The following is a 55371-nucleotide window of genomic DNA, read 5'->3' as shown; positions in this document are numbered from 1 at the left end:
CCGGAGACGCGGCAACCCATCGGATCAGCATGCATACTCCCGTCACGCCCGGCCTCCTCATCCTGCATGGCAACCAGCTGGAACAGCTGCGCGCCGCCGTCTTCCAGTGGCTGCGCCAGCATCCGCTGGCGCCCCTGGAAACGGATATCTTCCTGGTGCAGTCGAACGGCGTGGCCGAATGGCTGAAGATCGCCCTGGCTGAGGAGATGGGTGTATGCGCCGCCACGCGCATCGCGCTGCCGGCGCGCCTGCTGTGGGAAAGCTACCGGGGCATGCTGGGGCGCGAAAGAGTCCCGCGCGTGTCGCCGTTCGACAAGTCCCCGCTGACGTGGCGTTTGATGCGTCTTTTACCGTCTTTGCTGGCCGAACCGGTGTTTGCGCCGCTGCGCTACTTCCTTGCCGATGGCGATAGCGAACGCCGGCTGCAGCTGGCCGAGCGCCTGGCCGATTTGTTCGATCAGTACCAGGTCTATCGCGCCGACTGGCTGGCCGACTGGGCCGCCGGACGCGACCAGTTGCGCACGGCGCGCGGCGAAGCTATTGCCTTGAAGGAAGACCAGCGCTGGCAGGCGCAGTTGTGGCGCGCCGTGTCGGCCGACGTCGAGGCGTTCGAGCGCGACACGGGCCGCGCCGACATCCACGACGCCTTCCTGGCGGCAATCGCCGCCGGCGATGCGCCTGCCGGCAAACTGCCGCGCCGGGTGGTGCTGTTTGGCGTGTCGGCCCTGCCGTACCAGACCTTGCAGGCGTTGGCCGCGCTGGCGCGCCACACGCAGGTGGTACTGGCCGTACCCAACCCGTGCCAGTTTTACTGGGGCGATATCATCGACGGGCGTGACTTGCTGCGTGCGGAAAACAAGCGCCAGCGGCAGCGCAACGGCACCGATCTGGCGCAAATTCCACTCGAAGCGCTGCATGCGCACAGCCATCCGCTGCTGGCCAGCTGGGGCAGGCAAGGGCGCGATTTCATCCGCATGCTCGACGAGTTCGACGAACACGCGCAAGCCGAGGGGCGCGACGACAGCCTGCGCATCGACCTGTTTGGCGAGGAAACGGGCGAAACCCTGCTGCAGCAGGTGCAGGTGGCCATCCGCGAACTGCGCCCGCTGGCCGAGCACGCGCAAACGCCGCCCGAGGCAGGCGACCGCTCTATCGAATTTCACGTGGCGCACAGCGTGCAGCGCGAAGTGGAAGTGCTGCACGATCAGCTGCTGGCCATGTTCGCGCACAGCGCCGAAACGGGCTTGCGCCCGCGCGACGTGGTGGTGATGGTGCCCGACATCGATACCTTCACGGCCGCCATCCACGCCGTCTTCGGCCAGTACCGGCGCAATGACGAGCGTTTCATCCCGTTCGAGATCGGCGACGTGAAGGACCGCAGCGTCAACCCGCTGCTCGTCGCGCTCGAGTGGCTGCTGCAGTTGCCGCAGCAGCGCTGCCGCCAGAGCGAAGTGCGCGACCTGCTCGACGTACCGGCGCTGGCGGCCCGCTTCGGCTTGCAGCCGGACGACCTGGCCACCCTGGGCGCGTGGATCGAGGGGGCCGGCGTGCGCTGGGGTCTGGACCAGGCGCACCGCGCCGGCCTGGGGCTGGGCGCGGCCGGCGAGCAGAATGCGTGGATCTTCGGCGTGCGGCGCATGCTGCTCGGCTATGCCAGCGGCAGTGGCGCCAGCTTTGGCGGCATCGAGCCGTATGCGGAAGTGGGCGGCCTCGATGCGGCGCTGGCGGGCTCGCTGGCGCAGCTGGTCGAGGCGCTGCTGCACTGGCGCAGCGTGCTGGCCGGCGCGCGCGCGCCCGCCGAATGGGGCGTACAGGCGCGCGCGCTGCTGGCGGATTTTTTCGATGCCGACGATGAAGCCGACCGCCTGACCCTGGCGCAGCTGGAAGGCGCCTTGCAAGGCTGGCTGGAAACCTGCGAGCATGCGGGCTTTGTCGAGCAGGTGCCGCTGTCCGTGCTGCGCGTGGCGTGGCTGGGCGCGCTGGACGAGCCGACCCTGAACCACCAGTTTGTCTCCGGCGGCGTGACGTTTTGCACCCTGATGCCGATGCGCGCCGTGCCGTTCCGCGTCGTGTGCCTGCTGGGCATGAATGATGGTGATTTTCCGCGCCGCGCGCAGAAGGCCGATTTCGACTTGCTGGCGCTGCCCGGCATGGCGCGCCCGGGCGACCGCTCGCGCCGCGACGATGACCGCTACCTGATGCTCGAAGCCCTGCTGGCCGCGCGCGACAAGCTGTACGTGAGCTGGGTGGGGCGCAATGTGCGTGACAATTCCGAGCAGCCGCCGTCCGTGCTGGTGTCGCAGCTGCGTGACTACCTGGCAGCCGGCTGGTCGCTGGACCGGCACCTGGCGTCGCTCACCACCGAGCACGCGCTGCAGCCGTTCAGCCGCCGCTATTTCGAGGCCGATGGCTTGCTGACCTACGCGCGCGAATGGCGCGTGGCGCATGCGGATGCGGATATGGATGCGCCGGCCGCCGTGCTGCCGCTGGGTCCCTACGAGCTCGATCCCGGCACGCGCTTGACACTGGGCGAACTGGCCAGCTTTTTGCGCCAGCCCGTCAAATACTTTTTCCGCCGCCGCTTGAGCGTGTATTTTGCCGATGCGGCCATGCTGGGCGAGGATGAAGAACCGTTCGGCCTGAATGCGCTCGAACGCTATCTGCTGGAAGACACCATGCTCGATGACGGTGGCGCCGTCGAAGCGGCGGGTGATGTGCGCGCCAGCCTGGAGGCGCGCGCAGCGAAGCTGGCGCGTGTAGGCGTGCTGCCCATCGGCCTGATCGGCCAGCAAGTGCAGGCGCAATTGGTCGAGGCGCTGGTGCCCGTGCGCAGCGCGTGGCTATCCTTGCGCGCCTCGTTCCCGCTGGCGGCGGAAAAGCGCGCCATCAACTTGCCCTTCGGCGTAGTGCAGATCGACGACTGGCTCGATAAATTGTGCAGCAACGGGCAGGATACGGCCTGGCTGATGCAGATTTCCTCGAAGGTGACGGACAAGGGCGGCCTGGCGCGCGGCGACAAGCTGATGCTGATGTGGCTGCGCCAGCTGGCCGCCGCCGCCCTCGGCTTTCCCGTCACCGGCTACCTGGTGGCGCGCGACGCCATCGTCAGCATGGCGCCGCTTGATCCGGCCACCTCGCGCGCAGCGCTGGCCACCTTGCTGGCGTTGTGGCGCGAAGGCATGAACCATCCGTTGCCGACTGCCTGCAAGACGGGACTGGCGCTGGTGCAGCAGGGCGACCCGCGCGCCGTGTATGACGGCGGCTTCGACATATCGGGCGAGCGCGACGAACTGTGTCTGGCCCGCCTGTGGCCCGAGTTTTCCGCGCTGGCCGCCGAGGAGGCATGGGAGGACTGCACGCGCGAGCTGTATGGCCCGCTGGCCGACTGGCTGCAACAACACATCACCATCGACCCTATCAGCGCGCCCGCAGACGGTGCGGGAGAAGAACCATGACGAGCCATTTGCTCAAGCCCCTGGCGTTCCCGCTGCACGGCTCGCGCCTGATCGAAGCCTCGGCCGGCACCGGTAAAACCTGGACCATCGCCGCGCTGTACGTGCGCCTCGTGCTGGGGCATGGCGACGACGACAGCCGTTTCGCGCGTCCGCTGCTGCCGGCCGACATCCTCGTGATGACATTTACCCGCGCCGCCACGCGCGAATTGTCGAACCGCGTGCGCGAACGCCTGATCGAGGCCGCCGCTTATTTTCGCCACGAATCCGGCGGCAGCGACCCGTTCCTTGACGCCTTGCTGGAATCCTATCCGGACGAAAGCGAGCGGCAAAAGGCGGCGCACCGGCTGATGCTGGCCGCCGAGACGATGGATGAAGCGGCCATCTTCACCATCGACGCCTGGTGCCAGCGCATGCTGCGCGAGCACGCCTTCGACAGCGGCAGCCTGTTCGACGAAGAACTGGTCAGCGACGAGCAAGCCCTGTTCGAGGATGCGGCCCACGATTACTGGCGCCAGCAAGTCTATCCCTTGCCGCCGCAGGCGCTCGACGTGCTGCTGGCCTGCTGGCCCGACGTCGGCGCGCTGAAGAAAGGCGCGCGCGAGCTGGCGCGCCGGGCGGACATCATGGGCATGGCGGACGAGGAGCCGTTGTCCGCGCTGATCGTGCGCGAACAGCGGGCGCTGGCCGCGCAGCTGGCCACGCTGAAGGCGGGCTGGGTTGAGCGCGTGGACCGGATGGCCGGCTGGATCAACGACCACCGCGCCGCCAATCCCAAGTGTTTTAACGGCGTCAAGATGAAGCCGGAAAACCTGGCGAAGTGGTTCGACGGCTTGCGCCGCTGGGCGCAAGACCCGCTCTTGCTGCAGCCTGCGATTACGGCCAAGGCGTGGGAGAGATTAACGCCGTTCGGCATCGAGGATGCGTTTGCCAAGAGTTTCACGGCGCAGGTGCCGGAGTGCTTTGAACATACCGAGGCGCTGGGGATCGCCCTGGCGGCATTGACGCCGCTGGCGCATAAATTGCACCTGCATGCGGCGGCGGCCATCGCGCGGCGCATGGACCAATTGAAGCGCCAGTCGCGCCAGTTCGGCTTTGCCGACATGCTGCAGCGCTTGCACGACGCGCTGGCCGGCGAGAATGGCGCGGCCCTGCGCCAGCGCATCATCGACCAGTATCCGCTGGCGATGGTCGATGAATTCCAGGATACGGCGCCGGCCCAGTACCGGATATTCAACCTGCTGTACCGCATCGCCGACAACGACCCGGCGCTGGGCCTGTTTTTGATCGGCGACCCGAAGCAGTCGATCTACGGTTTTCGCGGCGCCGACATCCAGAGCTACCTGGCGGCGCGGCGCGCGACAACGGGACGCCATTACCAGCTGGGCACCAACTACCGCTCGACGGCGCCGCTGGTGGCGGCCGTCAACCAGCTGTTCCTGCACGCCGAGCGCGCCGAGGTGCCAGCCGGCGCCTTCCGCTACCGGAAAAACGGCGAGAATCCGCTGCCGTTCGAGGCCGTCGCCGCCAAGGGCCGCGCCGAGCACCTGGTGAACGCCGGCGGCCCGCTGCCGGCCCTGCTGGCCGCCTGTGCCAGTGATGAAGGCCTGCGCGGCGACAGCTACCGCGAGTATTTCGCGCAGCACTGCGCCGAACACATCGTCGCCATGCTGGGCGATGCGCAAGCCGGTTTCGCTGGCCCGGACGGTTTCACGCGCTTGCAGCCTGCCGATGTCGCCATCCTCGTGCGCGACCGCAAGGAAGCGGCGGCCATCCGCCGCGCGCTGGCGCGCCGCCGGGTCGCCAGCGTCTACCTGTCCGACAAGGATTCCGTCGTCGACAGCGAGGAAGCGCAAGACGTGCTGCGCTGGCTGGCGGCGCTGGCCAACCCGCTTGACGGGGGACTGGCGCGCGCCGCGTTTGCCACGCGCACCATCGGCCTGTCGCTGGGCGAGCTGGCGCGCCTGTCGAGCGATGAACTGGAGTGGGAGCGCCGGGTCGAGCAACTGAAGGCCTTGCATTTGATCTGGCAGCGCCAGGGCGTGCTGGCCATGCTGCGCCGCTTCATCCACGAACTGCAGCTGCCGGCCATGTTGCTGCAGCAGACGGGCGGCGAGCGGCGGCTGACGAATCTGCTGCACCTGGCCGAACTGCTGCAATCGGCCAGTCGCCAGCTCGATGGCGAACAGGCGCTGATACGCTGGCTGGCCGAGCAGATCGCCGGCGAAGGCGAGGGCGGCGACGAGCGCGTGCTGCGCCTGGAAAGCGATGCGGAACTGGTGAAGGTCATCACCGTGCACAAATCCAAGGGCCTCGAATACCCGCTCGTGTATTTGCCGTTCGCCGTCACGGCGCGCAAGGTGGACAAGCGCAACCGCAGCTTCTTCGAGTATGCCGGGGACAATGGCGAGCGCCGCCTCGATTTATCGCTGTCCGACGAGGCCATGGCGGCGGTCGAAGAGGCGCGCATCGAGGAAGACTTGCGCCTGCTGTACGTGGCGCTGACGCGCGCGCGCCACTTCCTGTGGCTGGGCGTGGCCGCCCAGGCGGCGCGCAAGGCGGGCGAGAATACCTTGCACGAATCGGCGCTCGGTTACCTGCTGACGGGCGGCGACAAGCTGCCGTCCGACCAGCTGCTGCTGCGCTGGCAGCAGGTGGCGGGTGATTGCGACGCCATCTACGTGGGCTCTTTGGCGCAGCCCGATGCCTGCACGGTGCTGGACCGGGTCGAGCGGCGCCCCGCATTGCGGCCCGCGCCCGTGTTCGCGGGGGAGTTCGAGCGCGACTGGTCGGTGGGCAGCTTTACGTCTCTGACGCGCCAGATCGGCGCCGTGGCGGCCGCACACGTGCCGCAGCGGGCGCTGGAGGAAACCCTGCTGGAAGATGGCACGGCTGTCGCCGTGACCTCGCCGATGCAAATGGGCGACGCGCCATGGCACCGCTTCCCGCGTGGCTCCGTGCCCGGCAATTTCCTGCACGAACAGCTCGAGTGGATGGGCGGCGAAGGTTTTGACAGCGTCCACGACGAGCGCTTCAATACTCGTCTGGCCGCGCGCTGCGAACGGGCCGGCTGGGGCCATCGCCAGGAAGACGCCATCGCCTGGCTCAGGGAAATCGCCCTCACGCCGCTGCCGCTGCTCGATGCGTCGTTGTCGCAGTTGGACAGCACCCTGTCCGAGATGGAGTTCTGGTTCCCCAGCGAGCATTTGTCCACGGGGGCGCTCGATCAGCTGTGTACGCGCTTGCTGCTCGATGGCGCGCCCCGCCCCGTGCTGCCGCGGCGCCAGCTGCACGGCATGCTCAAGGGCTTTGCCGACCTGGTCATCGAACGCGATGGCCGCTACTGGGTGCTCGACTACAAATCGAATGCGCTGGGCGCCAACGACGCGGCCTACCACACGCAAGCGCTGGCGGCCGGCATGGCGCAGCACCGCTATGATATCCAGGGCGCCATCTACATGCTGGCCCTGCACCGGCTGCTGAAAAGTCGGCTGGGCGACGCCTATGACCCGACCGAGCACCTGGGCGGCGCCATTTTCCTGTTCCTGCGCGGTATCGCGAACGCGGACACGCATGGCTGCTACTGGCTGGCGCCGCAACTGGAACTGCTGGACGGCCTAGATCAACTGTTAGAAGAAACGGAACACCATGCAGCATGACGCACAGATGCACGCTTTGTTTGCCCATGTCGACGGCCTCGCCGAGGATGGCCATCTGCGCCGCCTGAGCGCCGCCTTTGCCCGTTTCATCGCCAGCCTGGACGCCCAGGCGCCGCATGCGCCCGCCGTGGCCGTGGCGTGCGTAGTGCTGTCCGAGCTGGAAGGGCGGGGCCACAGTTGTTTGATGCTGTTTGAGCTGGCCAGCGAACCGTCGCAGCTGCTGGGCTGGACCGAGGAGCTGTGGCACGCCGTGCTGGCCGTCTCCGGTCCACTGCCGGACAGCGTCGATGGCTGGCGCGCGCTGCTGGCCGGCGCGCCGCAGGTGTGGCAAGTGGGTGCGGCCGACGTGCGCCAGCCGCTGGTGCTCGATGGCGACCGCCTGTACCTGCGTCGCTACTGGCGCGACGAGACTCTGGTGGGCGGGAAAATCGCCGTGCGCGCGCAAGATCTGACGAATCCGCCGCTGGCGCAGGTGCGCCAATGGCTCGACACCCTGTTCGACCAGCCGACCGGCGACGGTGGCCCGGACTGGCAAAAGGTGGCGTGCGCCATCGCCCTGCGCGGCAAGGTGGCCATCATCACGGGCGGGCCTGGGACAGGCAAGACGTACACGGTGGCGAGCCTGTTGACCTTGCTGTTTGCCGTCTCGCCGCAGCCGGAGCAGCTGCGCATCGCGCTGGCCGCGCCGACGGGCAAGGCGGCCGCACGGCTGAAACAGTCGATCGACAAGGCCTTGAGCGGCCTGGCGAAAAAGGTGGGGGAAGCCATGCCCCTGCTGGAACTGGCGCGGCGCATGGGCGCGGCGCGCACCCTGCACAGCTTGCTCGGTGCGCGGCCCGATACGCGCGCCTTTGCCCACCACGCGGGCAATCCGCTCGATGTCGATGTGCTGATCGTCGATGAAGCGTCGATGGTGCACCTGGAGATGATGGCCTCGGTGCTCGATGCCTTGCCGCCCACGGCGATATTGATACTGCTAGGTGACAAGGACCAGCTGGCGTCGGTGGAGGCGGGCGCCGTGCTGGGCGACTTGTGCCACGGCGCTCAGGCGGGCGCTTACACGCCCGCTACCATCGCGTATGCGCAGGCGGCCAGCGGCGTGGCCATTCCAGCCGATTTTGCCGGTGCGGCCGGCGCGCTGGCGCAGCAGACGGTGATGCTGCGCCACAGCCACCGTTTCAGCGGGCCGATTGGCGAATTGGCGCTGGCCGTGAATGGCGGCAGGCCCGATCTGGCCAAGGCCTGCTTCGCCAGCGATAGCGGCGGCCAGCTGGCGTGGAGCGTGCCGGCGCAGCAGGAAGACGTGCTGCGCCTGGCCTTGCGCGGCCGTGCGGAAGCGCCGGGCGGTTATCAGCCTTACCTGGAACTGGTGAATGCCGGTGAAGCAGCGTATGCGCAGCATGACGACTGGGTGCGCGCCGTGCTGCACAGGTTTGAATCGTTCCGCATCCTGTGCGCCGTGCGCGAAGGCGAGTGGGGCGTGGCGGGCTTGAACACGGCCATCGAGCTGCGGCTGGAAAAAGAAGGTCTCATACGCCGCAGCGAGTGGTATGTGGGGCGCCCCGTGATGGTCACGCGTAACGATTACGGTACGAGCGTGTTCAATGGCGACATCGGACTGACCTTGCGCGACCCTGCGCGGCCCGGCTCCCTGCGCGTGTATTTCCTGGAAGGCGAGAACGTGCGCAGCGTGCTGGCCACGCGTTTGCGCCACGTGGAGACGGCGTTCGCCATGACGGTACATAAGTCGCAGGGCTCGGAATTCCGTCACACGGTGCTGGTGCTGCCGCAGGAAGGCGGCGCCATGCTGGCGCGCGAGCTGGTCTACACGGGCATCACGCGCGCGCGCGACTTCTTTACCCTCGTCTCGCCCACGCAGGCCGTGCTGTTCGATGCGATCTTGCGCCGCACGCAGCGGGCCAGCGGGTTGCGGGGGCTGATCGGCTGATGGCTGGACTGGGTTTGATCGGTTTCCATATGGAAATATATGTGTTGTATTCCGAATATTGATGGAAATTGTTCCGATTTTTGTGTGAGAATGCTTTCGTAGAGAAAGTGGTGCAAAAGCACTGTTTTTTGCCACTATTTCTCGCCATTAAAAACGAAACGAGGAGTCCATCATGTTGTCTTCCCTTCGCACGCGTCTGGTGCTCATTTGCGTGGCCATCGTCGTACTGTCCATGCTGGCCTTGTCGGTCGCCAATTACATCACCACGCGCAGCAGCATGCTGGCGTCGTCGGACCAGCAGATGCAGCAGCTGCTGCAAAGCCAGTCGGCCGTGCTGGCGCAATGGGTCGATGGCAAGAAGAAGGTCATGGCGTCCGTCGTCATGTCGGCCGAGACGCCCGATCCGCTGCGCGCCTTCCAGATTGCGGAAAAGGCCGGCGATTTTGCGGAAGTGTTCATCGGTTACGCGGACAAGCGCTCCGTGTTTACCCATCCGGGGCGCCCGGCCGATTTTGATCCCACGGCGCGCGCCTGGTACACGGACACCGTCAAGGCGGGCGTGCCGATGCTCACGCCGCCGTATGTGGATGCGGCCAGCCACAAGCTGGTGGTGTCGTTCACGGCGCCCGTGGGGCCAAAAGAGGCGCTGGTCGGCGTGGCGGGCGCGGACGTGCTGCTCGACACGGTGATCGCCAACGTGGTGGCGATCAAGCCGACACCGCACAGCTTTGCCTTTTTGGTCGACCAGAGCGGCACCATCATCGCCCATGCCAACAAGGACCTGAGCCTGCAGCTGGTGGGGAAAATCGATGCGGCGCTGTCGGCAGCGCAGATCAATCGCCTGGAAAGCGCGCGCACGAGCGAGGCTGTGCGTCTGAATGAACGCGAGGGCAAGCTGTACGTCACGCGCGTAGCCGGCACCGACTGGCTGCTGGCCGTGGTGCTGGACCAGCAGGAAGCCATGCAAGCCTTGCAGACGATGCTGACGACGGCCACCGTCACGGCAGCGCTGCTGACCGGGCTGGCGGCACTGCTCTTGTCGCTGCTGGTGTTCAAAATGCTCAAGCGCCTGGAACTGGTGCGCGACGCGCTCGACGATATCGCCTCGGGCGAGGGCGATTTGACGCGCCGCCTCGACGCTTCCGGCGTGGATGAACTGGCGCAGATCGCCGGCGCCTTCAACCGCTTCATCGACAAGATCGCCGCCGTTCTCGTGAAAATCCGCACGGCCAGCGAATCGGTGAAAGTCTCGTCGTCGGAAATCGCCGCCGGCAACCAGGACCTGTCGTCGCGCACGGAACAGCAAGCCAGTTCGCTGGAAGAAACGGCCGCTTCGATGGAAGAGCTGACCAGCACCGTGAAACAGAATGCGGACAATGCGCGCCAGGCCAACCAGATGGCGCAATCGGCATCCGGCGTGGCCAGCAAGGGCGGTCAGGTGGTGGCGCAGGTGGTCGATACCATGGCGTCGATCAACGATTCGTCGAAGAAGATCGTCGACATCATCAGCGTCATCGACGGCATCGCCTTCCAGACGAATATCCTGGCCTTGAATGCGGCCGTTGAAGCGGCGCGCGCGGGCGAGCAGGGACGCGGCTTTGCCGTGGTGGCGACGGAAGTGCGTAGTCTGGCTCAAAGATCCGCTGGCGCAGCGAAGGAAATCAAGCTGCTGATCGATGATTCGGTGGGCAAGGTCGATTCGGGCGCGCGCCTGGTCGACGAGGCCGGCGCGACGATGCAGGAAATCGTCGACAGCGTGCGCCGCGTCACCGACATCATGGGCGAAATCACGGCCGCCAGCGTCGAGCAGAGTTCCGGCATCGAGCAGGTGAACCAGGCCATCGCGCAAATGGACCAGGTGACGCAGCAGAACGCGGCCCTGGTGGAAGAGGCGGCAGCGGCGGCGGAAAGCCTGCAAGACCAGGCCAGTACCCTGGCGCAGGTGGTGGGCGTGTTCAAGCTCGATGAAGGGCAGGCGCCGCAGCAGCAGAAGCCGCAGCCGCAGCCAGTCCGGCCCGTGGTGCGCGCGGCCATCGCGCCGCGCATCGCCAGCCGCCCGCTCACCAAAGCGGCTGGCCGCAAGACTGCGGAACGCAGCGACGAGTGGGAGACGTTTTAAATTTTCAGGCGCGCCGGGGCGCCAGGGTCGGCGCCATCTGTTTCGCCACCTCAAAAAAAGCGTTGGTGGCAGGCGTGTTCTGGCGCCGGTCGCGCACGGCCAGGCCCACCTTGCGGCTGACGGGCGGATTCAAGGGCAGGGCCAGCAAGTCCGGATACTGCTCGCGCAGGCGCTGCGGCAGGGCCAGTTCGGCGACGATGGACAGGCCGTCGCCGCGGCTGACCATGTCGAGGATGGTGATCACCTGGCTGATGCGGTAAGGCACCTGCGGCTGCAGTCCCGCGTTGGCGAACAGCGGTTCGATCAGGCAGGCGCAGCCTGCCTCGGACATGATGAACGGCCCTTCGCACAATTGCGCCAGGGTGATGGCCGTTTCGCTGGACAGCGGATGGCTGCGCGGCACCAGCGCCATCATCTGGTCTTCCACCAGCGGCGCCGTATCGAAGCGCTCGTCGGGCAGCACGACGAAGCCCACATCCACGCGGCGCTCGCGTATCCACTGCACCACTTCATGGTCGGCGCCTTCGTCGATGCGCAAGTCGATGCCCGGATAGCGCAGGCGGAATTGCGCCGTGATGGCCGGCAGCAGATTCAACGACGAGGTGGGGCCAAACGAGCCGATGCGCAGGGTGCCCTGGCGCTGGCCCAGCACGTCGGCCGCTTCCTGGCGCATGGCTTCGGATAGTCCCAGGATTTCGCGTGCGCGCACCAGCAACTGGTGGCCCACGTCCGTCAGCTCGGCCGACGCCTGGTGGCGCACGATGAGGTCCACGCCCATCTCCTTTTCCAGCGCCTTCAAGGCATGCGAGACGGCCGACTGGCTGATGCCCAGCTGCGCGGCGGCGGCCGAAAAGCCGTGCAGTTCGGCCACCAGGGTAAAAATTTCCAGTTGCGTGAAGGTCATGGTGTGGTTTCTTGGATATATGAGTATTTACTCATTATTTCATGAGTTGATATTAGTATTAATATATATCCACACTACCCGCCGCGCAAGCGGCCATACAGGATATTCCATGTCTTCTTCCGCCATACCTTCCGCCGCCTTGCCTTCCGTGCAATCGCCGCTCGTCTACCTCAAACTGATTTTCGTCGCCCTGTTCTGGGGCGGTACTTTTATCGCCGGGCGCGTGCTGGCGCAGCAGATGCCGCCCATGACGGCTGCCAGCGGACGCTTCGGCGTGGCCGTATTGTTGCTGGTCGTGCTGGCGTGGAAACTGGAAGGGGGCTTGCCGCGCCTGGACCGCAAGCAATTGATGACGACGGCGGCGCTGGGCCTGACGGGCATCTTTTTGTATAACCTGTGCTTCCTGGCGGCCCTGTCGCGCATGCCGGCCGGGCGCACGGCCCTGTTCGTGGCCCTGAACCCCATCGTCACGGCGCTGGCCTCGGCCATGCTGTTCCGCGAAAGGCTCGGTTCCTTCAAGTGGCTGGGCATCCTGCTGGCGTTTTGCGGCACGGCCATCGTCATCACGCGCGGCGATCTCGCCGGCCTGCTGCACGGCACGGGCGGCGGCATCGGCATGGGCGAGGTGTTCATGTTTTGCGGCATTTCCAGCTGGGCTGCCTACACCCTGATCGGCCGCGTCGCGCTGAAGGGCTTGAGCCCGATTGCGGCCACCACGTATGCATCGATGTGGGGCCTGGCCTTTTTGCTGGTGGGGGCGGTGGTGGAATTCCCGACGGTGCCATGGCACAGCTTTGGCTGGCAAGTGTGGGCCGCCATCGGCTACCTGGGCGTGTTCGGCACGGTGATCGGCTTTGTCTGGTATTACGAAGGCGTGAAAGCGCTGGGCCCGTCGCGCACGGCCGTGTTCAACAACCTCGTGCCCGTGTTCGGCATCGTGCTGGCGGCGGCGCTGCTGGGCGAGCCGGTACTGGCCTCGATGCTGGTGGGCGGCGCGGTGACGATTGCCGGCGTCATCATGACCAACCGGCAAATCAAGGCTTAACCCTAAGCAAGGACTGGGGTCCGACCCTGAGGGTCCGACCCCGGCATTTCAAGGGTTAACTTATAGCTCAACGGGCGCGGCGGCGCTTGCTCGGTTTCGCCGGCGCCTTCTTGTGCCGGCTGACGGAAGCGCGCATCACTTTCGGCTCTTCGATGCCGTTCTCGGCCGCCAGCAGGCGGCGGATGTTGACGGCGTCCATGGCGCGCACGGAATTGGCGCGCGCGTTGAGCAAGATCATGGTGGCGAACTTGCCGGCCGACTTGATGCGCATGATCAGGCAACGGCCCGCTTCATTCGTGTAGCCCGTCTTCGACAGGCCGATATCCCAGCCTTTGGCGCCCACCAGGCGGTTCGTATTGTGGTATTCCACGTCGCGCCCCTTGATCTGGATCACGTCCTTCGAATCGGTGGTGATGCGGCTGATTTCCGGGTAGCGCGAGGCGGCCACGGCCATCTTGACCAGGTCCGCTGCCGTCGACTGGTTGTTCGGCGACAAGCCCGTCGGCTCTTCGATGACGGTCTGGCGCATGCCCAGGGCCTTGATCTTGGCATTGACGGCCACGGCAAACGCGGTCGGGCCGCCGGGGAAGGTGCGCGCCAGCGAGGCGGCGGCGCGGTTGTCGGACGACATCAGCGCCAGTTGCAGCACGTCGTGGCGGCTCAGGGTGGCGCCCACGGGCACGCGTGAGGTGCTGTGTTTCAAGGTGTCGACATCCTCGCGATCGATGCTGATCTCTTCCTGCATATTGACTTTGGAGTCAAGCACGACCATGGCCGTCATGAGTTTGGTCAGCGAGGCGATGGGCACCACCACGTTGGAATTTTTTTCCAGCAAGACTTTGCCTGTGCCATCTTCGACCACCAGTATCGACTGGGAACCGAAAGGCACGGCGATGGCCGCTGTCGAAAGCGTCATCAGCACCGCGGCGAACATTTTTTTGAGCATGGGATTGTAATGGGAAAGCAGTTTTGGGGCGCCATCGTGGGCGCTGCGCGCAAATCCGGAAGCGGGCCGCGCGGGGACGCGGCATGTGTCTCGGAGGCAATATTTGCCAAGCTTAGACAATACCATTAAAGATCAAGCGATGTCTACGGTACAGGCCCGTGACAAGCGGTGTTGCGGCCAATTTGGCAAATAAATGGGCTAATCTTGCCGTAGTGAAAATTGTTGGGCGATAATTGATTTCGTCTTGGAAACTTCGTATTATTTCAGCAAGATTGGCAGCACGGGTTCGGCAGACGCCCCGCACTTCGTCGTTGATGCCTGCCCCTTCGTGCTTCGTCGCCCCGCGCTATGCCCTGCAACAGGGGCGCCGTAGACTGCGTTCATGCCTGAATCACAGACCACGGAGAACGCATCGTGTTAAAAAAATATACGGACTGGTACCGCAGCATCGATGAGGAATCGCTGCTGGTGCTGAAACACCCCGAGATGGCGGCGCAGGTCCGGGGACGGGCGCGCCGCTGCATCGCCATGAAGCTGGCCAGGCTGACGCCGATCGAGCGCCAGCAATTGCACGCTTTCCTGCTCAAGTACCGTGGCGCCGGTTTTTACATCGCCGCGTTCAAGCTGATGCTGTTGTTCAGCGCCATCGGCGTCGCCCTGCACCTGCTGCTGCCGGCCAGGTTCGAATTGCTCAAGGCTCTCGTCTTCAGCAACGGCCTGGGTTTTGCGCTGGCGTGGGGCCTGGTGGGCGTCTGGTTCAATTACCGCAGTTCCGTGCGCTACAAGTTCAAGAAACTCTTGCTGATCATGTCGACCTGCGCGGCAGGGGTGGCGGCCGGCGTGCTGCTGGCCGGCTTGAGCGATACCGGTTCCATGGGCATGGCCTTCGAGCGTTTGCTGCGCGTGGGCGGCATCGCCTTGCTGGTGGCCGGTTTGTTTTACATGGTGCCGCTGGCGATCGTGACCACCTGGCGCAACCGGCAATACGAAGCGCTGACCCTGCAGCTGCAGCAGGATGCCGAGCGCGACCGCCTGGCGCGCGAGCTGAGCGAATCGCAGCTGCGCCTGCTGCGGGCGCAGATCGAGCCGCATTTCCTCTTCAATACCCTGGGCGCGGTGCAGCAGCTGGCCGAGCAGGGAGCGCCCAGGGCCGCAGCGCTGACTGCCGACCTGATCGCTTTCCTGCGCGCCAGCCTGGCGGAGATGCGCAGCGAGCAAGTGCCGCTGCAAAGCGAGTTCGACATGGTGGCTGCGTATTTGCGCGTGATGCAGGCGCGCATGGGCTCGCGCCTGCGCTATGCGCTGGACTTGCCGGCCGAACTTGCGCACGCGACGATTCCCAGCATGATCTTGCTGACCCTGGCAGAAAATGCCATCAAGCACGGTATTGAACCATCGTTGCGCGGCGGCCAGATCAGCCTGTCGGCGCTGCGGGTGGACGGCATGCTGCGCCTGCGCGTGCAGGATACGGGCATGGGTTTGCCGCAAAGCGGCGCGGATGGCGCGCAGGGCGGCGGCCTGGGCCTGGAAAACGTGCGCAGCCGGCTGTTGCTGTCCGATCCGTGCGCCAGCTTGAGCCTGCGCGCCGGCGACGAGGGCGGCGTGATCGCCGACATATTGCTACCCGTCAAAATTGCATCCAGCCTGAAAGAGCCTGCCGCATGAACCCCACCATCCTGATCGCCGAAGACGAGCCACTGATGCGCGAGCGTTTGCAAATGCTGCTGGCGCAAGCCTGGCCCGAGGCGCGCATCGTGCTGATGGCGGAAAACGGCAACGATGCCTGGGACGGTTTCCTTGAGCACGAGCCGGACGTGGTCTTCCTCGATATTCGCATGCCGGGCCTGTCGGGCCTGGAAGTGGCCGAGCGCATTGGCAAGCGCGCCCACGTGGTGTTCGTCACGGCCTACGACCAGTACGCCGTCGATGCGTTTGACGCCGGCGCCGTCGATTATCTGTTGAAACCCGTGCAGGCCGAGCGGCTGCAGCGGACGTTGGCCCGTTTGCGCGACAAGCTGGGCGCGCAGCCGGCCGATATGGCCAATTTATTGCAGTCGCTGCGCGCCGCCTTGCCGGCGCCGCCGCGCGACAAGTTGAAATGGATCAAGGCCAGCGTGGGCAAGCAGATCCGTTTGATCGACATCGATGACGTGCTGTTCTTCCAGGCCGACACCAAGTACACGCGCGTGGTGCTGGCCGGCTCGGAAGCGCTGGTGCGCACGCCGCTGAAGGATTTGCTGGGCGGTCTTGATCCGGAACAATTCTGGCAAATCCACCGCGGCACCATGGTCAACGTCAAAGCCATCGAGGCGGCCGAGCGTATCGACGCCGAGCGCATGCAGGTGCTGCTGCGGGGCAGCACGGAAAAGCTGCCCGTCAGCCGCACGTTTACCTATTTGTTTCGCGATTAGCCTGCAATGCAAACGCCCCGCACTTGGCGGGGCGGGGCGATCAGCGGCTGCGCCGTGCTTACTGGATCTTGGCGATCGACACTTCCGTCGATTTCACCAGCGCGATGACTTCGCTGCCCACTTTCAAGTCCAGGTCCTTGATCGAGCGCGAGGTGATCACCGACGTGACGATGCCATGCGGCGTTTCCACGTCCACTTCCGAGACCACGGGGCCAAAGATGATTTCCTTGATCTTGCCTCTGAACTGGTTGCGTACATTCACTTCCGAGATAGCCATGATTTTTCCTTTATGCCCGTAATGCGCCGTGCGGCGCGACATGGCCAGAGTACGGCGCGCGCACGCTTTTGACCACGAATCGATGCGCATATCGATATGCGCAAACAGGGCGGACATGAAAAAACCGGGACTAATGAACTAATCCCGGTTTTTGTTGATACAGCGCAAGCTTACTTCTGATAAATCTTGTCGAATTCGCCGCCATCGTCAAAATGTTTCTTTTGCGCCTGTTTCCAGCCGCCAAAGACGTCATCGATGGTAAACAGCGAGATCGGCTTGAAGCTGGCCGCGTATTTCTTGGCGACTGCGGTCGAACGGGGGCGCAGGTAGTGCTTGGCGACCAGTTCCTGGCCTGCTTCCGAGTATAGGTATTGCAGGTAGGCCGTGGCTTCCTTGCGCACGCCGCGGCGGTCGACGACCTTGTCGACGACGGCCACCGGCGACTCGGCCAGGATGGAGATGCTTGGATACACCACTTCGAAGTTGTCGCCGAATTCGGCACGCACCAGTTGCACTTCATTTTCAAACGTCACTAACACATCGCCGATTTCACGCTGGGTAAAGGTGGTGGTGGCGCCGCGGCCGCCGCCGTCCAGCACGGGCACGTTCTTGAACAGCTTGCTCACCAGCTCGCGCGCCTGCGCTTCGCTGCGGCCTTTTTTTACGGCATAGCCCCACGCTGCCAGGTAGGTGTAGCGGCCATTGCCCGAGGTTTTCGGGTTGGGCACGATGACCTTGATGCCGGGCTTGGCCAGGTCGTCCCAATCCTTGATGTGTTTCGGGTTGCCTTTGCGCACCAGGTACACCATGGTCGAGTAAAACGGCGCCGCATTGTTCGGGAATTTCTTGGCCCAGTCGGCCACCACCAGGCCGCGCTCGACGAGGATGTCGATGTCATTGGCCTGGTTCATGGTCACGACGGATGCTTCCAGGCCATCGGCGACGGAGCGCGCCTGCTTGCTGGAGCCGCCGTGCGATTGCTTGATGGTAATGGTTTCGCCTGTTTTGGCTTTCCAATCAGCAATAAATGCGGGATTCACGTCCTTGAACAGTTCGCGCATCACGTCGTAGGACGCGTTCAGCAAGACCACCGGTTCGGCGGCGCTGGCGGCCATCGGCAGGCTCATGGCGGCGGCGGAAGCGGCCAGGGCGCTGGCCAGGAACCAGCGGCGCGAGCGTTGGGTGAGCGTTGCTGCGGCAGTCGTTACGGCGTTGGAATGGGTCATGTTGAACTCTTGTTGTGAGAATAGATAGACATAGTCTAAAATTCCGGCCGGAAAAGAAACGAATTTTTCGTAATATGCTTAGATTCGATTCCCGTTTGCGCTACAAAACAGATATCGATTTCTGGAAACATTCGTGGGCAAGATGCGCATCAACACTTAGTCTGCAGGCATTGCGCCATAGGCAAAACCAGCCCGTGGCGTGCGGCACAAAACCCGAAAGCGCCGCTTGGTGTATAGTCGAATCGCACGATACAGGGGTGAAACCGCCTGCATCGGCAACTGGAATATTTTGTGAGCGTACATGAGTCTTGAAATTCGTATTGCAACATCGACCGACGCTTTCGAAGCGTGCAAGGTATTACGACGCTCCATCGTCGAATGCTGCAGCCTCGATCATCGGGACGATCCGGCCATCCTGGAAGCCTGGCTGGGCAATAAAACACCGCAGATGGTGGCGTGCTGGTTTGCGTCGCCGACTAATTTTTCGCTGGTCGCAGTCGAGGCGGGCGCCGTTGTCGGCGTCGGCTTGCTGACGCGCGCCGGCAAGTTGGCCCTGTGCTACCTGCTGCCCGAGGCGCAAGGCCGCGGCGCCGGCAAGGCGCTGGTGGAACAGCTGGAAGCGCAGGCGCGCGAGTGGGGCATCAAGGCCCTGCAACTGCACAGCACGGCCAGCAGCCAGGCCTTTTTCGTCAAGCAGGGGTATGTCGAGGCGGGCAATGTGCGTTCGCCGTATGGCGTGGAAACGATTTTTTGCTGGAAGCAGCTTGACCCCACAGGTATCTCTAGCGGCGACCCCAAGCGCAAGCGCTTTTGCAACTGCAATTCGGCCTGACGGCCCTCCAGCACCTCAGCCCGCCCATTCGGCGGCGGGCCTTTCCCCTCTTTGAATATTCCCCTTCAGTAACTTATCTGGATATACACGCCTTGCTGCGCGCTATCGTTTGCTGGCAGCAAGGTGCCGCCGGCAAACAGTTTCAGTTCGCCGGGCGCGAATGCCAGCCAGTCCTCGTTTTGCGTCAGGGGATGCGTGGCGATGACGGCGATGCGGTCGTCCAGGTGATTATGCTGGCGAAAGTCGATGCTGCGTTCGCAGTCGATCAGTTGCGCCACGGAAAACGGGTATTCACGTATCACATAGTGCAAATGCGTGGAACAGTGGGCAAACAGCAACTCGCCGTCCGACAGGATGAAATTGAAGCTGCCGTGCGCGGCGATCTCGCCCGCCACCTTGGCGATGGCGGCGCGCAAGTCGGCGCGCGTGGGTATGCCCAGAGGAAATTGCGTGCGCAAGGTGGCCAGCAGGTGGCAGAATGCTTGTTCGCTGTCCGTGTCGCCGCTGGCGCGGTAGTGCGCATTGGCGGGCGCGCGCCACGTTTTCAAGTCGCCATTGTGGGCGAAGGACCAGGTCTTGCCCCACAGTTCGCGGGCGAACGGGTGGGTGTTTTCTGGCGCGATGCGGCCTTGCGTGGCCTTGCGGATGTGCGCGACGATGTTTTTCGCCTTCACGGGGTGCCGCTGCACCTGGGCCGCCAGCGGCGAATCGATGGCTGCCAGGTGATCCGTCAGCAAGGTGCAGCCGCTGCTGGAATGATAGGCGATGCCCCAGCCGTCGCGGTGCTCGTCCGTGCGTCCGCCCCGTTCGGCAAAGCCGGCAAAGGAAAATCCCAGCGCGGCCGGCTTGCTGCTGTTCATTGCGAGTAACTGGCACATGGTGGCCCTTCCTGATGGTAACGGTACCTGCCCACAGTAAAGGCCGGGGCAGGTCGCTGGAAGGAATGTTTCCGACTATCGTTATGCGCTGGCCGTCGCATCCCATATGTGCTGGGCGCATATCAAATGGCGAAACGATTCGTTCTCCTTTGCTTGGCGCGGCCGTACTCTGCACACTTTGGCGCCGTCTTCCCTCTGAGGGCAGCTGGCGCAGCCCGATGAAAGAGCACGTATGCCATTTCCCGTCCTGAAAAATTATCTGGCCCGCCTGTCGCATCAAACTCAGGCTGGCACCAGCGTCTGGCTCGACGGGGAGGGCAGGGCGCTGGGGCGCTTTTTCAATTGCACCATGACCAGCGCCTTCCAGCCGCTGCGCGAACTGGACAGCGGCAAGCTGGTGGCGTTCGAGGGGCTGGCGCGCAGCGTGTCGAAGGCGGACGAGGGCTTGTCGCTGTGGCGCCTGCTCGATCACGCGGCCAGCGACGATGAGTCTGTGGAGCTGGATCGCCTGTGCCGCATGCTGCATGCAATCAATTTCTTCCGCCAGAGCGAGGCGGAGCAGTCCGACTTGTACCTGAATGTGCATGACCGCCTGCTGAGCGCCGTCAGCAGCAATCACGGCCACGCCTTTCAGCGTATCCTTGACGCGCTGGGCTTGCCCATTGAGCGCATCGTGCTGCAATTGCCGACGGTCACGCCGAAGCAGGGTTGGCTGCTCAACTACGTGGCCGACAATTACCGGCGCAACGGTTTTCGCCTGGCCATCAATGTGACCAGCGTGCAGGAGGCCACGGGCATGCTGGAGCGCTTGCACCCGCATGCGTTCAAGCTCGACGCGGGCAACCTCAGCGATGAGCAGGCCGTTGCCAGCTTCGTCAGCGTGTGCCATGCAGCGGACATTCGCGTCATCTTCAAGCGCCTCGACACGCCGGCCGCGCTGGCCGCGCTGCAGCGCATCGCCGCCACCACGGGCTTGCCCATCGTCGCCCAGGGTTATCTGCTCGACAAGCCTTTGACGGCGCTGGCGCAGGCAAACCGCGACGTGGCGGCCAGCGCCGCCGCCGCGCAGGGCGCCCAATGCTGAAATGAGGGCGGCACGATAGCATTGAGGGTTTTTCTTCGCAGCACAATACGCTATAGTATTCCCATCGTTAAATTGGATTGACTATGGCATCGCGCAGAAATTTTCTACATCACGGTATGGGCCTGGCTGCGCTGGGCCTGGTTGCCACCCCGCTCATCGGCTGCGCCTCGCGCACGGCCGCTCCCGCTTCGGCTTCGGCCAGCGCCAAGCCGCGCGCGCCGCGTACGGGCGTGCCGCCCCAGCCGACGCAACTGGCCAGCGTCGACCGCTCTATCACCTCGCAGTCGCGCCAGGTCATCACGGAACTGGAGCCGCCGCCCGACATCTTCGACGCGCAGGCGCTGGACCTGGAATTCTGGCTCAAGCCCCGCACCCTGGAAGTGGTGCGCCCGGCCAGCAATGAAAAGGCGAAGTTGCTGTATTGGAAAGATGGTGAAGTCATCGATTCGGCTTACCAGGAGCTGTGCCATTTGCTGCGCGACGTGAACGGCAAGAAAACGGCGCCCATCGACCCGAAACTGCTGGAAACTCTGTGGGGCACGCAAGCGTTCGTGGCCCGCTACGGCATCGAGCAGCCGCTGGAGATTTTGTCGGGCTACCGCACGGCCGAATCGAACAGCCGCCTGCGCGAAGCGGGCGTGCCGGCGGCGCGCCAGTCGCTGCACATTTCCGGCCGCGCCGCCGACATCCGCGTGGCGAATCTGAACGCGGAAGTGCTCGGTTCGCTGGTGCGCAGCTTCAAGCAGGGCGGCGTGGGTTTCTATTACCGCAACGGTCCGCGTGGCGGCTGGATCCATGCGGATACGGGATTGCAGCGCGTCTGGAAGGGATAAACGCCCACGCCAGGCAATCGCTATATAACCGCCGCAGTAGTGTGGTGGATGAGTCACGTTGACTTCGGCCATTGCCGATTTGACCGCCGGCGCGTCAAAAAGTGCCATCCTTTTCCACTCCATGAAACTCTCCAGCCATAACATCGAACTGTTCCTGGCCGTCGTCGACGGCGGCTCGTTCTCGGCCGCCGCGCGCGCCCTGCGGCGGGCGCCGTCGGCCGTCAGCATGGCAATGGCCAATATCGAAGCGGAACTGGGCATCACCCTGTTCGACCGCGGCGCGCGCGAAGCCGTGCCCACGCCTGCCGCCATGGCCCTGATACCGCACGCCCGCCTGATCGCCGAGCAGTTGAAACAGTTGCACCTGCACGTGCAGGAATTGTCGCAGGGACTGGAAAGCCGCATTTCGCTGGGCATTGCAGCCGAGCTTGACCATACACCCTTGCTGGCCGCCGTGCGCGCCCTGTCGCAGCGCCATCCGCTGCTTGACATCGAGGTGCTGACGGCGCCGCAGGACGATGTGCTCGACATGCTGCACCGGGGCCGCATCAGCGCCTGCATGGCTTTCGCTGGCGGGCGCATCAATCACGAGGAACAGTTCCAGCTGGTGGGCAGCGATGCCTTGCTGGCGATTATCTCGACCCAGCATCCGCCCAGCGCGGCGGGCCAGCCTGTGTATATCGAGGAATTGGTGAATTTGCGCCAGATCATCGTGGCCAGCCGCGAACTCGACCTGGCCGATGCGCGCCCTGTGGTGGGCTTGTCCTATTGGCGCACGGACAGCTTGCCGATGGCGCTGGCGATGGTGGAAGCGGGGCTGGGCTGGGGCAACTTTGCCGCCTCGGCCATCAAGGACTCGCTGGCGGCGGGGCGGGTGCGCTGCGTGGCGTTCAAGAATACGGGCAATGGCCTGGTCGTGCCCATCCACCTGGTGTGGATGAAGGACCGGCCGCTGGGCATGGCGGCGCGGTCCTTTCTTCAGTTGCTGACCGCGTCGGAAACTCTCGCGCCCTGAGTATCGGGCGCTTCTTCCTTCGGCTGCTGCGCCGACAGGGGCACGCCGAACAGGCCGTCGAAGAAATAGTTAAAAATGAAGCTGTAGCAAGGGATGATCAGCATCAGCGCGAAATCGAGCACGAAGGCATCCCACAGGCTGATATTGAGCCACCAGGCGATCAACGGGATCAGGTAGATGACCAGCGTGATCTGGAAACCGATCGCGTGCAAGATGCGGCGCGAGACCGTGCGCGTGCGCGACACTTGGCGGATTTCCCAGTATTCGAAGGCCGTGTTGTAGAGCAGGTTCCAGATCACGGCGATGCTAGTGATCATGATCGCCAGCGGTCCCGTGCTGGTGGGCGATTCGCCCGAAAGCAGGGTCAGCCATGCCGTGGAAATGGCCATGCCGATGATTTCAAAGGCGGTGACGTAGACGATTTTGCGTTTGATGCCTTGCATGTAAAGCCTGTAAAGAAGAGATGGCGCGTATTTTAAGTCAGGTATGCTGATGTTAAAAGTTGATAGCTATCAGTTTATCTGATGATTATGCCCGAGCAATACCATGCGTGCCGTGAACGGTGGATAATGTCGGCTGGCGGGCAACCGTTCCCGCCGCATCACCGCAGAAAAGGTCAACGAGCATGCAAGGCGCAGCAGACAGCAACATCCCCGATTCCCCAGATTCCCCCGCCAGCGCGGACGAGCGTCCCCGTTTTCGCTCCCGTCCGTGGGAGCACCTGGAAACGCCGTACGACGTGGAAGTGTGGATCGAGGAACATAACCGCAGCATGCAGGACAATATCCGCGCCACGGAAACGGGCGTGGGCATCTGCTTTACCCTGGCCGAAGGGGGCGATATCTATATGCAGACGAGCGCCGACGGCGCCGTCGTGCTCGACGTGACGCCGGACGCGGCCTGGGTCTCTCCCTTGATCAGCGCGGCGACGGGCTGCGAGACGCCGGACTCGTCGCTGTGGATCTTGCCTGACGACAAGCTGATTCAGCTGATCGTGGGCCTGTCCAGCCTGGTGGCCAGCACCTTGCTGGTGGTGGGCCACGATTTCGGCCTGCGCCGGCGCCGTATGGGGCCGGGGCGCTGATCGGCCTTGTTGTAGAAACGGTATCCAGGGCAGGCATGGCTCGACACTGCGCGTGGCGCGTGCTAGTCTCGCAATTGCACCCACCTTGTCGCCAGGGCGGCAGTGCAAAGGACAGCCATGGATACGCCACCGCAAGCGCTACCTGTTCCGGATTTCTCTCCTCGCTGCCACGACGGCGTGCCGCTGCATGCCGCGCCCCTGCTTGACGATGGCGTCTTCAGCCCGGAACGGGTGAAGGCCGAGCGTGAGCAAGCCTATTTCAACGATTTATACCTGCTGGCGCCCGTCGCCTATTTCGTGCTGGGTCTCGATGGCGTGATCCTGCAAGTCAACCTGGTGGCGGCCGAATTGTTCGGTTTGGTGCGGGAACGGCCCGGCCACATACTGTTCCGCTCCTATGTGCACGAGGCGTTCCGCCACGATTTCGAGCAGTTCGTGCAGCGCGTGCTCAATAGTAGCGAGCCCGAGCGCATCCAGCTGCAGATACGGCTGCGCCCTGGAGCGCGCGAGGCGGGCTTGCCCGTCAGCCTGCTGGGCAGCGCCGACCCGAACGGCCAGGCGCTGCGCCTGGTGCTGGAGCAGGCCGAGGGCAAGCTGGCCGCGCTCGAACGCAGCGAAGAGCGCTTCCGGCGCATCGTGCACAGCGCCGAGGAGGGCATCTGGGAAATCGATGCGCAGGCGCTGACCAGCTTTGTCAATCCGAAGATGGCGTACATGCTCGGTTGTCAGATCGAGGATATGCTGGGCCAGCCGCTGGCCGCCTTCATGGATGACGAGGGGCGCGCCATCCTGGAGCGCAACATTACGCGGCGCCAGGTTGGCATTGCCGAACGCCACGAATTCAAGTTTCTGCGGTGTGATGGCAGCACCCTGTGGGCCACCCTGGCCACCAATCCCATCTTCGATTCCGGCGGCACCTACCTGGGCGCGCTGGCGCTGGTTAGCGACATCACGGCGCAGCGCGCCGCGTCCGAGCGCATCTGGCGGCAAGCCAACTTCGATGAGCTGACGGGCTTGCCGAACCGCCACATGTTCCTCGACCGGCTGCAGCACGAGGCGCGCCACGCCAGCCGCGAAGGCGCTTGCCTGGCCCTGCTGTTCATCGACCTCGATCATTTCAAGCAAGTGAATGACCGCCTCGGCCACGAGAAGGGCGACATGCTGCTGCGCCAGGCGGCGCTGCGCATCAGCGAGCGCGTGCGCGCCACCGATACGGTAGCGCGCCTGGGCGGCGACGAGTTCACCGTCATCCTGGCCGGCGTGGGGCAGCTGGGCGGCATCGAACGCGTGCTGCAGGAGCTGACGACGGCGCTGGCCCTGCCTTTTATACTCGACGGCGAGACGGCGCAAGTGTCGGCCAGCGTGGGCGTAGCGCTGTATCCGGCCGACGCCGAGGCAACGGACACCTTGCTGCGGCATGCCGACCAGGCCATGTATGCGGCCAAGAGTGCGGGGCGCAACGGCTACAGTTATTTCACGCCGGCCTTGCAGCAGGCGGCCGAAATGCGCCGCAATACGGTGCGCGAGATGCGCCTGGCGCTGGCGCAGGAGCAGTTCGAAGTGCATTACCAGCCCATCATCCGCCTGTGTGATGGCGTCATCGAGCGGGCCGAGGCGCTGCTGCGCTGGCGCCATCCGCTGCGCGGCTTGCTCGTGCCCGCCGACTTCATCGCCTTTGCCGAGGCAAACGGCCTGATCATCGATATCGGCGAGTGGGTATTTCACCAGGTCGTGCGCCAGGCGCGGCAGTGGCAAGACGAGCATGGCGCCGCGTTCCAGATCAGTATCAACAAGTCGGCCGTGGAATTTCGCTGCGACGGTGCGCTGTACCAGGATTGGGGCGGGCACCTGGCGCGCCAGGGCCTGGTGTCGGGCGCCATCGTTATCGAAACAACAGAAGCCGTGCTGCTCGACAAGGCGTGCCAGGTGGCAGACCGGCTGCGCCAGTTTCGCGCCATGGGCCTGGCGCTGGCGCTGGACAATTTCGGCAGCGGGCAAGTGTCGCTCGCGTGCATCAAGACGGCCGATATCGACTTTCTCAAGATCGACCGCTCCCTGGTCGCCGAGCTGGAGCGCGACGATGCCGGGTTGGGCCTGTGCGAGGCGATCATTGCACTGGCGCAGCGGCTGAGACTGAAAGTCGTGGCCGAAGGGGTGGAAACGGCGTCGCAGCGCGATCTGCTGCGCGCTGCCGGCTGCGATTATGCGCAGGGTTATTTCTTTTCCCGCGCGCTGCCGGCAGGGCAAATGAACCGCCTGCTGGCGGCTCAGGCGGCTGCCTGAACGGTCTCCTGCGCCTTCCCGTCGCCCTCCATCAGCTGTTCCACGGCGGCCAGGGTGTCGGCGTCGCTGACCTTGGCCAGGGTCAAGCCAGGCGCCAGGATGACACGGTAGTGGCGGCTGGCCGGATAAAACCAGCGGTAGTTATCGGTGCGGATGTAGTAGCCGACGATTTTCTTGTCATACGCCGAGGCGATGTGGATCACCGAGGTGTCGGGCGACAGTACCAGTTCGCAGCGGCGGATCAGGGCCGCCAGTTCGAGGATGTGGCCGGTGGGTGGTGCGGCCATCACGTTGGCATGACCGGTGCCGTCCACGATTTCGGCGGCGCGCGCCTCGGTGCCTGGCGCGGCGATCACCAGCAGCGCATGGCGTGGATAGCGTGCCGCCAGGGCGGCGCAGCAGCGCTGGGCGTCAGCCACGCTGACCGTGCGTTGCGCATTGCTGCCCTGGAAATTGAGGCAGAACAAGCCTTCATAGCTACGCAGCAGGGTGTCGCAGGCGGCATCGACCTGTGCCGCGTGCGCATCCACGCCGAACAGTTCATAGCGTAGGTCGATGTCGCGCAGGGCAAAGGCCTCAAAGGTGGCGAAAAAACTGTGCAGAATGTGGCGGCTGCGGTCGCAGGACACCGTATGGTCGAACATGCCCAGATTGGATGTCGAGGTGCCGTATTTGGGAATGGCAAAGCCCGTCAAATAGCGCGCGCCCAGCCATTTTATGCGTAGCAGCAAGGGAATCGAAAAGCGGTTGTAGGGGTTGAAGATGACGTCATAGCGCCGCCGGCGCAGCGCGGTGATGGTGGTGCGCAAGTCGCGCAGCAGCGGCTGCTTGTCCCAGATGAGGATGTCGTTCACATGCGGGTTATCGGCAATCACTGCGCGGTTGGCGCTGCTGGCCGCCACGTCGATCTGCCAATGCGGATAGTTTTTTTTCAGTTCGCGCAGCAGTGCCGAGGTAACGATCATGTCGCCGATCTTGTCGTTGCGCAAAATCAATACCTTGCGCACCTTGGCGATATCGAGAGGCTGCTTGTCGGATTTGCCCAGCAGGGCGTAACTGAGCAGCCGGGCGGCGGTTTTTATCAAGGTTACTCCGGAAGTGGATGACGGGATGCGCTGGCGTATGGTGCAAAAAGCAAGCAACAGCGACATCTTACGGATTTTCACCGTCCTGAGCTAGGGGGGCGTGCCCCGCTATTGCTGCGCGCGCCAAGGCAGCACCCGCAGGAGGACGCTTACTCCAGGCCCAGCAGCGCGACGACGCGCTCGCGGCTGATGCCGACTAGCGCCGAGCTGATCGCCAGCAGCGATTCATAGCCGGGCTGGCTGGCTTTTTGCGTGAAGTTTTCCGCCAGCGTATCCATGCTAACGTTGACTTGCTGCACTGGTTGCGCGCGGGCAACCCGGCCCGTGGCTTGCGCCAGGGCCAGGCTGACGGAACTGCGCGCCGCCTGCAACCGCGCCAGCGCCTGCACAACTTGCTGCAAGGTGGCGCGCAAGGCTTCCACGTCGTCGGTATGCCATTCTTCCGGGGCGATGGCGGCCGGTTCCGCATCCGTGCGCACGCGGCTCATCTGGCCGGTCGGATAGCGGATGCCGCTGCCGCGCACGGACAGACTGTCGCGCACGTTGGCCCAGGCCGCTTCCGACGTGCTGAACACCAGTTCGCCATTTTCGCCCAGCTTGACGCCTATGCCTGACGGCATCAGTGCGCGGTCGAAGCGGGAGACGATTTCGCTCTCGCTCAGGCCAGGTTGGATATTCACCGAGCGCAAGGCCTGGCTGGCGCCGCCGACAGAAAACGCCAGCACTTCCTGCGGGCCTTCCTGCAGGCTGGCCATGGTCAGGCCGCGGATGCTGAAGTTCTGCTGTGCCGTCTGCGGGCTGGTATAGCCCAGCTGTGCGTCGAGTGTGCCGCCCGAGGCGCTGGCGCGCTGGCGCCAGGTATTGCTGAATTGGCGTACTCTTGCTTCGACTTGCCCTTCGCGGCCCTGGCGCGCGGCCAACTTGGCCGCCAGTTCGCTTTTCAGCGCTTGCAACTGGCTGCTGCTGCGTTCCAGGTAATCGAGCGTTTGTTGCGCGTTAGAAATTTCTCCCTGCAACTGGTGATCCCAGTTGCTCAGGCCGCGCTGCAGGCTCGCCGTCGACCTCTTCGCTGCCGGCGCCTCGCTGTGCGCGCTGGCGCTGCCGTTGATGGCGGCGGACGCGTCATCGACGACGCGGGCTGCGCCGGCGCCTTTGGCATTGACGCCGGAAGAGGAGGAAGTCTGAACGATGTGCATGATGGTCAGAGAAGATCAAACAGGGATATGGTGCCCACTTTGGCGTACGCCTTGTACGTCGCCTGCAGGGCTACCTGATAGCCCGTCAGATCGATCGCGGCAGCGCCCATATCGGTCTTTTTCAGATCCAGCAGGGCTGAATCGTTCGACAGCGAGACGTTGGCCAGGTTGCCGGAGAGCGTGGTGAGGATGTTTTGCGCGCCGCCGAAGATGGCAATCTTGCCGGAAAGTAAATTCATGCCATCATCGGTGCCACTCAAGCCGTCGTTGACGATGGCGCGCACTGCAGGGTCGTTGGGGTTGACGCCTTTTGTGCCGAGGGTGGTGACGACCTGGTCGATCTTGTTGAGCCACACTTCGAGTTGCTTCACGTCAACGTTGGCCGCCTGCGTCACGCCATTGCCCACCACCACGGTCTGCGAATCGGTATTGCCGACATAGCTGTACCGCGAACCGGGGGCCGCCGCCGGGTCGTACTTGATGGGCGGCTGATCGGTGGCGGTGCCGGAAAACATGTAGCGGCCTTCCTGGTCTTGCAGGTTGGCCGTGTACAGCACGCTGTCGCGCATGGCGGCCAGCGATTGCGTCATCGCATTGAGGTCACCGGGCGTATTGCTGCCGTCGGCGGCCCATACCAGCAGGTCGCGCGCCTGGCCCATGTCGGTGACCATGCTCGACAGGTAGTTCTCGTTTTTTAGCAGGCGCACTTTCACCGTGGCGATATTGTCCTGGTACTGCTCGACCATGGCTTGCTCGCGCGTCAGGCGTGATATGCGCACGTTGCCGATCGGATCGTCCGATGGCAACTGGATGCGCAAGCCCGATGACATCTGCTGGGTCACATAATTGATGCGTTCCTGGTTTTGCTGAAGAGAAATATTAATCAGCGATTGGTACTGGCTGCTGGCGACACGCATGATCTTCTCCTTAACCCATCATTTGCAAAGTGGCATCAAACAAGGTATTCGCCACGGAAATGACCTTCATGTTTGCCTGATACATATTCTGGAATTCCACCAGGCTCATCGCTTCCTCGTCCTTGTTCACGCCGCTGGTGGATTTCCAGTCATCGATGGCTTGCGCGCGCACCGTGTTGGCCGTTTTCAGCAAGGCCTGGTTTTGCTGGCTGTAGATGCCCAGCTTGCCGACCAGTTGCGTGTCGGCGTCGCTCACCAGGACCGAGCCCACCCAGCTGACGGTGATCGGTTGTTTCTTGATATCGATCAATTTCTGCAAGTTGCCACTGTCGCCGGCCTCGCCCGTCAGCGACAGGGCCAGGTCCTTGGCGTTGAAGCCGGCGGTAATGCTCAGCTTGCCATTCGCGTAGGCCAGCAGGGGGCCGCCGGCCGTGCCAGCCATGGTCTTGCCCAGGGCCAGCTGCGCATTGACCATGCTGCTTAGTTGCGTGGCTATGTCTTGCAGCGACTGCTGCAGCGGTTTCAGGGTATTTTGCTCGAATTCGCCCAGGCCGCCCATTTGGCCGCCGATGGTCACCATATCGAGCGTATACGTCGACTTGGCGAAATCGAGGCTCAAGGTTTGTTCACCCGTCTTCGTCATGCTGCTGCTGAGGGTAGCGGCAATGTTGCCGATGACCAGCGGCTGGCCTGACTTCAGCGAGACATTGCGCGAGCCGTCCGGCTGGTCGAGCACTTCGATGCCCATTTGCGATGCCAGGCCATCGATCAGCTGGTCGCGCGCATCCATCAGCGACGACACATTCGTGCCGGAAGCGGTGGCGGTGCTGATGCGCTGGTTCAGCGCGGCGATATTGGACAGGGTGGTATTGGCTTGTGGCACGATGGCTGCGCGCTGCTGCTGCACCGACAGCAACTGGTTGCTCATGACGGTGCTGATGCTGTTGAAGCGCTGCGCCATGGCGTCGGCGGAGGTGACGATCTGCTGGCGCAGCGGCGTCGACGTCGGGTCGACGGCGGCCGCGTTGAGCGCCTTGAAGAAGCCGTCGATGCCGCTGCTGATGCTCGACTTGTCATCTCCCATGATGCGTTCCAGTTGCGTCAGGTAAGGCTGGTTCTGTGAACGGGCGCCCTGGTCGGACGCGGCGCGCCACATTTGCTGGCTTTTATAGGCATCGGCAAAGCGCAGCAGGGCAGACACTTCCACGCCATTGCCGGCCGAGCGCGCGCCCACGCCGGCGCCAAGCGAAGACAAAAGCACGCCCTGACGCGTATAGCCCGCCGTTTGCAGGTTGGCGATGTTCTGGCTGGCCGCATTGAGTGCGGCCTGGGCGGCGATGCTGCCTGACAATGCATTGCTGATGATGCTCATTGGGCAAGTTTCTTTCGTGAAGAGTGTGGCGCGTGCGGGTGGGCAGGCATTGAATCGTTGTTACCTTGTACAGGCGACGCTTCAGATGGATTTATTAAGCGGCGCCGCAATATTGTCGGTCTTGACAGTGCTTTGGGCTGCAACGGGAGCGCTGGCCGCCGGCAGCAGCTGGCGCAGGATGGCGTCGGCGATGCCGAAGGCGCGCTGGCCGGCCATTTTGTCGGCCACCAGATTGTCGGCCATTTCCAGCATGTCGCTGTTGATGGGGTCCTTGAAGACGCTGTCCTCGCCCGCCATCTCGCGCGTGCCCGAACGCATCTGGCGCAGCATGTGCGAGATGAAGAAGGCTTCGAACTTGACGGCCGCCTCGGTGGCTTTGGCCGCATAGCGTGGATCGGCCGGCGTGGCCGCTGCGGGAGTCTTGTCGTCGAGCGCCGAGGGCAGGGCGCTGCTGCTGTCGTTGATATTCAGCATCAAATTACCACCAGTTCGCCTTCGATGGCCCCGGCTTGATCCAGGGCTTGCAAAATTGCCATGATGTCATCGGGCGAAGCACCCAGGCTGTTGACCACGTCGATGATCGATTGCAGTTTGGCGCCGGCCGGCCATTTGAACATATTGCCGTTGCCCTGATCGACGGATACTTTTGATTGCGGCGTGACGGTGGTCTGGCCGCGGCCGAATGGCGCCGGCTGGCTGACGTTGGAACTTTCGGAAATGACTACCTTGAGCGAGCCGTGCGTGACGGCGGCGGCCTTCACGCGCAAGCCTTCGGCGATGACCACGGTGCCGGTGCGTGAATTGAAGACCACCTTCGGCGTATCGACGCCCACATCGACGGACAGTGCTTCCAGTTTTGCCATGAAGGCCACGCGCTGGGTCGGGTTTTCCGGCGCCAGCACTTCCACGCTGGTGGCGTCGCTGGTGGTGGCGACGGCGCCAAAGCGGCGGTTGACGGCTTCGACGATATTGATGGCCGTCTCGAAATGCGGGTGGCGCAAATTCAGGGTGACGGTCGGCTTGGTCGAGAAATCGCTGAGGATTTCGCGCTCGATGTTGCCGCCGTTGGGAATGCGGCCCGAGGTGGGCGTGTTGACGGTCACGGACGAGCCGCTCTTGCCGGTGGCGTTCAAGCCGCCGACGACGACGTTGCCTTGCGCCAGCGCATACGTTTCATTGTCGGCCGCGCGCAGTTGCGTCAGCAGCAAGGTGCCGCCGCGCAAGCTTTTCGCATCGCCCAGCGACGATACGGTCACGTCGATGGCCTGGCCACGGCGGTATCCCGGAGGAAATACGGCGCTGACCATGACGGTGGCGACGTTCTTGCTTTTCGATTCGGCGCCGTCCGGCATCTTGACGCCGAACTGCTTGAGCATGTTGACCACGGACTGGCTGGAAAACTTCACCTGCGTGGTGTCGCCGCTGCCGTTCAGGCCCACGACGAGGCCGTAGCCGACCAGCGGGTTGTCGCGCACGCCCTCGATGCTGACCAGGTTGCGCAGCACTTGCGCGGCGCTGGCAGGCAAGGCAAAGCCGGACAGCGCAGCGAGCATGGCTGCCAGGGGCAGGGCGGAACGAAATTTCATGAGCTCACCTTAAAACGGCATCCATGGGCCGACGAAGAAGCGCGTCAGCCAGCCTGGTTTGTTGGCTTCGGCCAGGGTGCCCTGGCCGGAATAGGCGATCTGCGCATTGGCGATGCGCAACGATGACACCTGGTTATTGGAATCGATATCGGCCGCGCGCAGGTAGCCGCGCAGGCGCACGAATTCTTCGCCCTGGTTCAGGGTCAGGGTTTTTTCGCCCTGTACGCGCAGCAAGCCGTTTGGCAGCACTTCCTGCACGATCACCGTGATGGCGCCGGACAGCGCGTTTTGCTGCGTGCTGGTCGAGTCGCCGGCGAAGTCGCGGTCGGCAGACAGGTCGATGCCCGTCTTCGGGAAAGTCTTGCCGAGGATGTTGGCCGCTTTCACGCCGACGGACGAGCCCTTGTTGAACGAGGTGCCCGCCTTCTTGCTGGCCTGCGTGGTTTCCTGCAGAGCCACCGTGACGACGTCGCCGACGCGGAAGGCGCGGCTGTCGGACGTCAGGGCCAGGCCCGCATCGGGATTGAAGACGCCGCCGGCCACGCCGCCGCGCGCGGCGCTGCGCGGCGCCACGGGCAGCGGCGTATCGGAAAAGCTGGGCGCCAGAGGGGCCACCGGCTGGCTGGCGCAACCGGCCGCCAGGACCAGCAGCAGGGCCGCTCCGGCTTTCAGTACGGCCTTCATCAACGTGCCGCTTGCGCCAGGTATTGCAGCATATTGTCGGCGGCCGACAGCACCTTGGTGTTCATTTCATAGGTGCGCTGGGCAGCGATCATGTCGACCATTTCTTCGACCACCTGCACGTTCGAGCCTTCCAGCGCGAACTGCTTCAATTTACCCAATGCGCCTTCGCCGGGACGGCCTTCCGTCGGCGTGCCGCTCGATGCCGTTTCCTGGAACAGGTTTTCACCGAGTGCCAAGAGGCCGGTCGGGTTGACGAAGCTGGAGAGGTTCAACTGACCCAGTTCGGTACCGGCGACATTGCCCGGCACGGTGGCCGTGACCATGCCGTTTTCGCCGATGGTGATCGCCGTGGCGTTGTTCGGCACGGTGATCTGCGGCACCAGGGGCAAGCCCTGAGCGTTGACCATCACGCCATTTTCGTTGATGCCCAGCTGGCCGGCGCGCGTGTAGGCCGCTTCGCCGTTCGGGCGCAACACTTGCAGGAAACCGTTGCCGGTGATGGCGACGTCGAATTCGCGGCTGGTCGTTTGCAGGCTGCCGGTGGTAAACACCTTTTGCGTGCCCACCATGTGCGTACCGTTACCCAGCTGCACGCCCGATGGCGAGAGGGTGTTGTCGGCGCGTTGCGTGCCCGGCTGCTGCTCGACCTGGTAAAACAGATCTTCGAAGACGACGCGGTCGCGCTTGAAGCCAACGGTATTGACGTTGGCCAGGTTATTCGCGATGGCTTGCAGTTTGGCATCTTGTGCCTGCACGCCGGTCTTGCTGATCCACATTGCTGGATTCATGTATTGCTCCTTGAATATTTAATCGCGGTGGACTCAGGCGCCCAGCAGGCGGTTGCCAGATTCCGTCATGGAATCGCTGGCCTTGAAAATTTTCATCTGCATCTCGAAACTGCGGTTCAGGCTCATGGTGGCAACCATTTCCTCGACGGCCGAGACGTTGCTGCCTTCCAGGTGGCGGTCGCGGATGCGGACCGTCGGATCGGCTTGCAAGTCTTCGCCGCCGCGCGCCACGATCAGGCCCGCCTCGTTCTTGGTCAGCTCGCCCGCTTCGGCGTTGACCAGCTTGAGCTTGTCGACCGTCTGCATTTGCGCGGTGCCCGGTACCTGGATGGAAATCGTGCCATCGCCGCCGATCGACAGGCTGGTGTGCTCGGGAATCGTGATCGGACCGCCTTCGCCCAGCACCGGCCGGCCATTGATGGTCAGCGCGCCCGTTTCATCGAGGTCCATGGCGCCGGCGCGCGTGTAGGCTTCGCCGTTTTGCCACTGTACCGCGAGAAAGCCGGGCCCCGTGACGGCCACGTCGAGTTCGCGTCCCGTTTCCTTGATGGTGCCCGTGCGCGTGCCAATGGCGCTCGACTGCGTTTGCGTCATGTGGCGGTCGTCGTAGCCATAGCCGTTTTGCAACGGCTGGGCAGTGGACACTTCCAGGTTGGCGCGGAAGCCGCCCGTTTCGATGTTGGCCAGATTGTTGGCGTGTACCTGCTGTGCCCGCAGGGCACGGTCGGCTCCGCTCATGGCGGTATAAATCAGCGCATCCATTGCTCTTTACCTTTGCGTATCGTGGATTACAGCGCTTGCATCAGCGATTGCAGCATGGCGTTCTCGGTCGAGATGACCTTCGAGTTCGCCTGGTAGTTACGCTGCGACGTCATCAGGCCCACCAGTTCGGAGGTGATGTCGACGTTCGACTGTTCCAGCGAGCTCGTCACCAGTTTGCCGGCCATGCCGACGCCCGGACGGTCATACATGGCGGTGCCGGAAGTCGTCGAGGCAACCCAGCTGGTATCGTTGACGGCCGTCAATGCGCCTTCGTCGGGGAAGGTGGCCAGGGCGATCACGCCGATGCTCTGCTTTTGGCCGTTCGTGTACTTCGCCACGACGGAGCCGTCGTTGGCCAGTTCCACGCCCGTGTAGGTACCCGAGGCATAGCCGTCGGCACGGTCGGTCGAGGTGGTGGATTCGCCGGCGAACTGGGTGGTGCCCGTGTAGTCGATGACGACCGACATCGGCGCCGCGCCAGGCGGCGTCGGCAGCACTGGCGTAGCGCCCGTGCCCGTCACCAGCTTGCCGGACGTGTCGAAGGTCATCTTCGTTATCGGCGTCACATCGGCGTTGTCAAAGGTGTAATGCACGTCCACGCCCGTTGCCGTCTTGACGAAGTACTGGCCCAGCGAGTGTTTGGCACCCAGCGAATCGTAAACGATCGAGGACTTGCCGCTGTTGTAGCTCAGCTCGTTGGTCTTGCTGAAGGGCACGGTCTTAATGGTCCATTCGGACGACATGTTGGCGGCATACGCCAGCTTGGTGGAAGCCTCTGCGGGAATCTGGCCCGTCGGAATCAGCATGTCGCCCATGGTGCCCAGGGTGGTGCTGCCTTTGACGGCGGCATAGCCCTGTACCAGGCGGCCATTCGCATCGATCAGCTTGCCTTCATTGCTGGCCGAAAAGATGCCGACGCGGCTGTAGGTCATGGTGTTTTGCGCATCGCGCGTGACGAAATAGCCGCGGCCATCGATGGCCGCGTCGAGCGCGCGGCCCGTGTTCAGCACGCCGCCATTGAGCGACATGCTTTGCGTCAGCGAGCCGATTTCTGTGCCCGTGGCGCGCGAACCGGCGTACATGGCCGAAAAGTTGGCGCGGCTGCTCTTGAAACCATAGGTACCGGCGTTGGCGATATTGTTACTGGTGCTGTTCAACTGTTGGTTGATGGACTGGATACCGGACAGGGCGATGTCGAAACTCATGTGGACTTCCTTTAGTGAAGGAGGAGATTAGTGTTCAGGAAACGAAGGGAAGGGCGGATCAGGCCGTCTTGCCGTTAAAGCCGGTGATCGCCGCAGGATTGACTTCGCCCAGGTTCGACACGTTCAGTATCATGCTGCCGCTAGACGACAGGCGGACGCTGTTGAGCTTGCCTGCAATATCGACCGAAGGCTTTTCCGCGTTGCTGGTAGTGACCGTCATGCGATACGTGCCAGCAGGCAAGCCCAAGGCCACGGGATCGATGGTGAAGGGCACGGTGCCGGCCGCCTTGGTGCCCAGCTCGATCTTGTATTCCTTGTCGTCAAGGCCTTTCAGGCTCACGGTGGTCTTGCTGCTGTTGGCGGCCAGCGCAATGCTGCCGTTCACCTTGCTCTTGTCGAGCTTGACAGTTTCGCTGTTGACCATCACTTCAGAGCCCACTTGCCCACCCAGGGCCAGCACTTGCATCGATTGCAGTACGCTGGCATTGGCGCTGGTCAGCGCCGACAGGTTTTGCAGCGCTTCCGTCTGTGCCTGCTGCGTCAATTGATTGACGAACTGGCTCGGATCGGTCGGCGCGAGCGGATCCTGGTTCTTGATCTGGGCGACCAGCAATTTGGTGAACATATCCTGGGTGGCATTGCTTTGCGACTTGACGGCATTGCTGCCGCTGTTGCTGCCGCTGGTGTTATTTGTAAAGAGAGTGGTTTCCATGGATTATGCTTCACCTAATTTGAGGAGCGATTGCTGCATCGACTTGATGCGGCCCAGAACTTCGACATTCGTTTCAAAGGCGCGCGACGCCGACATCATGTCGGTCATTTCGGCCACTTGATTGACGTTGGGGTAGAACACCATGCCATCGGCATTGGCCATCGGGTGGCCCGGTTCATACACCTTGCGCAGCGGTTCATCGCTTTGCACCACGTCGAGCACCTGCACTCTTCCACCGGCGCCGCTGGCACCGGGGCCATCCATCACGGCTGCAAACACGGGCTTGCGCGCGCGGTAGGTTTCGCCTTCTGAACCGGCAACGGAATCGGCATTGGCCAGATTGCTGGCGATGGTATTGAGGCGCACGGTTTGCGCCGCCATCGCCGAACCGGCGATCTTGGAAATATCCTGGAAGCTCATGCTGATCCTTATTGTCCGGAAATGGCCTTGGACAGACCCTTCAGTTTCATGTTGACGAAAGTCAGGCTGGTCTGGAAGTCGGTGGCGTTCTGCGAGAACGCCGCCTGCTCGACGCCGATTTCGACGGTGTTGCCGTCGCGGCTAGGGTGATAGGGGACGCGGTACAGGGCGCTGGCATCGTCGTCGGTCGACAGCAGACCGGCCTCGTTGTCCTGCAGCTGCTGCAGGGCGCTGCCGAAATCCATGTCCATGGCCTGGAAGCCGGGCGTGTTTTCATTGGCGATGTTGGCGGCCAGTACGCGTGTACGGTCGGCACGCAGCGCGAGTGCATCGGCGTGCACGCCCAGCGCATCCTTGAAATTAATCCCCATGGTCATCCTTTGTGTTGAATTCGTTCGTGCTTTTTGCGGTTCGGGCCAGAAAATAGGTAGTGCAGAGGTAAAATCCCAGCCTGGTCATGTTGACGCATGGTAAGGTCATGCCGCTTCAGTCTCTTTGATTAAGGTTAGCAATGATTCATCTCGACAGTATTAGCGTGATCCGAAACAAGGCGCAGCGTCGTCACATACTGCTGCCAAGCCTATTTTTACTGACCAGCCTATATAGTAGTGCAGGACGGGCAGAATTGCCAGCCGACAATATATTTTCGCGTGTGGAACAGTTGGCGCGCGAGCAATTGGCGCAGCAGGCTGCCTCGGCAGGATTACTGGAACCGCAGTTTCAAGTCACCCTCGTGAAAAGCACGCGCCCCGTGCCGGCGTGCGCGGCGCCCATCGCGCTGGAAGCGGCGGACAGCCGCTCGGCGCAGCGCATGCGCTTTGTCGCAGTGTGTCCTGGAAGCAACGGTTGGCGTTATGAAATGCTGGCGCGCGGCAGCATCACGGCCCAGGTGGCCGTCACCAGCGCGCCCGTCACGGCGAATACGCCACTGCAGGCGGGCGACGTGACCCTGGCGCGGCGCGACGTGACGATGGTGCCCGACAGTATTGCTTCCTTGCCCGGCGCCGTCGGCCTGTCGAGCCGGCGCAGCTTGCGTGTGGGGGAAGTGTTGCGTCAGGGGCAACTGGCGTCGCCCGTGTTGATCAAGCGGGGCAGTGCTGTGAATATCGTGGCGCGCAAGGAGCAGGTGGAAGTGAGCATGGCCGGTGAAGCGATGGATCCGGGGGCGCTGGGCCAGGTGATACGCGTGCGCAACGCCACCAGCGGCACGGTGATACGTGCCAGAGTGGTCGATGCGGGTGTGGTGGAACCGGCCGATATGGCCGGACGTTAAGGAAAGTCAGTCTGCGGCGGCCGTGCGCTGCAAACGCGTCGCCAGCTGCGTCAGTTTGGCGGCGTAGTTCGGGTCGGTGGCATAGCCGCCGCGCGCCAGGCCTTGCGCGAACGCGCCCGCGTCGGCGCCCGTGTTCAGCGCGGCGCGGTAGCGCGGATTATCGAGCAATACTTGCGCATAGTCGCGGAAGGCGCTGGCCTGGTCCGGGTAGCTGCGGAAACGTTCCGTTTTCTTCAGGGCCGTGCCGCTGCCCGCCTCGTATTCGGTGGTGACATTGCTGGCCACGTCGCCCTGCCATTTGCCGCCGGCTTTGATGCCGAACAGATTATTCGTGTCGGCGCCCGTGCCCTGGCGCAGTGGACGCTGGCCCCAGCCCGATTCCAGCGCCGCGTGGGCGGCGACGATTTCCGGCGCCACACCCAGGCGCGCGCCCGTTTCTTGCGTCCATGGCTTGATTGAGGCAAGAAATTGTTGCTGCACTTCGCCGATCTCGCCGCCCTGGTGGATGCTGCCCAGCACATTCACGGGCTGGCTCTGTTCCAGGTAGGCGCGGCCTTGCGGGCTCAGGCTGCTGGCGTTGCCGCCGCCCTGTTCGATGAAGCGGGCCACTTCGCCCTGTACTTGCCGGAACACGCTGCTGAAGTTGCCGCCCGAACTGGCGGCGTCGGTGGCGCGCATATTGCTTTGCACGGCCGATGTGGCCGCCGTCGACGGCGTTGCCGCTGTGGCGCGGGTGGTCAGGAAATCAGCCTGGCGCATACGTATCTTCCTCGCCATGCAGCACGCGCTGCATGATGCTGTACTGCTCTGTTAATAAATCACTGTTGCGGGCATTCAGTCGCTTGCATTCAAGCACTATCTGCTCCAGCGCAGCCCAGTCGCGTTCGGCGTTGGCGCGCGCCTCTTCTTGCAACAACGCAAACAATTGCGGCATATTGCCTTGCGGGCCCAGCAGGGCAGTGACGAGGCTGACGCGTTGGCGGCGGCGCGCATCGAGGGGCTCGACGGCGGCGACGACCTGGTCGGCCAGCGCCGTCAGCTGCGCGCTCTGGTGGTGCAAGGTGGCCTGGAATTGCTCTTCCAATAAGGTTTGCAGGTCGGCATAGCCGGCGCGGTCGTCCGCCATGCCTTGCAGCACGCGGCGCACGGCTTCCTGACGCGTGATGCCCTTGCGCGGCGCGGTCACGATTCACCGCCGTGGAAGCGCTGGATCAGGCCTGCCAGTTTTGCCGGATCGAATGGCAATTCGCCCTTGGCCAGCGCATCGCGTAGCATGGCTACGCGCTCGTGGTCGATCTCGGGCATGCCGCGCAGGGCGGCCATGGCCGGTTGCAGCACGGCCGATTGCAATTGCGCCCCGGCCGACGAGCCACCCATGGCGCCGGCGGTGCCCGCGTTCTCGGCGATCGCCTCGGTCGGCGCGACGGCGCTGCTGCGCACGGCAGCGCCGGTATTGCCGGAGGAGATTTTCATACGTTGTCCCTTGCCCTTAATTTGCATGCTCATCGCGCTCCTTCTTTGCGGGCAGGCCCAGTTTTTCGCGCAGGCGCTGCAAGGTGCCCGTATCCGGTTCACCCACTTGCAGCTCGTCGCCTTGCGCCTTTTGTCCGGCGATGCCAAACATGGCGGCGATGCTGTCGGCCTGACCACGCGTCAATATTAACAGCTCGATGCGGCGGTTGATGCCGGCGCTGGCGTTTTTCACGTCCAGCGGCGCGCGGTCGGCCATGCCCACCACTTGCAACACGCTGTCCGGACTCATGCTGCCAATCAGCAATTGCGCGCGCGCCGACATGGCACGGTTGGCCGACAGGGTCCAGTTCGAAAAGCCTTCATAGCCGGTATTGACGTATTGCAAGGAATCCGTGTGACCGACGATCAGCATCTGGTTCTCCATTTGCGCAAACACGGGGCCCATCTGGCGCAGCAGCTTGCGGAAACGGTCGGTCGGCACGGCGCTGCCGCGCACGAACATGCCTTGCTTGTCCGTATCGTGCAGCATCACGCGCAAACCGTACGGCGTGATCACGGATTGCAGATTGCTCTTCAGTCCCGCTTCGTCGCTGAGCTTGTCGAGCGCGCGCGACAGCGACAGCAAGTCTTCCGGCGACTGGTAGCTGACCTTGGTCTGGTTCTGTGGCGCCGTGCCGGCCTTGCCATCCTGCGTTTGCTTGCCTTCCGTGCGCGTGTCGCCCATGCCCTTGCGGGGCATGGGAAAACGCTCGATCAGGCTGCCGCGCGGTCCGCCTTTCTGTTCCGGCATGACGCCCTGGCCTTCGCCCTGGCGGCTGCCTGCCGACGCATCCATCATGATTTCTTTCATCGCTTGCTGTTCGCGCGCCGCAATCAGCCACAGCACGAGGAACAGCGACAGCAGGGCCAGGCAAAAATCGGCGAACGCCACTTTCCAGGCGCCGCCGTGACCATCGTCATCATGCTTGCGTCCGGCGCGCTTGATGATGGCCTGTTCATGTTTCTCATGCGGCTTTAGCACGGCGGCCTCCCCGGCCTTGGCCTTGCTCTTGTTCGGCGCCGCCATCTTCCAGCGCATTGATCCAGCTTTCCAGCTGGGCAAAGCTCGGTTTGATATTGAGCTGCACCAGGCGCCGGCCCGAGTCGATCGCCAGCAGCGGCGGCTTGCCCGCCACATGGGTTACCAGCACGACTTTCACGCACTCCATGGTCGAGCCTTCTTCGCTGACCAGTTGTTTCATCATGTTGCATAGCGGATCGAGCACGCCGTAGCAAAAGAAAATGCCGATAAAGGTGCCGACCATGGCGGCGCCCACTTTCGACGAGATCTCGGCCGCATCCGCGCCGTCGGCCACCGAGTTCATGGCCATCACGATGCCGAGCACGGCTGCCAGAATACCGAAGCCGGGCATGGCTTCGGCGATCTTGTGCAAGGATTTGGACGGTTGCAGCAATTCGTCGTGGATCGCTTCGAGTTCCTGTTCCAGCACGCCTTCGAGTTCATGCGCGTTGATCTTGCCCATGGCCATCAAACGGAAGTTGTCGACGATGAAGGCCAGCAGCTTCGGCTCTTCCAGCACCAGCGGATAGCGCTGGAACAGGGCGCTTTCGCGTGGTGCTTCGACGTGCGCGTCGAGTGCCTTCAGGCCGCCGGCGGCCGTTTGCAGCAGTTCATACATCAGCAGCAGCAACTGGCGCTGGAATTCCGAACCTTGCTTCTTGTGCGTGACGACCTTGCGCACCTGATGCAGCAGTTCCCCGAGTACATGCTTGGGATTGCCCAGCACCAGGGCGCCAGCGGCGGCGCCGACAATGATGACCAGCTCGACCGGATGCCAGATCGCTTGGACGGTACCGCCCATCAGGGCAAAGCCTCCGAATACACATCCCAACACGATTAAGATACCGATAATTACCATGTTTACTGCCTTTCTGCGTCATTGTGCTGCGTCAATTTGATGGGTGTTGCTGAAACATTGCTGCAACTTAGGCGTCTTGCAGCATGGCTTTCATCTTGCCCAGTGCCGTCTTGTTGAGCTGGCAGACGCGGGCGTCGCTCAGATCCAGCACGGCGGCGATTTCTTTATAGCTCAGTTCGAATTCGTAATACATTTGCACCACGCGCTGTTCGCGTTCGTCCAGCGTGCGCAGCGCCTGTTCCAGGCTGCGCCGCAGCATCAATTGTTCTTCCGGGCTCGGTGCGCTGTCGGCTTGCCCCAGGCTTTCCTGCAGCACTTCGTCGAAACTGGCGATCAGCTCGGCGTTTTCCGCCAGCTGGTATTCCTGGAAGGCTTCTGGCGTCAGCTTCAGGGCCGCCATGATTTCCGCTTCCAGCGGTTCGCGCCCCAGGCGCCGGGTCAGGGCGCGCACGCTGTCGCGCAGGCGGTGGCTTTCCTGGCGCACGGCGCGCGGGCGCCAGTCCTGGCGCCGCAGTTCATCGAGGATGGCGCCGCGGATGCGCAGGCTGGCATAGCTGCCGAAGGACTGGTCCGGAACGCCGTAGCGGCGCAGCGCTTCCAGCAAACCCATCAGGCCGATCTGTTCCATGTCGTCGCGGTCGATGGCGCCCGACACCTGCGAATTGAGCTGGCGCACGATGCGTTTCACCAAAGGGGAGTACGCCACCAGATGTTGTTGCTCTTCGGCAACGCTGAGCACGGCCGCGCAAGTGCTGGCGGCGGCATATTCGCCGGCGCCATACGCTTCCTGGTATTGCTCTACATAGGCCAAGGGATCTCCCACTAGGTCGGCTGGCGTGTTGGCTTATTCAATGATCAGCTTGCCGACCATGACTTCGGTGAACGGTTTTTCCATCTGTTCGCGTTCGTAGCTGGCATTGAAGGCCTTGTTGATCTCTTCGGCATACTGCTCCACCGTCATGGTCTGCGCCTTGTCCATCGGAAAGCTCGACAGGGTACTGACGGCGATCGAACGCATCAGTGGCAAGTGATCCTTGGTCAGCTTTTCCTTTTCCTCGGTGGTGGCGATCACCAGGTCGGCCGACAGGTAATGCGTTTCACCATCGCCGGGGCCGCGGCGCAGCATCACGATGACCTTGTCCAGCGTGAGGAACTTGCGCGCCTTCTTGCCTGTCGCCGGCGGCGGGGTTTTTGCTTCGGCGACCTCGGCATGGCCGGCAACCGGCTTGGCCAGGTACCACATGGCGCCGCCAGCCGCGCCGGCGGCCAGCACGGCCACGGTGATAAAGCCGGCGATCAGTTTCATTTTCATATTCATCAGGCGCTCTCTCGCTCGTGCATGGCGTAAGTGGTACTGGCAGTGCTGCCGTCGGACAGGGCGCGGCCCGGTTCGGCATCGTCCTGCTGGCGGCCCGGTTGACGCTGGCCGCGCGCATCGCCTTCGGCAAACGCCTGGGCGGCGGGGCTGCGCGGGGTGGCGCTGATATTCACGGCCACCTCGGTGTACTGGCGCTGCGCCAGGTCGCTGCGCATGTTTTCGCCGATGCCTTGCAACTGGCGCAACACTTCCGAGTTCGACGCCGTGACGTTCACTTGCAGCGCGCCGGCCGTGTGGCGGATGGAAATTTCAATGCGGCCCAGCATGGGCGGATCGAGGCGGATCGTTGCATGTTCGCTGTTGCGCCCGATCTGCGTCTGCAGGCGTTCGCCCAGCGCTTCGCGCAGCGGTTCCTGCCATTGCTGGGCAGGGCCGTTGAGTTTGATGGTGTCGCCGGCCGGGGCCGCCGCAGCCGTATTGCCGATGGCGCCCGTCAAGCCCAGGTTGGGCGTGGCTGGGGCTGGCGTCGCGGCGCCACGTTCGCCATCGCGCGCGGCAGGGGCGGCGGCTGCCGGAGCGGCTTGCTGCAGCAGCGATTCGAACGGCTGTGCCGGCGCGCTGCCCTTGGCGACGGTCGCCGGGATGGCCGCTGCCAGCGGTTCGCGCGTATCGCGGCCTGCTGGCAGCGCCGCTCCCTGTGCAGTGAGGGTGATCGCCGCCGGATGCAGGCTGATGTGGAGTGCCGGGTTGGCTTGCGCTACATTCGCCTGCGCTGGTGTCTGCGCTTGCGCTTGCGCGGCGGCGCGTGCCTCGGCTGCGGCCGCGTCCGTTGGCGGCAGCATCGTCACCGGCAAGCCGATGACGGGGGCGGCCATGGCTGGCAGGTCGCTGTCGGCCTGGCTGTCGCTATCCTTGGCGGGCGCGGGCTCACCAGCATCGGCTGACTCCCCGCCTGTCACATCGAGCACCTGCGCAAACAGGGGCAGGGCGGATGGCGCGGCGTTGTTGCTGCCATAGCCTGGCGTGCCGGGCAAGGTGGCCGTCTGCGCCGGTGCTGGCGCCGAGGCTGGTGCCGGTGCCGCATTCGCCGTCGCTGCCGGAGCGGCCGGCGCCTTGTTGAAGTTCATGATCATGCTTGATACCCTTCAGAGTCGTATTCGCCGAGCGCGGCGTAGGCGACCCAACCTTCCTTATTTGCCTGTAATGCACCCAGGTGTAGACCCAGGCGTTCTTTTTCCTCAGAGCAAATTTTAACCGCTTGCGCGTGAATTTTGCGCAATTGCAACAATTCTGCGTGTTCCAGCGTATTCCATGCGCCACGCTCGGCCAGCAGCGGAATGTTTTTCGCCAGGCTGGCCGAGAATTTTTCCATCGCTTCCCAGTCTGCCTGCGCGACCGCCGCGCTCAATTGCCGGCTCAGCTGCTGCAGCGCGGCGCGCCTAGGCATTGTTGGCCTGGACGCCTACCCAGCCACGCTTGATGGTGGTCATCAAGGTAGTCACTTCATCGATCAGGGTCGGGTCGAGCTTGATGCCGGCCGTGTACAGGCGCGCCACGCAATAGTCGTACAGGCGCGCCAGGTTGACCACCACTTCGCCGCCATTGTCGAAATCGAGCGAGCTCGACAGACCGTTGATGATCTGCGTGCATTTATCCAGGCTGATGGCCTTTTGCTCGTAGCGCTTGCCCACGATATGCCCGCGCGCGCGCGCCAGTTCTTCCAGCAGGCCGTCCGTCAGCACCAGTACCAGCTCGACCGGTGTGGCGCTGGCGGTCTGGGCATCCAGGTTGACGGCGTGGTAGCTGCCGTAAGCTTCATTGTTCAACATTATTATCTTCTCGCTATGTTAACTGTGGCGGCGCGGCAGGCACCTCCGCCTTAGGATTTATCGTTACTAAACATGGCATCGAACATGTTCGAATTCCGGATCATTTGCTCCTGCAACACTTGCAGGCGGGAATACTGATCCAGGAAACGGCTGTAAGCCGTGTTGTACTGGTTGGTCAGGCGTTCGGCGCTCTTGGCCAGGCTCTTCTGCAACTTGTCCGTCGCTGCCATGCGTTGGGTGATCTGGCCTTTGGTGACATTGCTCCACTGGCCCAGCACCTTGTCCAGGCCGCCAAGCACGCCGGCGGGCGCCGACAGGCTGTTATTGCCGAACAGCTTGTCCAGGCCGCCAGGGTTGTCCGCCAGCTTGGCCGTCAACTTGGCGGCATTCAGGCTGATGCTGCCGTCGCGCTGGGCGGTAATGCCATACGCCACCAGCGACACGCCATCGACGCTCAGGCGCAAGGCATCGCCCATGCTGGAGCGCAGGGCGTTCAGGCCCGAGTCGTGGGCAAAGATGCCTGCGGCGATATTCTTTTCCGGGTTGCCGGGGCTGGCCAGGCCATCCATCACGCTTTTCAGCTTGTTGTAGGCGTCGACGAAGGCTTGCACATTGGCAATGGTGCCGGCCTTGTCGGTGCCGACGGTCACGGTTATCGGGCTCTCGCCTGCCGTCATGGCCTTGGTAAACGTCATTTTCACGTCGGGCACGTTGGTAAACGTATTCGATGCCTGGGTGATCTTGGTGCCGGAACCCTGTGCGCCCAGCCAGACGATGGCGTCCTTCGGCGGCACGATGTTTTTGATGTTGTTGTTATCCTGCAAGGCGCCCTTCAGCGTGGTATTGGCCACATTGCTCGCGTCGAGCGTGGCGGCGTTTTCCAGGCCCGTCAGATTCGATGTCAGCACCAGTTGCGCCTGGTTGCCGACGGTGATGATCGATGCCGTGACGCGCGCATTATTCTTGCTGTTGCCATTGATGGCAGCCGCCATTTCCTGCGGCGTCAGCTTGCCGTCGCCATCCTTGTCGGCTGCTGCCAGGTCGATATCGAGCGTGTTGTCGCCCACGCCGTCGCCGATCTTCACTTTCAGGGTGCCTAAGCCGCCGGCCACGTTGACCGTGCTCACGCCGCCATACGAGGTCTGGCTGGCGGTGGCCAGTTGCTCGACAAAAAATGCATAGCTGCCGGGTGCCGCCTTGATGCCTGCCGTGCCCGTGCCATACGCTGGATTGCTGAAGGTAGCAGACTGGTTCAACACGGACTTGCTGGAGGTCATGCTCGTCATCGCCAGCTGGAATGCCGAGATGGCCGATTTCAGGTTGCTCAGCGCGCTAGTGGTGTTGTTGGCCAGCGTGGTCTGGTTCGCCAAGGCTGCCTTTTGCGCTGCCACCGATTTGGTAGCCAGTTGCTCTGCTGTGATGAGCGGATCGTATCGTGGTGCGGTAATTGCGTTTGCCATGCCAGACTCCTGAATAAAGGGATATACCGGTACAAGGCGACCCCCATTCCCGTTTTGTGAAGTTTTCCTGAAAGAAACTTACACAAACCTCATTTTACCTGCCCGCGGAACCAGAATTGCGTCGCCAGTTCGTCTTGCCGCTTGGCATCAGCCCGTTGTTGCTCATTTGCAACATGTTTTTGTTTTTGCGTCAGCACCTGGTCCAGTACCTCACGTTTGGCCCAGGCCGTATTCAGGGCGCGTTGCGACACGGCCATGTTGGCTTCATGCAGGTGCAAATCGGTACGGTGCTGGTCGGCCATCTGCATCACGGCTTGCTTGAAGTTGCCGCAATTGACAGACAGGGCCAGGGGCAGGGCGCCGCTGGGGCCGCTATCCGTGTACAGGCCCGTCAGGCGCTCCAGGTTTTTCTGGTAGCGCTCGCGCACGGCCGTTTGCGCCGCCATTTCGCCTTGCAGGCGTTCCACTTCGGTACTGCGCAGGCCGACCAGGGTGGTCAGGTTGCGGATGGTATGCGCGTCGCTCACATATGCTCCTAGGCCATGATCTGTTCAAGTTGGGCTATGCACGGCCCCATCGGCGCCTCTTCCTTGGTGCCCTGGCACAGGAAGGCTTCGATGGGCGCGTGCAACTGCACGGCGCGGTCGGTGATCGGGTCGGCGCCTGGCACGTAGGCGCCCAGCGGGATCAGGTCGCGCACGCGCGCATGGCGCGCCATCGACGCTTTCAGCGCGCGCGCCGCCTGCATGTGGCCGGGCGTGATCACCTGCGCCATGCAGCGGCTGATCGAGGCGGCGATGTCGATGGCGGGGTAGTGGCCCCGCTCGGCCAGTTCGCGCGTGAGCACGATGTGGCCGTCGAGAATCGCGCGCGCCGTGTCGACCACCGGGTCTTGCTGGTCGTCGCCTTCGGCCAGCACCGTGTAGATGGCGCTCATGCTGCCATCCTGGTGGGCGCCGTTGCCGGCGCTCTCCACCAGTTGCGGCAAATTGGAAAAGACGGAGGGCGGATAGCCGCGCGTGGCCGGCGGCTCGCCCAGGGCCAGCGCCACTTCGCGCAAGGCCATGGCATAGCGCGTCAGCGAGTCGACCAGCAGCAGCACGTGCTTGCCCTGGTCGCGGTAATGGGCGGCAATCGAGTGGCACAGCTCAGTGGCCATGATGCGCATCAAGGGCGATTCATCGGCCGGCGCGATCACCAGCACGGCCTTTTTCAAGCCTTCGGCGCCGAGCGACTTTTCCACGAATTCGCGCACTTCGCGGCCCCGTTCGCCGATCAGGCCGACGACGACGACATCGGCCACCGTCTGGCGCGTGATCAGGCCCAGCAGCACGCTCTTGCCCACGCCGGAGCCCGCCATCAGGCCCACGCGCTGGCCCTTGCCCAGAGTCAGCATGCTGTTGATCGCCCGCACGCCCACGTCCAGCGGTTCGACCACGGGTTGTTTCTTCAGGGGATTGATCTTCGGTGGCGTGACTTCCAGGATGTGTTCGCCGCCGAGGCGGCCCAGGTCGTCGATCGGTTCGCCCAGGCCATTGACCATGCGGCCCAGCCACGACGGGCCGATCTGCAGGCTGGCCTTGTCGGGCAGGGGCAGTACGCGCGCGCCCGTGGTCAGGCCGGTGGCCTTCTTGAACGGCATCAGGTAGGACAGTTTTTCGCGAAAACCCACGACTTGCGCGTCCAGCCACTCGCCGCTGACAGTTTCAATTTGACAACGCTGGCCCGTGTGCAGGCGGCAGCCGGCGCTTTCCAGCAGCAGGCCGGACGCGCCGACCAGGCGGCCGGTGGGTGTCGCGACCGGGATATCGCCGATCTCGAAGCTGCGCAGCGTGTCGGCGATCATGCAGGCGCGCCCTGGTCCGCGTGTTCGGCGGCCAGCGCCAGATGGCTGCTGACCTGTTCCATGCAGGCCGACAGGCGCTGATGGCAGCCGGCGTCGACTTCATTGTCGCCCGCCTTGATGCGGCATTCGCCCGCGTCGAGGCGCGCGTCGGCGATCAGGTTCCAGCGCTTGGCGCGCTTCGGGTCGAGTTCGCTGATGCGTTTGAGTTCTTCCGGATTGAGGAAGACGTCGATTTCTTCACGCGTGGGCGGCATCGAGGCCAGGGTCTCGTCGACCAGGGCCAGCAGTTGCACCGGCTGCAGCGCCAGTTCCGCGCGTATCACCTGGCGCGCCACCTTGGCCACCAGGTCGACCACTTCCTTGCGCTGCGCCTCGCGGTAGTCGGCGCGCACTTTTTTCAGGTCGCGCAGGATGGCGTCGACGGGGCGCGCCAGGCGGTCCAGCGCCACCAGGGTTTCATTGCGGCCTTCTTCGCGGCCCTGCGCCATGCCATCGCTGCGCCCGGCGTCGTAGCCGTCTTGCTGGCCTTGCACCAGGCCCACTTCGTAGCCGTCGCGCTGGCCCTGCTCGAAGCCTTCCGAGACGGATGCCTGCCACTGGCCATCCGTGTCCTCGTTGGAGGCACGCTGGCCGGCGGCGATGAATTGCGACAGGGGCGGGAAGCGATACGAGCGGAAGTGCTTCATTCGATCACCGCTTCGGCAAACAGTTGCACTTCGATCTCGCCCGCATCGGCGAGGCCCTTGACGGTGGCCATGATTTCCTGGCGCGTCTGTTCGATACGGGAGAGTGGCACGGGGCCGGAACGGCGCATCATGTCTTCGAAGCTCTGTGCCTGACGGCGCGGCATGGTTTTCAGCACGGCGTCGCGGATCGACAGTTCCGCGCCCTTGAGTGCAATCGCCCACTGTTCCATCGGCACATCTTCCAGGATGCGCGTGAGCGTGACATCGCTCTGTGTGGCCAGGATCAGGAAGTCGTACATGCTCAGTTCGATTTCCGAGACCACGTCCGGGTCGTGCGCGCGCAGCAGTTCGACCAGTGCGGCGCGGTTGCCCGGCATGCGGTTGAGAATCTCGGCGGCCTGGCGGATGCCTTCCACGCTGGTGCTTTGCGTGTCGAGCGTGCCCAGGCAGCGGCCCACCAGTTCGTCGAGCTCGACCAGCAGGTCGCGGTCGATCTCGTCCAGGCGCGCCAGGTTCAGCAAGACCAGGTCGCGGCCTTCGATGGGCAGGGCGTCGAGGATCTGGCCCGCCAGCGCGGGCGGCAGGAAGGCCAGGAACACGGCTTGCATCTGCACGTGCTCGTTGACGATGTATTCGGCCAGCCATTTTGGCGAAGCCCACTGCAGGCGCGCCATTTTGGGACGGATGGCGTCGCCGTAAATGTTGTTCAGCACGCTATTTGCGATATCGCTGCCCAGCGCCATGTCCAGCGAGCGCTTCAGGTAGCTGCGCGAGGCGCCGTGCACGCCGCTTTGCTGGCGGTAGTCGTCGAAGAAAGTCTGCATGGCCGTCTTGACGGATTCGACCTTGATGCCGCTCATGCGCGACATCACTTGCGTGACTTCCAGCAATTCTTCGCGCGACAGGCAGCGCAGCACATTGGCGGCCTGTTCTTCGCCGATGCTCAGCAGCACGATGGCGGCCTGTTCCACGGGGTTCAGGCTGACGCTTTCGTACTCTGCGCCGTCGGAGGGATTATTGTTGTTGAGTTCGGCCATTTTTCTGCATCCATTGTTTGACGACTTCGGCGACACGCTCGGGTTCTTTTTCAGCCAGCACTTTCAGATGATCGACCATCACGTCGACCGCCGAGCCAGGTGGCGGCAAGTCATAGTTTTCCAGCAGCGGCACGACCGGCATGTTGCCAGCGGCGGTCTCGCCTTCGAGCGCCAGCGGGCTGCCATTCGCGCCCAGGGCTGGCGCGCCGGCGGCGGCCACGCCATTCACGCCGGCGGCGCTGTTGCCGCCCAGCGCCAGGGCTGGATCGAGCTGTTTCAGGGGCGGCGGCGCCAGGCGCGTGGTCAGCAGGCGCAGCAGCGGACGCAGGATCAGGAAGTAGCCGAGCACGGCGCCCAGGGCGTACAGCAGCCAGCTGCTGAAATCGACGACGGTGTCGCGCTCTTCCCACCACTGCGCCACGGGCGGCTTGGCCGGGAAGGCCAGCGCCGTCAGGCTCAGGCTGTCGCCGCGCTGGGCGTTGATGCCCAGGCCGCTACTCAGCATTTTTTCGATATTGCCCAGTTCGGCAGGGGTCCAGCCGGTTTTCGGATTCGGTGCGGCGGCGCTGTTGAGGACCACGGCGACGCTGAGTTTTTCCAGGCGGCCACGGCTGCGCTTGATCTGCGTGATGCTGCGGTCGTAGGCGTACTGGCGCGTGGTAGCGTTCTTGCGGGCCGTGCCATCGTCGGATGGCTTCGGCGCGCCATCGGCGGCGGCGCCGGGGGCGTCGGCCGGTGCCGGCACGGCGGCCGCTGGCGGACGGTTCGACAGGCTGCCGGGAATGCCGGCCACGGTGCGGTTGCGTTCCTGCTCTTCGCGCATCGCTTCGCTCGTCACTTTCGGCGCTTCGCCGTATTTTTCCAGCGTTTCGTCCACGCGGTCATTGTTCACGGCGGCCGTCACGCTGAGCTTGAAGTTGTCTTCGCCGATGACGGGGCCCAGCAAGCCCGTGACGTTGCGGCGGATTTCATCCTGGAAGCGCTTCGCGCCTTCATTGCCGGCGGCCGAGGCATCGAAGCCGTCCGCCAGGTCGATGTGCGAGGACAGCAGGTTGCCGCCCTGGTCGACCAGGCTCACGCGCGTAGGCGCCAGGCTGGCGACGCTGCCGGCCACCATATTGATGACGGCGGCGATCTGTTCCGGCGCCAGGGTGCGCCCCGGTTTCAGTGCCACCACCACGGAAGCGGAGGATTTGTCGCCGTCGCTGGCGACAAACGAGGTTGATTTGGCAATCGACAGATGGACGCGCGCCGAAGCGATCGCGTCCATCGTCATGATGCTTTGCGCCAGTTCGCCTTCCAGGCCGCGGCGGAAGCGCACGTCCTGCACGAATTGGGAAACACCCAGCGGGTCATTTTTGTCCATCAGCTCCAGGCCGGCCGGCAGCTGCGCCGTCACGCCCTTCGCGGCCAGCAGCATGCGCACCTTGCCCAGCATGGCGTCGGGCACCAGCACCTGGCCGCTGTCCGGATGCAAACGGTAGGGGATGTGTTCGGCGTCCAGGGTTGCCATCATGTCCGTCACGGCCACTTTTTCGCGCGCGCCAAACACCGGCTTGTAGTTGGCCTGGTCGCGCCAGGCATACAGGGTCACCATGGCGGTGATGCCGATGGCCAGCACGACGATGGGGACCAGGTTTTTCAGCAGGGCGGGCGGAATGGCGGGCTGGGCGCCAGGGCGCCAGCGCGCAAATGCGGACTTCATGGTGGTAATCACTTGGGGTAACTTTCGCTGGGAGGCTGGGCGTGGATCAGGGCGTGAAGATTACAGAGGCAGTTTGATGAGTTCGTCGACGGCGCCCATGACCTTGTTGCGCACTTGCATCAACATGGAAAAGGACAGGCTCGCTTCCTGGCTGGCCAGCATGGCGCCGACCATGTCGTCGCTCTTGCCGCTGTCGACGTCGCTCATTTTTTGCGCCGCCATGCGGTCGTCGCCGTTGACCTTGCCGATGGCGTCTTTCATGCTTTGCGCAAAGGAGAAACCGGATTGTTCCGGCGCGCCGAACTGGGCGGCAGGTGCGATGCTGGCGCCCAGGGCGCGCGCGTCATTGCTCAGTGCTGCCAGATCGGCCTTGATCAGACCTGCGAGTTCGTTGCTCATCTTGCCCTCTACTTTCAATATGCGGTGACGTATCAATCAGAAATTACTGGTGTTGCCATTTCGGCCGGCATTACATCCAATGCCATCTTGCCTGGCCCGATTTACAGGGCCCATCAGTTTTATCAGTTGCCACACCATCCGCTCAAGCAGATTCAAACAAACCCGGCAAACCCACGCCGACATGATTTACATGGCCATGATAACTAATAATTATCTGATAAAAGTTTCTTCTGGTGGCAATAAGAGGTACTGGAAACTGCCATAAAAACCGGAATCAGGTAAGCGGAATGGCGCACTGCAAATCACTATTAAGTCGCTATAAGCTTACCTCGCGGCAACTATAAAGTAAAGAGTGGATTGCCTCAAGGAATATTGATACGTGGCAATATTTTGCATTTTCATGTATTGTTCAGCACCGCAGTCATCTAGCATGCGATACGATGCGCAATCGTTTGCTTGCAGATCGATAGGCAAGGTCAAGATGATGCTGTATTTAATTTCGGGTGATCCGTATAATTTGTTCTGCCACCGCAATACGACATGACCCACATGATAACCACTAAGACAGATCAAACTGTGCGCCATCAAGTCCTCGATTCTTGTCTGCTTGGACGTCCTGTCCATTTGCTGCATGTATTCGGCGCTCAGCTGCGCGACGACCTGGCCGTGGCCCTGCGCCAGCCGATGAGTCGCCGCTACTGGGGCAATTTCCAGATCGATGGCGTGAGCTTGTCGCGCGTGGACAACGAGGACAGCGTGAATCGCTGGCTGAGTTTTTCCACGCCGGCCAGCCAGACGGGCTTTGCCCTCGAACGGCAGATCCTCTTGAGCGTGCTGAACTATCGCTATGGGAGTGCCGGCGCCAAGGGCGCGCTGCCCGATCCGGCGCAGGTACGCGTGACGGCCACCGAGGAACGCCTAGCTGTGGTGCTGGGACAACAGTTGGTGAACGGTTTGTTCGCCCGCGTCCACAAGAATTTGCAAACCCTGGGCAAGAGCAGCGACATCGACACCAGTGCCGAGGTCGCCGTGCAGTCGGGCGTGCATCCGGCGCGCGGCAGCTGGATCGTCACTGTGGCGCTCAGCGACGTCGAGGCGGGGCAGAGCGGCCAGTTCTGGTTCTCGCTGGACAAACGCCTGATGGCCGACGTGCTGCGCGGCCTGCTGCCCGAGCGCGCGCAAGCGAAGAAAGCCTTGCGCGGCAGCGTGCGCCCGCTCGCTTCGCGCCTGCAAGTAACCCTGGAAGGCCGGCTCGTCAGCAAGCAGATGCAGCTGGGCGCCTTGTTCGACCTGCGCGTGGGCGATGTGATTCCCGTCAGCCTGAGCCGCACCGACGTCATGCTCGACGACTCCCGTTTATTTACAGCTGCTGTTTCCGAACACAAGGGCAAGCTCTGTTTAACCTCATTTGAAGATGTCGAATAATATGAATATCACCGATACCAACCAGAGCGAAACCTTGCTGGAAGACCTGGGCGATGACATGATCATCGACCAGGGCGACGTGGCCGACGTGGCCAGCACCCGCGCGCGGCGCGACATTCCGCAGATGATGCGCAAGATTCCCGTGACCCTGACGCTGGAAGTGGGCTCGGCCCGCATCTCGCTGGAAGAGTTGATGGCCATCGGCCCTGAAAGCGTGATCGAACTCGACATGCTGGCCGGCGAGCCGCTGGTGATCAAGGTCAATGGCACGCCGATCGGCCGCGCCGAAGTGGTGGTGGCCGGCGAGAACTATGGCCTGAAAGTCATCGACCTCGACGGCCTCAATCTCGACCTGATGACAGCATGAAGCTGGCGGTATCCGGTTTGAGCCGGCGCCGCGGCGCGCTGGCTGCCGCGCTGGCTGTTCCCGTTCTGATGCTGTGCTGCAACGCCGCTGGCGCGCAGGACCTGCTGTCCGGCATAGTGCCGGGCGCGAAGACCGACCTGTCGGTGAAGATGCAGATCCTGGTCGTCATGACCCTGCTCGGGCTGCTGCCCGTGATGGTCATGATGATGACCAGCTTTACCCGCTTCGTCATCGTGCTGTCGCTGCTGCGCCAGGCCCTGGGCCTGCAGCAGGGCTTGCCCAACCGCATCGTCACCGGCATCGCCCTGATACTCACTTTGCTGGTCATGCGCCCCATCGGCGACCAGGTGTGGAAGGAAGCGTTCGTGCCGTACGACCGCGACCAGATCGGCATGCAAGAAGCCCTGAAGATCGCCGAAGTGCCGATTTCGCGCTTCATGCTGGCGCAGACCAGCAAGGCCGCGCTGGCGCAGATCGCGCACCTGGCCGGCGAACCGTCGAGCATGCGCCCGCAAGACCACAGTTTCACGGTCAAGCTGGCCGCGTTTGTGTTGTCCGAACTCAAGACGGCGTTCCAGATCGGCTGCATGCTGTTCATTCCGTTCCTCATCATCGACCTGGTGGTGGCGTCGGTGCTGATGGCCATGGGCATGATGATGCTCTCGCCGCTGGTGATATCATTGCCGTTCAAGCTGCTGCTGTTCGTGCTGGTCGACGGCTGGACCCTGACCGTCAACACTTTAGTCACCAGCATACAGGGCTATTGACCGATGTTTACGCCTGAAGTCGCCGTCGACCTGATCATCGAAGCGCTGCATGTCGTGATGCTGCTGGTGGTGATCCTGGTCGTGCCGGGTTTGCTCATGGGCTTGCTGGTCGCGCTGGTGCAGGCGGCCACCTCGATCAATGAACAGACCATGAGTTTCCTGCCGCGCCTGCTAGTCACCCTGCTGGCCCTGATCCTGGCCGGACGCTGGATGGCCGGTTACCTGATGGATTATTGCGTGTCCATTTTTCAGCGCGCCGCCACCCTGGTCGGATAGCGCCGCGCGCCCATGGATCAGATTTTCAATCAGGTGCTGCCGTTTCTGCTGGCCGTATGGTGGCCGTTCTGCCGCATCCTGGCCATGCTCAGCGCCTCGCCCGTGATCGGCGACGCCATGGTGCCGGTCCCCGTGCGGGTGCTGCTGTCGCTGGTGCTGGCGATCCTGATGCTGCCCGTGATGCAGGCGTCTGGCGTCTCGCAGGACTTGCTGAAGATCGATCCGTTTTCCCTGCACGCCGTCGTCGCCACCCTGGAGCAGGCCATCATCGGCTTCGTCCTCGGCCTGGCTTTCCACTTCGCCATGTCCGTCATGTCGGTGCTCGGCTACCTGGTGTCGAGCCAGGTGGGCTTCTCCATGGCCGTCATGAACGACCCGCTCAATGGCACCTCGTCGGACGTGATCACGGGTTTGCTCACCATCATGTGCATGATCGTGTTTTTCGCCATCGACGGCCATCTGGTGCTGACGGGCGTGATCGGCGCCAGTTTCACGGCCTGGCCCGTGGGGCAGGGTTACGGGCCGCTGCTGCTGCAGACGGTGGCCTATAACGTGGCTTGGATCTTCGCCGCCGCCATGCTGCTGGCCTTGCCCATCGTTTTTTCCACCATGGTGGTGCAACTGGGCTTTGGTTTCCTGAACCGGGTGGCGCCGTCGCTGAACCTGTTTTCGCTGGGTTTTTCCATGATCACCATGTTCGGCCTGCTGATGCTGATACAGATTGTGCGCTTTATTCCGGAGCACTATATCGCCATGACGAATCGCGTGCTCGACATGATCGCCGAACAGATGCGGGTGGCCCATGGCGGATAGCAGCACGGGCGACAAGACAGAAAAGGCCTCACAGCAAAAGCTGAAGAAGTCGCGC

The 55371-nt window shown here is 63.4% G+C and carries 56 protein-coding genes (1 of these 56 running past the window's edge); 20 read left to right on the top strand and 36 right to left on the bottom strand.

All coding sequences use genetic code 11. The annotated features are described in order from the left end of the window. Positions 1–29 precede the first annotated feature (29 nt). From recC to ACQ4WS_RS01665, 4 genes are all read left to right on the top strand, one after another. Positions 30–3455, top strand: coding sequence for an exodeoxyribonuclease V subunit gamma (recC, locus tag ACQ4WS_RS01680; protein ID WP_436473066.1), 3426 nt, complete (start codon positions 30–32; stop codon positions 3453–3455). Next, positions 3452–7111 carry an exodeoxyribonuclease V subunit beta gene (gene recB, locus ACQ4WS_RS01675; RefSeq protein ID WP_436473064.1) on the top strand — a complete coding sequence of 1220 codons (3660 nt, stop codon included), beginning with the start codon at positions 3452–3454 and terminating at the stop codon, positions 7109–7111. Before recC ends, recB begins: the two co-directional genes overlap by 4 nt. Further along, positions 7101–9059, top strand: coding sequence for an exodeoxyribonuclease V subunit alpha (gene recD, locus ACQ4WS_RS01670; protein ID WP_436473062.1), 1959 nt, complete (start codon positions 7101–7103; stop codon positions 9057–9059). The genes recB and recD overlap by 11 nt, the downstream gene beginning before the upstream one ends. Before the next feature lie 172 nt (positions 9060–9231). Then, on the top strand, positions 9232–11178 hold the full coding sequence (locus tag ACQ4WS_RS01665; RefSeq protein WP_436473060.1) for a methyl-accepting chemotaxis protein: 1947 nt from the start codon (positions 9232–9234) through the stop codon (positions 11176–11178). 4 nt (positions 11179–11182) lie between these two features. On the opposite strand, the gene ACQ4WS_RS01660 is transcribed toward ACQ4WS_RS01665, so the two are convergent. After that, positions 11183–12082 (bottom strand): LysR family transcriptional regulator, encoded by a 900-nt coding sequence (locus tag ACQ4WS_RS01660; protein WP_436473058.1) that lies wholly within the window; start codon positions 12080–12082, stop codon positions 11183–11185. A 109-nt stretch (positions 12083–12191) separates the two neighbouring features. Here ACQ4WS_RS01660 and ACQ4WS_RS01655 point away from each other — a divergent pair, with 109 nt between their 5' ends. Continuing rightward, complete coding sequence (locus tag ACQ4WS_RS01655) at positions 12192–13127, top strand: DMT family transporter (RefSeq protein WP_436473056.1); 936 nt, start codon at positions 12192–12194, stop codon at positions 13125–13127. 67 nt (positions 13128–13194) lie between these two features. Here ACQ4WS_RS01655 and ACQ4WS_RS01650 read toward each other — a convergent pair whose 3' ends face one another. Next, positions 13195–14073 carry a serine hydrolase gene (locus ACQ4WS_RS01650; protein ID WP_436473054.1) on the bottom strand — a complete coding sequence of 293 codons (879 nt, stop codon included), beginning with the start codon at positions 14071–14073 and terminating at the stop codon, positions 13195–13197. Positions 14074–14487: 414 nt separating this feature from the next. Between ACQ4WS_RS01650 and ACQ4WS_RS01645 the strand changes: the two genes are divergently transcribed. Next, entirely contained in the window at positions 14488–15738 is a 1251-nt protein-coding gene (locus ACQ4WS_RS01645; protein ID WP_436473052.1) for a sensor histidine kinase, read from the top strand. Continuing rightward, on the top strand, positions 15735–16484 hold the full coding sequence (locus tag ACQ4WS_RS01640) for a LytR/AlgR family response regulator transcription factor (RefSeq protein ID WP_436473050.1): 750 nt from the start codon (positions 15735–15737) through the stop codon (positions 16482–16484). Before ACQ4WS_RS01645 ends, ACQ4WS_RS01640 begins: the two co-directional genes overlap by 4 nt. A gap of 58 nt (positions 16485–16542) precedes the next feature. On the opposite strand, the gene ACQ4WS_RS01635 is transcribed toward ACQ4WS_RS01640, so the two are convergent. Both ACQ4WS_RS01635 and ACQ4WS_RS01630 read right to left on the bottom strand, forming a co-directional pair. Then, positions 16543–16761: a TOBE domain-containing protein gene (locus ACQ4WS_RS01635; protein ID WP_034757699.1), complete on the bottom strand. Its 219-nt coding sequence runs from the start codon at positions 16759–16761 to the stop codon at positions 16543–16545. A 170-nt stretch (positions 16762–16931) separates the two neighbouring features. Next, a complete protein-coding gene (locus ACQ4WS_RS01630; RefSeq protein ID WP_436473048.1) occupies positions 16932–17987 on the bottom strand; it encodes a sulfate ABC transporter substrate-binding protein in 1056 nt (351 codons plus the stop codon). Between the two features lie 301 nt (positions 17988–18288). Here ACQ4WS_RS01630 and ACQ4WS_RS01625 point away from each other — a divergent pair, with 301 nt between their 5' ends. Then, a complete protein-coding gene (locus ACQ4WS_RS01625; RefSeq protein WP_436473046.1) occupies positions 18289–18819 on the top strand; it encodes a GNAT family N-acetyltransferase in 531 nt (176 codons plus the stop codon). Between the two features lie 65 nt (positions 18820–18884). Here ACQ4WS_RS01625 and ACQ4WS_RS01620 read toward each other — a convergent pair whose 3' ends face one another. After that, the gene (locus ACQ4WS_RS01620; RefSeq protein ID WP_436473044.1) at positions 18885–19697 is read right to left on the bottom strand and encodes a class II glutamine amidotransferase; all 813 of its coding nucleotides are present in this window, start codon (positions 19695–19697) and stop codon (positions 18885–18887) included. 232 nt (positions 19698–19929) lie between these two features. Here ACQ4WS_RS01620 and ACQ4WS_RS01615 point away from each other — a divergent pair, with 232 nt between their 5' ends. The 3 genes from ACQ4WS_RS01615 (at position 19930) to ACQ4WS_RS01605 (ending at position 22629) form a co-directional block, all read left to right on the top strand. Then, the gene (locus tag ACQ4WS_RS01615) at positions 19930–20781 is read left to right on the top strand and encodes an EAL domain-containing protein (protein ID WP_436473043.1); all 852 of its coding nucleotides are present in this window, start codon (positions 19930–19932) and stop codon (positions 20779–20781) included. An 83-nt stretch (positions 20782–20864) separates the two neighbouring features. Then, a complete protein-coding gene (locus tag ACQ4WS_RS01610; RefSeq protein ID WP_436473041.1) occupies positions 20865–21614 on the top strand; it encodes a YcbK family protein in 750 nt (249 codons plus the stop codon). 121 nt (positions 21615–21735) lie between these two features. Continuing rightward, positions 21736–22629: a LysR family transcriptional regulator gene (locus tag ACQ4WS_RS01605; RefSeq protein WP_436473039.1), complete on the top strand. Its 894-nt coding sequence runs from the start codon at positions 21736–21738 to the stop codon at positions 22627–22629. Here the strand turns inward: ACQ4WS_RS01605 and ACQ4WS_RS01600 are convergent. After that, positions 22593–23072 carry a PACE efflux transporter gene (locus ACQ4WS_RS01600; RefSeq protein ID WP_436473037.1) on the bottom strand — a complete coding sequence of 160 codons (480 nt, stop codon included), beginning with the start codon at positions 23070–23072 and terminating at the stop codon, positions 22593–22595. The genes ACQ4WS_RS01605 and ACQ4WS_RS01600 overlap by 37 nt on opposite strands. Before the next feature lie 182 nt (positions 23073–23254). Between ACQ4WS_RS01600 and ACQ4WS_RS01595 the strand changes: the two genes are divergently transcribed. Continuing rightward, the gene (locus tag ACQ4WS_RS01595) at positions 23255–23713 is read left to right on the top strand and encodes a hypothetical protein (protein ID WP_436473036.1); all 459 of its coding nucleotides are present in this window, start codon (positions 23255–23257) and stop codon (positions 23711–23713) included. A 117-nt stretch (positions 23714–23830) separates the two neighbouring features. Next, complete coding sequence (locus ACQ4WS_RS01590; RefSeq protein ID WP_436473034.1) at positions 23831–25996, top strand: putative bifunctional diguanylate cyclase/phosphodiesterase; 2166 nt, start codon at positions 23831–23833, stop codon at positions 25994–25996. On the opposite strand, the gene ACQ4WS_RS01585 is transcribed toward ACQ4WS_RS01590, so the two are convergent. The 13 genes from ACQ4WS_RS01585 to flgB all read right to left on the bottom strand — a co-directional run bounded on the left by ACQ4WS_RS01585 (position 25981) and on the right by flgB (position 37094). After that, positions 25981–27081, bottom strand: a complete 1101-nt coding sequence (locus tag ACQ4WS_RS01585) for a glycosyltransferase family 9 protein (protein WP_436473032.1) — start codon at positions 27079–27081, stop codon at positions 25981–25983. The genes ACQ4WS_RS01590 and ACQ4WS_RS01585 overlap by 16 nt on opposite strands. A gap of 149 nt (positions 27082–27230) precedes the next feature. Further along, entirely contained in the window at positions 27231–28277 is a 1047-nt protein-coding gene (locus ACQ4WS_RS01580; RefSeq protein WP_436473031.1) for a hypothetical protein, read from the bottom strand. 5 nt (positions 28278–28282) lie between these two features. Then, entirely contained in the window at positions 28283–29194 is a 912-nt protein-coding gene (gene flgL, locus ACQ4WS_RS01575) for a flagellar hook-associated protein FlgL (RefSeq protein ID WP_436473029.1), read from the bottom strand. A 10-nt stretch (positions 29195–29204) separates the two neighbouring features. Beyond that, positions 29205–30566, bottom strand: a complete 1362-nt coding sequence (gene flgK / locus ACQ4WS_RS01570; RefSeq protein WP_436473027.1) for a flagellar hook-associated protein FlgK — start codon at positions 30564–30566, stop codon at positions 29205–29207. Between the two features lie 81 nt (positions 30567–30647). Then, positions 30648–31040, bottom strand: a complete 393-nt coding sequence (locus ACQ4WS_RS01565; protein WP_436473025.1) for a rod-binding protein — start codon at positions 31038–31040, stop codon at positions 30648–30650. Further along, entirely contained in the window at positions 31040–32152 is a 1113-nt protein-coding gene (locus ACQ4WS_RS01560) for a flagellar basal body P-ring protein FlgI (RefSeq protein WP_436473023.1), read from the bottom strand. Before ACQ4WS_RS01560 ends, ACQ4WS_RS01565 begins: the two co-directional genes overlap by 1 nt. 9 nt (positions 32153–32161) lie before the next feature. Beyond that, the gene (flgH, locus tag ACQ4WS_RS01555) at positions 32162–32836 is read right to left on the bottom strand and encodes a flagellar basal body L-ring protein FlgH (protein ID WP_436473021.1); all 675 of its coding nucleotides are present in this window, start codon (positions 32834–32836) and stop codon (positions 32162–32164) included. Next, positions 32836–33624 carry a flagellar basal-body rod protein FlgG gene (gene flgG, locus ACQ4WS_RS01550; protein WP_167468652.1) on the bottom strand — a complete coding sequence of 263 codons (789 nt, stop codon included), beginning with the start codon at positions 33622–33624 and terminating at the stop codon, positions 32836–32838. Before flgG ends, flgH begins: the two co-directional genes overlap by 1 nt. 33 nt (positions 33625–33657) lie before the next feature. Continuing rightward, the gene (locus tag ACQ4WS_RS01545) at positions 33658–34386 is read right to left on the bottom strand and encodes a flagellar basal body rod protein FlgF (RefSeq protein ID WP_436473019.1); all 729 of its coding nucleotides are present in this window, start codon (positions 34384–34386) and stop codon (positions 33658–33660) included. Between the two features lie 26 nt (positions 34387–34412). After that, the gene (locus ACQ4WS_RS01540; RefSeq protein WP_436473017.1) at positions 34413–35591 is read right to left on the bottom strand and encodes a flagellar hook protein FlgE; all 1179 of its coding nucleotides are present in this window, start codon (positions 35589–35591) and stop codon (positions 34413–34415) included. A 58-nt stretch (positions 35592–35649) separates the two neighbouring features. Next, positions 35650–36303 (bottom strand): flagellar hook capping FlgD N-terminal domain-containing protein, encoded by a 654-nt coding sequence (locus ACQ4WS_RS01535; protein ID WP_436473015.1) that lies wholly within the window; start codon positions 36301–36303, stop codon positions 35650–35652. 3 nt (positions 36304–36306) lie between these two features. Further along, a complete protein-coding gene (gene flgC, locus ACQ4WS_RS01530) occupies positions 36307–36723 on the bottom strand; it encodes a flagellar basal body rod protein FlgC (RefSeq protein ID WP_034757795.1) in 417 nt (138 codons plus the stop codon). 8 nt (positions 36724–36731) lie between these two features. Further along, on the bottom strand, positions 36732–37094 hold the full coding sequence (gene flgB / locus ACQ4WS_RS01525) for a flagellar basal body rod protein FlgB (protein ID WP_034758109.1): 363 nt from the start codon (positions 37092–37094) through the stop codon (positions 36732–36734). A 254-nt stretch (positions 37095–37348) separates the two neighbouring features. Between flgB and flgA the strand changes: the two genes are divergently transcribed. After that, positions 37349–37996: a flagellar basal body P-ring formation chaperone FlgA gene (flgA, locus tag ACQ4WS_RS01520; RefSeq protein WP_436473012.1), complete on the top strand. Its 648-nt coding sequence runs from the start codon at positions 37349–37351 to the stop codon at positions 37994–37996. A gap of 6 nt (positions 37997–38002) precedes the next feature. On the opposite strand, the gene ACQ4WS_RS01515 is transcribed toward flgA, so the two are convergent. The 17 genes from ACQ4WS_RS01515 to fliE all read right to left on the bottom strand — a co-directional run bounded on the left by ACQ4WS_RS01515 (position 38003) and on the right by fliE (position 51668). Then, on the bottom strand, positions 38003–38755 hold the full coding sequence (locus tag ACQ4WS_RS01515; RefSeq protein ID WP_436473010.1) for a glycoside hydrolase family 73 protein: 753 nt from the start codon (positions 38753–38755) through the stop codon (positions 38003–38005). Continuing rightward, positions 38742–39182, bottom strand: coding sequence for a flagellar export chaperone FlgN (gene flgN, locus ACQ4WS_RS01510; RefSeq protein ID WP_436473008.1), 441 nt, complete (start codon positions 39180–39182; stop codon positions 38742–38744). The genes ACQ4WS_RS01515 and flgN overlap by 14 nt, the downstream gene beginning before the upstream one ends. Further along, a complete protein-coding gene (gene flgM, locus ACQ4WS_RS01505; protein WP_436473007.1) occupies positions 39179–39469 on the bottom strand; it encodes a flagellar biosynthesis anti-sigma factor FlgM in 291 nt (96 codons plus the stop codon). Before flgM ends, flgN begins: the two co-directional genes overlap by 4 nt. A 16-nt stretch (positions 39470–39485) precedes the next feature. After that, complete coding sequence (locus ACQ4WS_RS01500) at positions 39486–40547, bottom strand: flagellar motor protein MotB (protein WP_436473005.1); 1062 nt, start codon at positions 40545–40547, stop codon at positions 39486–39488. Beyond that, complete coding sequence (gene motA / locus ACQ4WS_RS01495; RefSeq protein ID WP_196855472.1) at positions 40474–41388, bottom strand: flagellar motor stator protein MotA; 915 nt, start codon at positions 41386–41388, stop codon at positions 40474–40476. The genes ACQ4WS_RS01500 and motA overlap by 74 nt, the downstream gene beginning before the upstream one ends. Before the next feature lie 67 nt (positions 41389–41455). Then, the gene (locus tag ACQ4WS_RS01490) at positions 41456–42199 is read right to left on the bottom strand and encodes a FliA/WhiG family RNA polymerase sigma factor (RefSeq protein ID WP_436473003.1); all 744 of its coding nucleotides are present in this window, start codon (positions 42197–42199) and stop codon (positions 41456–41458) included. A gap of 33 nt (positions 42200–42232) precedes the next feature. After that, positions 42233–42706 carry a flagellar basal body-associated FliL family protein gene (locus tag ACQ4WS_RS01485; protein ID WP_436473001.1) on the bottom strand — a complete coding sequence of 158 codons (474 nt, stop codon included), beginning with the start codon at positions 42704–42706 and terminating at the stop codon, positions 42233–42235. After that, positions 42706–43839 (bottom strand): flagellar hook-length control protein FliK, encoded by a 1134-nt coding sequence (locus ACQ4WS_RS01480; protein WP_436472999.1) that lies wholly within the window; start codon positions 43837–43839, stop codon positions 42706–42708. Before ACQ4WS_RS01480 ends, ACQ4WS_RS01485 begins: the two co-directional genes overlap by 1 nt. After that, positions 43836–44153 (bottom strand): hypothetical protein, encoded by a 318-nt coding sequence (locus ACQ4WS_RS01475; protein WP_436472998.1) that lies wholly within the window; start codon positions 44151–44153, stop codon positions 43836–43838. Before ACQ4WS_RS01475 ends, ACQ4WS_RS01480 begins: the two co-directional genes overlap by 4 nt. Continuing rightward, a complete protein-coding gene (gene fliS / locus ACQ4WS_RS01470) occupies positions 44146–44535 on the bottom strand; it encodes a flagellar export chaperone FliS (protein ID WP_436472996.1) in 390 nt (129 codons plus the stop codon). The genes ACQ4WS_RS01475 and fliS overlap by 8 nt, the downstream gene beginning before the upstream one ends. A 50-nt stretch (positions 44536–44585) precedes the next feature. Beyond that, entirely contained in the window at positions 44586–45995 is a 1410-nt protein-coding gene (fliD, locus tag ACQ4WS_RS01465; RefSeq protein WP_436472994.1) for a flagellar filament capping protein FliD, read from the bottom strand. 89 nt (positions 45996–46084) lie between these two features. After that, entirely contained in the window at positions 46085–46522 is a 438-nt protein-coding gene (gene fliJ, locus ACQ4WS_RS01460; RefSeq protein ID WP_436472993.1) for a flagellar export protein FliJ, read from the bottom strand. An 8-nt stretch (positions 46523–46530) separates the two neighbouring features. Further along, positions 46531–47841 carry a flagellar protein export ATPase FliI gene (gene fliI, locus ACQ4WS_RS01455; RefSeq protein WP_436472991.1) on the bottom strand — a complete coding sequence of 437 codons (1311 nt, stop codon included), beginning with the start codon at positions 47839–47841 and terminating at the stop codon, positions 46531–46533. After that, on the bottom strand, positions 47838–48527 hold the full coding sequence (gene fliH, locus ACQ4WS_RS01450; RefSeq protein ID WP_086137683.1) for a flagellar assembly protein FliH: 690 nt from the start codon (positions 48525–48527) through the stop codon (positions 47838–47840). The genes fliI and fliH overlap by 4 nt, the downstream gene beginning before the upstream one ends. Beyond that, positions 48524–49564, bottom strand: coding sequence for a flagellar motor switch protein FliG (locus tag ACQ4WS_RS01445; protein WP_436472989.1), 1041 nt, complete (start codon positions 49562–49564; stop codon positions 48524–48526). Before ACQ4WS_RS01445 ends, fliH begins: the two co-directional genes overlap by 4 nt. Then, the gene (gene fliF, locus ACQ4WS_RS01440) at positions 49542–51269 is read right to left on the bottom strand and encodes a flagellar basal-body MS-ring/collar protein FliF (protein WP_436472987.1); all 1728 of its coding nucleotides are present in this window, start codon (positions 51267–51269) and stop codon (positions 49542–49544) included. The genes ACQ4WS_RS01445 and fliF overlap by 23 nt, the downstream gene beginning before the upstream one ends. A 60-nt stretch (positions 51270–51329) precedes the next feature. Beyond that, positions 51330–51668 carry a flagellar hook-basal body complex protein FliE gene (fliE, locus tag ACQ4WS_RS01435; RefSeq protein ID WP_034787870.1) on the bottom strand — a complete coding sequence of 113 codons (339 nt, stop codon included), beginning with the start codon at positions 51666–51668 and terminating at the stop codon, positions 51330–51332. 624 nt (positions 51669–52292) lie between these two features. On the opposite strand from fliE, the gene ACQ4WS_RS01430 reads away from it, so the two are divergent. The 6 genes in view from ACQ4WS_RS01430 to ACQ4WS_RS01405 are tightly spaced (at most 12 nt apart) and all read left to right on the top strand, a layout consistent with a single transcriptional unit that may run on beyond the window. Further along, entirely contained in the window at positions 52293–53093 is an 801-nt protein-coding gene (locus ACQ4WS_RS01430; RefSeq protein ID WP_436472985.1) for a FliM/FliN family flagellar motor switch protein, read from the top strand. 1 nt (position 53094) lies between these two features. Continuing rightward, a complete protein-coding gene (locus ACQ4WS_RS01425; RefSeq protein WP_131685934.1) occupies positions 53095–53460 on the top strand; it encodes a FliM/FliN family flagellar motor switch protein in 366 nt (121 codons plus the stop codon). Further along, positions 53457–54227: a flagellar type III secretion system pore protein FliP gene (fliP, locus tag ACQ4WS_RS01420; RefSeq protein ID WP_436472982.1), complete on the top strand. Its 771-nt coding sequence runs from the start codon at positions 53457–53459 to the stop codon at positions 54225–54227. Before ACQ4WS_RS01425 ends, fliP begins: the two co-directional genes overlap by 4 nt. 3 nt (positions 54228–54230) lie before the next feature. Beyond that, positions 54231–54503 carry a flagellar biosynthetic protein FliQ gene (locus tag ACQ4WS_RS01415; RefSeq protein ID WP_034757874.1) on the top strand — a complete coding sequence of 91 codons (273 nt, stop codon included), beginning with the start codon at positions 54231–54233 and terminating at the stop codon, positions 54501–54503. Positions 54504–54515: 12 nt separating this feature from the next. After that, positions 54516–55316: a flagellar biosynthetic protein FliR gene (locus ACQ4WS_RS01410; RefSeq protein ID WP_131685936.1), complete on the top strand. Its 801-nt coding sequence runs from the start codon at positions 54516–54518 to the stop codon at positions 55314–55316. Beyond that, positions 55306–55371, top strand: partial view of an EscU/YscU/HrcU family type III secretion system export apparatus switch protein gene (locus ACQ4WS_RS01405; RefSeq protein WP_436472979.1) — the 5' portion only. Its footprint extends 1074 nt past the window's final position; 66 of the gene's 1140 nt are visible here — the first part of the coding sequence; the start codon lies at positions 55306–55308; its stop codon lies off the right edge, out of view. The genes ACQ4WS_RS01410 and ACQ4WS_RS01405 overlap by 11 nt, the downstream gene beginning before the upstream one ends.

It is taken from the genome of Janthinobacterium leeuwenhoeki, assembly GCF_051380795.1.
Classification (GTDB): domain Bacteria; phylum Pseudomonadota; class Gammaproteobacteria; order Burkholderiales; family Burkholderiaceae_D; genus Janthinobacterium.
The sequence above is the reverse complement of the archived record's forward strand: the minus strand, read 5'-3'. Positions and strand labels throughout refer to the sequence as shown.

Bases quoted from the DNA above. Each gene is read 5' to 3' on its own strand.
- ACQ4WS_RS01605 (WP_436473039.1), top strand. From the start codon at position 21,736: ATGAAACTCTCCAGCCATAACATCGAACTGTTCCTGGCCGTCGTCGAC.
- ACQ4WS_RS01610 (WP_436473041.1), top strand. From the start codon at position 20,865: ATGGCATCGCGCAGAAATTTTCTACATCACGGTATGGGCCTGGCTGCG.
- flgM (WP_436473007.1), bottom strand. From the start codon at position 39,469: ATGAAAATCTCCTCCGGCAATACCGGCGCTGCCGTGCGCAGCAGCGCC.
- fliE (WP_034787870.1), bottom strand. From the start codon at position 51,668: ATGAGCAACGAACTCGCAGGTCTGATCAAGGCCGATCTGGCAGCACTG.
- ACQ4WS_RS01415 (WP_034757874.1), top strand. From the start codon at position 54,231: ATGTTTACGCCTGAAGTCGCCGTCGACCTGATCATCGAAGCGCTGCAT.
- flgB (WP_034758109.1), bottom strand. From the start codon at position 37,094: ATGGGGATTAATTTCAAGGATGCGCTGGGCGTGCACGCCGATGCACTC.
- ACQ4WS_RS01410 (WP_131685936.1), top strand. From the start codon at position 54,516: ATGGATCAGATTTTCAATCAGGTGCTGCCGTTTCTGCTGGCCGTATGG.
- fliH (WP_086137683.1), bottom strand. From the start codon at position 48,527: ATGAAGCACTTCCGCTCGTATCGCTTCCCGCCCCTGTCGCAATTCATC.
- ACQ4WS_RS01500 (WP_436473005.1), bottom strand. From the start codon at position 40,547: ATGCGCTGGAAGATGGCGGCGCCGAACAAGAGCAAGGCCAAGGCCGGG.
- ACQ4WS_RS01560 (WP_436473023.1), bottom strand. From the start codon at position 32,152: ATGAAATTTCGTTCCGCCCTGCCCCTGGCAGCCATGCTCGCTGCGCTG.
- ACQ4WS_RS01515 (WP_436473010.1), bottom strand. From the start codon at position 38,755: ATGCGCCAGGCTGATTTCCTGACCACCCGCGCCACAGCGGCAACGCCG.
- ACQ4WS_RS01630 (WP_436473048.1), bottom strand. From the start codon at position 17,987: ATGACCCATTCCAACGCCGTAACGACTGCCGCAGCAACGCTCACCCAA.
- ACQ4WS_RS01595 (WP_436473036.1), top strand. From the start codon at position 23,255: ATGCAAGGCGCAGCAGACAGCAACATCCCCGATTCCCCAGATTCCCCC.
- fliD (WP_436472994.1), bottom strand. From the start codon at position 45,995: ATGGCAAACGCAATTACCGCACCACGATACGATCCGCTCATCACAGCA.
- ACQ4WS_RS01590 (WP_436473034.1), top strand. From the start codon at position 23,831: ATGGATACGCCACCGCAAGCGCTACCTGTTCCGGATTTCTCTCCTCGC.
- ACQ4WS_RS01485 (WP_436473001.1), bottom strand. From the start codon at position 42,706: ATGAATATGAAAATGAAACTGATCGCCGGCTTTATCACCGTGGCCGTG.
- fliF (WP_436472987.1), bottom strand. From the start codon at position 51,269: ATGAAGTCCGCATTTGCGCGCTGGCGCCCTGGCGCCCAGCCCGCCATT.
- flgK (WP_436473027.1), bottom strand. From the start codon at position 30,566: ATGAGCATCATCAGCAATGCATTGTCAGGCAGCATCGCCGCCCAGGCC.
- ACQ4WS_RS01580 (WP_436473031.1), bottom strand. From the start codon at position 28,277: ATGCACATCGTTCAGACTTCCTCCTCTTCCGGCGTCAATGCCAAAGGC.
- ACQ4WS_RS01540 (WP_436473017.1), bottom strand. From the start codon at position 35,591: ATGAGTTTCGACATCGCCCTGTCCGGTATCCAGTCCATCAACCAACAG.
- ACQ4WS_RS01565 (WP_436473025.1), bottom strand. From the start codon at position 31,040: ATGCTGAATATCAACGACAGCAGCAGCGCCCTGCCCTCGGCGCTCGAC.
- ACQ4WS_RS01655 (WP_436473056.1), top strand. From the start codon at position 12,192: ATGTCTTCTTCCGCCATACCTTCCGCCGCCTTGCCTTCCGTGCAATCG.
- ACQ4WS_RS01620 (WP_436473044.1), bottom strand. From the start codon at position 19,697: ATGTGCCAGTTACTCGCAATGAACAGCAGCAAGCCGGCCGCGCTGGGA.
- ACQ4WS_RS01425 (WP_131685934.1), top strand. From the start codon at position 53,095: ATGAATATCACCGATACCAACCAGAGCGAAACCTTGCTGGAAGACCTG.
- fliS (WP_436472996.1), bottom strand. From the start codon at position 44,535: ATGTTGAACAATGAAGCTTACGGCAGCTACCACGCCGTCAACCTGGAT.
- ACQ4WS_RS01545 (WP_436473019.1), bottom strand. From the start codon at position 34,386: ATGGATGCGCTGATTTATACCGCCATGAGCGGAGCCGACCGTGCCCTG.
- recD (WP_436473062.1), top strand. From the start codon at position 7,101: ATGCAGCATGACGCACAGATGCACGCTTTGTTTGCCCATGTCGACGGC.
- flgG (WP_167468652.1), bottom strand. From the start codon at position 33,624: ATGAATCCAGCAATGTGGATCAGCAAGACCGGCGTGCAGGCACAAGAT.
- ACQ4WS_RS01665 (WP_436473060.1), top strand. From the start codon at position 9,232: ATGTTGTCTTCCCTTCGCACGCGTCTGGTGCTCATTTGCGTGGCCATC.
- ACQ4WS_RS01625 (WP_436473046.1), top strand. From the start codon at position 18,289: ATGAGTCTTGAAATTCGTATTGCAACATCGACCGACGCTTTCGAAGCG.
- ACQ4WS_RS01615 (WP_436473043.1), top strand. From the start codon at position 19,930: ATGCCATTTCCCGTCCTGAAAAATTATCTGGCCCGCCTGTCGCATCAA.
- recC (WP_436473066.1), top strand. From the start codon at position 30: ATGCATACTCCCGTCACGCCCGGCCTCCTCATCCTGCATGGCAACCAG.
- ACQ4WS_RS01600 (WP_436473037.1), bottom strand. From the start codon at position 23,072: ATGCAAGGCATCAAACGCAAAATCGTCTACGTCACCGCCTTTGAAATC.
- flgL (WP_436473029.1), bottom strand. From the start codon at position 29,194: ATGCGTGTCGCCAGCAGCCAGTACCAATCGCTGATTAATATTTCTCTT.
- ACQ4WS_RS01640 (WP_436473050.1), top strand. From the start codon at position 15,735: ATGAACCCCACCATCCTGATCGCCGAAGACGAGCCACTGATGCGCGAG.
- fliI (WP_436472991.1), bottom strand. From the start codon at position 47,841: ATGATCGCCGACACGCTGCGCAGCTTCGAGATCGGCGATATCCCGGTC.
- ACQ4WS_RS01535 (WP_436473015.1), bottom strand. From the start codon at position 36,303: ATGGAAACCACTCTCTTTACAAATAACACCAGCGGCAGCAACAGCGGC.
- motA (WP_196855472.1), bottom strand. From the start codon at position 41,388: ATGGTAATTATCGGTATCTTAATCGTGTTGGGATGTGTATTCGGAGGC.
- ACQ4WS_RS01650 (WP_436473054.1), bottom strand. From the start codon at position 14,073: ATGCTCAAAAAAATGTTCGCCGCGGTGCTGATGACGCTTTCGACAGCG.
- ACQ4WS_RS01475 (WP_436472998.1), bottom strand. From the start codon at position 44,153: ATGCCTAGGCGCGCCGCGCTGCAGCAGCTGAGCCGGCAATTGAGCGCG.
- flgC (WP_034757795.1), bottom strand. From the start codon at position 36,723: ATGAGCTTCCAGGATATTTCCAAGATCGCCGGTTCGGCGATGGCGGCG.
- ACQ4WS_RS01480 (WP_436472999.1), bottom strand. From the start codon at position 43,839: ATGATCATGAACTTCAACAAGGCGCCGGCCGCTCCGGCAGCGACGGCG.
- recB (WP_436473064.1), top strand. From the start codon at position 3,452: ATGACGAGCCATTTGCTCAAGCCCCTGGCGTTCCCGCTGCACGGCTCG.
- ACQ4WS_RS01635 (WP_034757699.1), bottom strand. From the start codon at position 16,761: ATGGCTATCTCGGAAGTGAATGTACGCAACCAGTTCAGAGGCAAGATC.
- flgH (WP_436473021.1), bottom strand. From the start codon at position 32,836: ATGAAGGCCGTACTGAAAGCCGGAGCGGCCCTGCTGCTGGTCCTGGCG.
- ACQ4WS_RS01445 (WP_436472989.1), bottom strand. From the start codon at position 49,564: ATGGCCGAACTCAACAACAATAATCCCTCCGACGGCGCAGAGTACGAA.
- fliP (WP_436472982.1), top strand. From the start codon at position 53,457: ATGAAGCTGGCGGTATCCGGTTTGAGCCGGCGCCGCGGCGCGCTGGCT.
- ACQ4WS_RS01660 (WP_436473058.1), bottom strand. From the start codon at position 12,082: ATGACCTTCACGCAACTGGAAATTTTTACCCTGGTGGCCGAACTGCAC.